The following is a 56,336-nucleotide window of genomic DNA, read 5'->3' on the forward strand; positions in this document are numbered from 1 at the left end:
GGCATCCAAGGGTGCGATCTTCCACGGCTTCGGCCGCGGCCTGGCCGCGCTGGAGCTGCTGCCGGCCTTGCTGGCCAATCTGGAATGGCGCGAAGACAGGCTGCGCGCCGCGATCGACTCGGGCATGTACGCCACCGACGTGGCGGTGGAGGCGGCGGTGGCTGGTGTTCCATTCCGCGAGGCCTACAAGGCCGCCGCCGCATCGGCCGATTCGGCCGGGCAGGGACGCACGCCCGAAGGCAGCCTCGCGGCGCGCGTATCGCCAGGGTCGGGCGCTGACCTGCGCCTGGACGTGCTGCGCGCGCGCTGGGAGGCATTGTGAGCATCACCATCCGCTACCTCGTGGTGGCCATGCGCCGCCCGGATTTCGACGAGGCGGTCGTCGCGCCGCACCTGGCCTTCCTCGACGACCTGCGCGCGCGTGGGCAGCTGGCGATGACCGGCGGCTTCGCCGACCGCAGCGGCGGCGCCTACGTGCTTGAGAACGTCGCCGACCTCGCGCACGCACAGGCGATCGTCGCCGCCGATCCGCTGGCCACCAGCGGCAGTTCCGACATCACCGTCCACGAATGGAACACGCGCCAAGGGAGCGCAGGCTGAGCCCATGAGCGCCGATCCCGCCGTCACACAAATCGTGCAGTCGCTGCCGGCGTGGCGGCGGGCGGTACTGAAAGTGGGCAGCAGCCTGCTCGCCGCCGACGGCGGCGGACTGTCGCCACGCTTCGCGCTGGGGCTGGCCCAGTTCGTTTCGGCCAGCCAGGCGGCCGGGCGCGAGGTGGTGATCGTGTCCTCAGGCGCGGTCGCCGCCGGCCGGGCGATCCTGCCGAAGGTCGACGAGGCCGGCGCGGCGATCGCCGCGCGGCAGGCACTGGCCGCGCTCGGCCAGGCGCAGATGATCGGCCTGTGGCAGCGCTTCTTCGAGCGGCCGGTGGCGCAGGTACTGCTGACCCATGACGACCTGCGCAACCGTCGGCGCTACCTCAACGCGCGCGCCACGCTCAACGAGCTGCTGGCGCTGGGCGCGTTGCCGGTGGTCAACGAGAACGACACCGTTTCGGTGGACGAGCTCAAGCTCGGCGACAACGACAACCTGGCGGCGATCGTCGCCGCGCTGATCGACGCCGAGGTGCTGTTCATCGCCACCGATATCGACGGCCTGTACGACGCCAACCCGCGCACGAACCCGCTGGCCCGCCTGGTGCCTGAAGTGGTCGAACTGACCCCCGAAGTGTTCGCCATGGCCGGCGGCAGCGGCAGCGCGGTGGGAACCGGGGGCATGCGCACGAAGCTCGAAGCCGCGTCCAAGGCTGGCGCGGCCGGAATCGACACGGTGCTGTTCAACGGCCGCCGCTCCGAGGTGTTGCGCGGACTGGCGCACGACCGGCTTGAAGGCACCCGCATCCGCGCGGCGCGCAGCCGGATCGCGGCGCGCAAGTACTGGCTGCGGCATGCGCCGCTGGAACCTGGTGCGATCCTGGTCGACGCAGGCGCGGCGGCGGCGATCGCACAGAAGGGCGCCTCTTTGCTGCCGGGCGGGATCGCCGGGGCGGAGGGCGATTTCCGCCGCGGCGACATGGTCGAGGTGCTGTTGCGCGACGCGGGCGGCGAACAGCGCGTCGCCCGTGGCATCAGCCAGTACTCGGCGGTGGACGTGCGCCGCATCGCGCGCCGCCATTCGCGCGAGATCGAGGCGATCCTGGGCTACAACTACGGCGGCAACGTGATCCATCGCGACGACCTGGTGCTGATGTAGCAGGCGACGCGTTCGACACCCGGCAATTCGGCACCCCACACCGGAGGCGAGATGAGCGGCACGGACGGAACGGCAAGCATCAGGGAACAGGCATCGCGATGCCGCGAGGCCGCGCAGCAGCTCGCCCAACTGGACACCGCCGCCAAGGACGCACTCCTGCGGTCCATGGCCCGGGCGCTCGATGACGACGCCGACGCGATCCTGGCCGCGAACGCGCACGACCTCGACGCGGCGCGCGCCAAGGGCATCGCCGGCGCGATGCTCGACCGCCTGGCGCTCGACGGCAAGCGGCTGTCCGGGATTGCCGGCGCCTTGCGCGAAGTCGCCGCGTTGCCCGATCCGGTCGGCCAGGTGACCCGCCGCGAGACCCGCCCGAACGGCATCCAGGTCGAGCGCGTGCGCGTGCCGCTGGGCGTCATCGCGATGATCTACGAAGCGCGCCCCAACGTGACCGCCGATGCCGCGGCGCTGTGCATCAAGGCCGGCAACGGCGTGATCCTGCGCGGCGGCTCCGAAGCGATCCACTCCAACACCGCGATCGCCTCCGCCCTGCAGCGTGCCATCGGCGAAGCGGGGCTGGACCCTGCCGTGCTGACCCTGGTCACCGACCTGCGCCGCGAGACCATGCTCGAACTGTTGCAGCTGACCGACATCGTCGACCTGGCCATCCCCCGCGGCGGCGAGGGCCTGATCCGTTTCGTCGCCGAGCACGCACGCGTGCCGGTGATCAAGCACTACAAGGGCGTCTGCCACCTGTACGTGGACCGCGATGCCGACCTCGGCCTGGCCTTGCGCCTGCTGCTCGATGGCAAGGCTTCGCGGCCGGGCGTGTGCAACGCGCTGGAGACCGTGCTGGTGCACGCCGACGTGGCCGACGAGTTCCTGCCACGGGCCGCCGCGGCACTGCGCGCGCGCCAGGTCGAACTGCGGGGCGACGAGGCGACCCGCGCCCTCGTGCCCGATGCGGTGCCCGCCACGACGGACGACTATGCCGCCGAGTTCCTCGACCTGATCATCGCCGCGCGCGTGGTTGCCGACCTGGACGCGGCGATCGGCCATATCCGCCAGTACACCTCCGACCACACCGAAGTGATCGCCACGCGCGACGAGGCCGTCGCGCGCAGGTTCGTCGAGTCGCTACGCTCGGCGGTGGTGATGGTCAACGCGTCGTCGCGTTTTTCCGATGGAGGCGAGCTGGGCCTGGGCGCCGAAATCGGCATCTCGACCACGCGCCTGCATTCCTATGGCCCGATGGGGCTGGAGGCGTTGACGGTGGAGCGGTTCGTGGTGCGCGGCGAGGGCCAGGTACGCCACCCCGATCTGCTCTGACGCCGCGCCGCGCTCTGTTTGTGTAGGAGCGGGCATGACCGCGACCCGGCGTCGAGGCCATGGGAGCGTCGCCTGTGCCGACGGTGTCGGGTCGCGGTCATGCCCGCTCCCACAGGAGCCGTGACCAGCGACGTCGGCTTCTTGAAGACGGTCGCGACGTGAAGCTCCCGAAGCCGACGGCGATCCGCCCCTACCAGCGATCCTCGAGGTATCCGGGCCTGCAGGCCAGCCACGCGCCGGCCAGCATCACGCCCACGCACGCCACCAGGAACGCGAACGGCAGCGCCCAGCCATGGCTGAGTTCATGCAGCCAGCCGAACAGCAGCGGGCCCAGGCAGCTGAGCGTGTAACCGAGTCCTTGCGAGAACCCGGACAGCGCCGAGGACGCGGCCGGCGTGCGCGTGCGCAGGTTGATCAGGGTCAGCGCCAGCGGGAACGTGCTGGGCCCCAGGCCCAGCAGGGCCACCCACAGCAGCGGCGCGGACATGGGCGCCCACAGCAGGCCGGCGAATGCGGTCAGGTGGCAGATCGCGCAGAACACGGCGATGGGCAGCGGGTTGCGCATCCGCGCCGCGAGCGAGGGCATCAGCAGCGCGCCGACCAGGCCCAGCGCGGAGAACAGGGCCAGCATCGTCCCGCCGAAAACAGGACTGGCGCCCGCTTCGACCAGGAGCTTTGGCAGCCAGGTGAACATGGCGTAGGTGATCAGCGAGGTCATGCCGAACATCAGCGCCAGGCCCCAGCCCAGGCCCGTGCGCGAAACCCGGCCGCGTGCGGGCGGTGCCGCCAGTTCCGGGGCTTCGTCACCGGGGACGACGGCCCGGTCGTGGAGCCGGGCCAGTTCGCTGTCGGTCCGGCGTTCGATCCGCAGCACGCCCAGCCACGGCAGGATCGCGGCGGCGGCCAGCAGCGTCCACACGCCCATCGAGATGCGCCAGCCGGCCGCATCGGCCAGCGGCACGGCCAGCAATGCGGGCAGCATCGTGCCGAGCTGCAGCACGGTGATGTACAGGCTGCTGACCGGGCCGACCCGGTCCGGGAAGTAGCGCTTGACCAGCGGCGGCAGGATCACGTTGCCGATGCCCATGCCCAGCAACGCCACCGTGGAGGCGGCCAGCAGGCCGCCGGTGCCTCCGGTCAGCGAGCGCCAGAGCAGGCCGGCCGTGGCCAGGAGCATCGACAGGACGGCCGTGCGTTCCAGGCCCAGCCGGTGCGCCAGCCGGGGCGTGCCCACCCCGGCCACCGCGAACGCCGCGGTGGGGACCATGCCGAGCAGGCCGGCGAAGGTCGGCCCGAAGCCGAAGTCTTCGCCGAGCACGTCCAGCAGTGGCGTCAGCGAAGTGACCGCGGTGCGCAGGTTGAACGCCGACAGCAGGATGCCGGCGAGCACCAGCGCACGGCCCGCGAGGCGGGCTTGGGTGTCGTGCGAGGGCGTGTGGGAAGTCATCGGCTGCCGGGTTGCGGGCGGCGGTCCTGGCGGCTGCCGGGGCTTGCGCAGCAGGCCCTGAAAAGCAAAAACCGGCGCTGGGCCGGTCTATGCGATGCCGCTGGATCGACATTGGATCAATGGTCGGGGAGACAGGATTCGAACCTGCGACCTCTACGTCCCGAAATTAGATGACACTTCAATTGAATGGCTTGAAATAAAGGGTTTGCGCGTCTTAATTGACTCTTGGGGACAGCATTGGGGACAATATCACCTATTCCGGGCCGGGGACGAGGTGGGGACAACCATGGCGAAGAAATCCAAGGTCGAGCTGGAAAAGGGCGTGGAGCGTCGGAAGAACCACTTTCGATTTCGTCACCGCACTCAGTGGATGGAGGGCAACGAGCGCAAGTTCCATGTCCACACGCAGACCTTCGAGTTCCTGCCGGACAAGGATTGCTTGCTTCAAAACCTGCCTCCCAAGAACGGACTCTGGGAGGCCAATGCGCTCGCGGACGCCAACAATTACTCCAACAACTACTTCCATGACCTGACCCGCCAAGGCATGACTGGCCGGCGGGAGACCATGGTGGCCGGCACCTTTCGCGAATGGTTGGAGCGCTACCGCGACGAGGGCTTGAAGGGCCACGCGTACGGCCATCCCGACACGCCCGCGCCCTTTGCCTTGGAGCCGCGCGCACAAGAGGGTCGTACCCATGATATTGGACAGATCAATACGCTGCTGCGCATGGGCGGCTTTGCCGTGGACGGGGATGAAGAGGTACTGACCAACCCGCGACGCCGCGCCAATGCGTTGAAGAACCGCCCCCTCGTATCGGCCCCTGTAGGCGCCATCTTGAAGGCCGATATCCAGGCACTCACCCAGGCCAATTTCCGCACCATTTTGAACCTGTGGTCGCACGGCACCGCCAAGCCGGACACCAAGCGTCGGCTCCGCACCACGCTGCGCATGTGTTTCAAGTTCCATGCCGACTACTACGACATGAAAGCGCCAATGGATTGGCTGGCAGGGGAAATCAAGGGGACGGGCGAAAAGGGCAAGGCTCGCGCCTTGACGAGGGATGAATGGGGCAAGGTCGACAAAGCCTTGACCGCAAGCCACATGCACCCAAGCGTCGAAGCGGCGCTACGATTTATTCGGTGGACGGGCTGCCGGCGGGCCGAGGCGTTTCGCTTGCGCTGGGAGCAGGTTCGCTGGCCCACGGCTAGCCTGCGCGACATGCCCACCACGGTGGAGTTCCTGCGCACTAAGGCCGCGCGTGGCACCTACAAAGACCGCACTATCGCCATACCCGATCAAGCCGTGGACGCGCTGCGCCTAGCCGCGGGGATCGGGCCCAAGTCCCAGGATTGGCCGAAGCAGGGATGGGTCTTCCCACAGCCCAAGCCGGGGCAGAACCGATTGGCCGGACAGGATCCAGTGGCAGGACAGACGGTCTATACGGCGTTCAAACGCCTGTTTGTAGCACCAGGCGCCACGCCGCCGGCCAACGTGTCCCTGGTGGCCATGGGCGTGGCGCCGGCCTCGCCACACATCCTGCGCCACACCCGGGCCACGGAAATGTCCGTGATCATGCCGGCCACCCAGTTGATGGAGTATTTCGGCTGGGACGATCCCGAAACGATCAAGATCTACGTCAAGCTGGCCGAAGAAATGGGCCTGCTGGTGCGTGATTCGGACAACCTGTTGCGGCCTGCGGCTCAATTGCAGTCCGAGCAGAACGTCCGCGATTACGGCAAGGGCCTGTCGATCAAGCAGCAGGAAGCGCTGGTGGCCAAGATGGCCGCTGACCTGGCCGAACGCAAAGCCACATCCAAGGCGCGCAAGCGGCCCTGACGCCGCCCGGGCGCCATGCGATGATCCAGCCTTGACCGGGCGGTATGACCGCCCGACGCCAGGGAGGGTCTCGTGCTACCCCGGCACTCACCATTTTGACTTCTGGCGACAATGCGCGCCGGACGCCCCGCGACCAAGGGAAAGCCATGTCGGAAACCACCATTCACCACATCCTCGACGAACTAGCCGAGGCTGCCACCGATCACCGCGACAAGGGCGGGAAATTCGAGCGCCTGATGAAGGCGTACCTCACCACCGACCCGTTGTATGTGTCGCGGTTTTCCGATGTGTGGATGTGGAACGACTGGCCCGACCGCAAGGGCAAGGCCGACACCGGCATTGACCTGGTGGCCCAGGAGCGGGACACAGGGGCATTGGTCGCCATCCAGTGCAAGTTCTATGCGCCCACGTACACCTTGCAGAAGGGCGATATCGACAGCTTCTTTACGGCGTCGGGCAAGTCCCCGTTCGCCTCGCGCCTGATTGTCTCTACCACTGACAAGTGGTCCAAGCATGCAGAAGACGCGCTGGAAACTCAGCAGATCCCGTGCGCTCGCATGCGTGTTGCGGATCTCGACGACAGTGCCGTTGACTGGTCAAAGTTCTCGCTCGCCAAGCCCGACCACGTCGTGCTGCGCACCAAGAAGAAGCCGTTCAAGCACCAGCAGGCGGCGCTCAAAGCCGTGGCCAAGGGCTTTGCCGAGCATGAGCGCGGCAAGATGATCATGGCGTGCGGCACCGGCAAGACGTTCACCTCGCTCAAAATCATGGAGCAGGAAACGCCCAGCAATGGGCTGGTGCTGTTTCTGGTGCCCTCCATTTCATTGCTGTCCCAGACGCTCAAGGAGTGGACGGCACAGGCCACCGATGAGATCCGGGCATTCGCGGTGTGTTCGGACACCAAGGTGGGCAAGCACTCTGAGGACATCGCCGTCCACGACCTGGCGTTCCCGGCCACGACCGACGCCAAGCGTCTGGGGCAGGCGATTGCGGCGCGGCCCAAGAACGACACACGCCGCACCGTGATCTTCTCCACCTACCAGTCGATCGACGTGATTTCCCAGGCCCAGAAGAAGCACGGGCTGGGCGAGTTCGATTTGATCGTGTGCGACGAAGCGCACCGCACCACGGGCGTGACGCTGGCCGAGAACGATGAGAGTGCGTTCGTCCGCGTCCACAAACCCGAGTTCCTGGCGGCCACGCACCGGCTGTACATGACGGCGACGCCCAAGATTTATGCCGACGAGAGCAAGACCAAGGCGGACGAGGCGGGCGCGGAGATTGCCTCCATGGACAACGTGGCGCTGTTTGGGCCCGAGTTCCACCGACTGGGGTTTGGCGAAGCGGTGTCCCAAGGCTTGCTGGCCGATTACAAGGTCATGGTCCTGGCCGTGGACGAAAAGTCGGTAACCAAGACGTTCCAATCCCAGCTGGCCGACGAGAACAAGGAACTGAACCTCGACGACGTGGTGAAGATCGTGGGCTGCTGGAACGGATTGTCCAAGCGCCTGGCCACGACTGAGGGCGACAACACCGCCACGCTTGACCCGCACCCCATGCGTCGTGCCGTGGCGTTTGCCCGGGATATCAAATCCTCCAAGCACCTGGCCAATCTCTTCCCCGAGGTCATTGACCAATACATCGACGGCCAGGATGACGACCTGCTGCGCTGCGAAGCCGAGCATGTCGACGGCACGTTCAATGTCCTGCTGCGCAACCAGAAGCTGGACTGGTTGAAGGAAGAGACCGAAGGCACCACGTGCCGGATCCTGTCCAACGCCCGTTGCTTGTCCGAAGGTGTCGACGTTCCCGCCTTGGACGCCGTGCTGTTCCTCAACCCTCGCGACAGCGTGGTGGACGTGGTCCAGTCCGTGGGCCGTGTCATGCGCCGGGCCGAGGGCAAGAAGTACGGCTACATCATTCTGCCCATTGGCGTGCCTGCGGACCTCACGCCCGAAGAGGCGTTGAAAGACAACAAGAAGTACAAGGTCGTCTGGCAGGTGCTGCAGGCGTTGCGCGCGCACGACGACCGTTTCAACGCACTGATCAACAAGATTGACCTGAACAAGGATCCGGGCGCTGGCAAGATCAACGTCATCGGGGTGGGTGGGGCGAAGCCTGGCACCGAAGGCAAAGACGGCAAGGACGGCCAGACTGGCCAGCAGATTGGGTTTGCGTTTCCACACCTGCAAGAGTGGCGAGACGCCATCTTCGCCAAGATCGTCCAGAAGGTGGGAAGCCGAAAATACCTCGAACAGTGGGCGGGCAAGGTTGCCGATATCGCGCAGCGCCACATCGACCGGATCACGCTGTTGTTGGCCGACCCGGAGTCCAAGCCCAGCAAGGCATTCGCACAGTTCTTGAAGGGCCTGCACAAGAACATCAATCCGTCGATCACCAAAGAAGACGCGATCGAAATGCTGGCCCAGCACCTGATCACCAAGCCCGTATTCGAGGCCTTGTTCGAGAACTACCAGTTCTCCAAGAGCAATCCCGTCTCGGTGTCCATGGACAAGGTGTTGAAGGTCCTGGAAGCCCAGGCGCTCGACAAAGAAACCGAAAGCCTGGACAAGTTCTACAACGACGTTCGCATGCGGGTGGAGGGCGTGGACAACGCCGAGGGCAAGCAGAAGGTCATTACAGAACTGTATGACAAGTTCTTCGCCATCGCGTTCAAGAAGATGGCTGACCGGTTGGGGATCGTCTACACCCCCGTGCCGGTGGTGGACTTCATCATCAAGTCTGCCGACGAAGCACTACGTGCGGAGTTTGGCCAAGGGCTGGCCGATGAAGGCGTACATATCCTTGACCCGTTCACGGGCACGGGTACCTTCCTGGTGCGGCTCCTCCAGTCGGGCCTCATTTCGCCCGACGCAGCCAAGCGTAAGTATCAAAACGAGCTGCACGCCAACGAGATTGTGTTGCTGGCGTACTACATCGCGGCCATCAATATCGAAGAGGCTTACCACGGTTTGACGGGCGGGGATTACACGCCGTTCGATGGCATTGTCCTGACCGACACCTTCCAGCTGAGCGAAGGCGAGGGACAGTTCGAGGAAGTGTTTCCCGAGAACGACAAGCGGGCCAAGAAGCAAAAGAAGACCGAGATCCGCGTGATCATCGGAAATCCACCGTATGCCGGTGGCCAGGACAGCGCCAACGATGGCAACGCCTCGATCAAGTACGACAAGCTGGACGGCGATATTCGCTCCACCTATGCCAAGCAATCCACTGCCGTCAACAAATCCAGCTTGTACAACTCCTACATCCGTGCGTTCCGATGGGCGTCTGACCGGATCAAGGACGACGGTATTGTGTGTTTTGTATCAAACGGCTTCTTCATCGACGGAAAATCCGCCGATGGCATGCGCAAGTGCCTGGTAGATGAGTTTCAATCGATCTACGTGTTCAATTTGCGTGGCGACCAGATCAATACGTCGGGAGAAACCTCTCGTGCCGAGGGTGGCAAGATTTTTGGTTCCGGTTCCCGGTCTTCCATTGCCATCACCCTGCTGGTGAAGAACAGCAAAAAGGCCGGGAAACCAGGGCAAATCTACTACCACGACATCGGTTCCTACCTGTCACGCGAGCAGAAGCTGGATATCGTCAAGGACTTCGGTGGGATCGGGGCCGTCCCCTGGCAGACACTCACCCCAAACGACGCCAATGATTGGATCAATCAACGTGATCCAGCATTCGGAAAATTCATGGCAATTGGCGATAAGTCCAGCGCAGCGGATCCTGCGGTGTTTGATCACTACTCCCGCGGCCTGGAAACGGGTCGTGACGCATGGGTCTACAACTTCTCGCGCTCCAAAGTCGAGAAGAACATTCAGCGCATGATCGATGTTTACAACGACCAAGTTGCTCTGGTGAACAAGGGAGGCGACAGCGCGCTCGCGGAAGTTGAAAAGGACGAAGCCAAGATCAAGTGGTCCAGGAGCCTTCTTCAGTATCTCCAGCAGCGGCGGGTTGCTGAGTTCGACCTCGACGCATTGGCGCCCTCGCTCTATCGTCCGTACACCAAGCGGTGGGCTTACTTCGACGGCATGCTCAATCACTTCGTTGGGCGGCTACCAGGGATCTTCCCAGAACCTCGTCAATCCAATCGCGTGATTTGCGTGAAGGGTGTGGGGGCTAACAAGGACTTTACGTCGGTCATGACTGACGTAATTCCTGACCTGGAAATGATTTCAAAGGGGCAGACTTTCCCCCTGTACTGGTTTGAGAAGGTTGAGAAGGTTGAAGGTGCGAACAGTGAGCTTTTTGATAGTGATGTCGTCGACGGCTACCGACGTAAGCACGCCATTTCTGACGCTGCTTTGGCTCGCTTCACCAAGGCTTATGGCGCCGACGTGTCCAAGGAGGACGTGTTCTATTACGTCTACGGGATCCTTCACTCGCCTGAGTACCTAAGTCGGTTCGGTACTGACTTGAAGAAAATGCTCCCGCGTATTCCGCTGGCCCAGGACTTCTGGGCATTCGCCAAGGCAGGCCGGGCGCTGGCAGACCTGCATGTCGGCTACGAGCAGGTCGAACCGTACCCGCTGGGCCAGACCACCGGGCAGCTGGGGCTGGATCCGAAGACCGATTATCGCGTGGCGAAAATGCGCTTCGGCAAGAAGGGCAAGGAAGCCGACCGTTCTGCCATCGTGGTCAACAGCCATCTCACCTTGACTGGCATTCCCGAAGAAGCCTACGGCTACCAGGTCAACGGCAAGTCGGCGATTGAATGGCTGATGGAGTGCTACCAGGTCGATACCGACAAGCCGTCGGGGATCGTCAACGACCCCAACGACTGGTCGACCGATCCGGCCTACATCGTGGACCTGATCAAGCGGGTTGTGCAGGTATCTTTGGAGACTATGAAGGTCGTCAAAGGCTTGCCAGCGTTACAGGAACGAAAGGCATGAACAAGAAGACCGCGGCTACTAACAACGCCATCGTGGCCGATGTGGGGCAAGTAAGCCTGGGGTTCGCGCGAGAGAGGATTGAAGGCTGTATCGCCGCACTGACGCCTGACAGCGATGTCTGGTCCATCGCCCATGTGGCGGCGGCTGGTTCCATGGACGCGGCACGCCTTCTGGTGGCTGGCAACTGCAACCTCAACGCCACCAACAAGGCGGGCTGGACGTTGCTTCATATGGCTGCCAAGCGTGGCGATCTGGAACTCATTTCCTTGCTGCTGGACAGCAGTGCTGCGGTTGATCCCTTCGACAGTGAGGGCAGAACGCCCTTGGACCGCGCGGCCATCGCTGGCCACGCCGACGCTGTCACCTGCCTTATCACAGCGGGTGCGGACTACATGGAGCAGTCAGAGCAGGGCCAGCGGGCGGTCGACTGGGCGACCGGAGACGCCAAGGTGGTTCTGGCGCGCTACACGCTAGACGCCTTGGCCAAGCAAGCACGCACAGGCAAGAAGACCGCCAAAGATCGAATTGGCGATCTCTAACGCACCCGCAACCGGTCGCTCCACTTCCTCGTGTAAGAAGGCGAAAAATGCACTACGCCCCAGGAGCCTCGCAAACGCGCTCGGCTGTTCTAATCAAAGTCAACTGGGGGAACGATGGCTACAAAATCTGATGACGGGCTGGAAAAGGACGCCAAACTGATCAAGCGCGGGATTGCGCTCTACGAACACGCCTTCGCAGAGCAAGCACCTGATAAAGCGTTCCCTAACCTGATGGAATTGGTGGCGTTCTACCAAGACGAGATCGGCCGTGAAAAACACCAGCCCTTCTTCATGGCGGTGTGCGATCGGTTTGGGCCCTCCGAAGCGGTCATGGCATTCCAGGGAATGTCTGGCCTACTTCAAACACGGGAAGCCATGCTGCTCTGGAAAAGGAAGTTGATGTCTTGGATTTTCATGTCGGACCGGTCGGAAGAGTTTGATAACGACCAACTCGAGAAAATGCACGAAGCGTACTTTGAGTTGCGCAGAGCGTCCGAGGCTTGGAAGAAGCAACTGATAGTGGGCTTGGCTGGGCTGGACAGAAAGTTGGTGGAAGACCTGTGCCTGGGGGCGGACTCGGTGTTCTTCGAACACGTGGACCGCTGGGTTGTGTGGTTGGGCGCTCAGCCAGACGAGCGCTACGAACCGGCCAACCGGCAGGCAATGATCCAAGAATATATCGGATCTTCGGACGGCTTCGATATGATCCACACGACTGACAATCCAATGTTCGCCCCCTTTGTGGAGCAATATCAAACCGAGCGCGTAGGCACCGTTTGCGGCGCAATAATGAGCCAAGGGCTGACCTTCAAGTACAAAACGTTGAGGCTCTAACGCACCCGTAACAGGTCGCTCCACTTCGTCGTGTAGCTAGGCGACAAGGCCTTCAACGTGGGGCGCCACTGTGCGTCCCGACGACCCACACGCTTCTCTCCTGGGCGGGCACCGCCCACACGCCATCCGACAGAGCCTACCCCGACGGTACCGCGGCCCCACTTGGCGTTGATCTTGTCCAGCACCGCCATGGCCCGTTCGGCTTTTTCATCGGGTCCGAAGAACAGATCCGCCTGGCGATCTTCCGCCCGCACCAGATCCGTGAGGCCCACGCCACCGCGTTTGAAGGGCACGCTTCGCCCCGACCGGCTGGCCTGATCCTGGATGGATTTGGCCAGGAACCGCACAGCACGCAGGACTTCCGCCGTATCCCGCGTGGGGAAGGGGAAGGGCACCGCACGCGACGCATGGAAGGTGTCGCCTTTGAATGGATTGCCGTCCAGCCAAACCCACAGGGCACCGGCTGCCAGGCCGCGTGATCGCAATTTCTCGCACGCCACGGTGGTGAACGTCGTAAGCGCGTCCATCGGGTCCAGGACATCGCGCCCGAACGTGCGACTGATCACCAGTTGCTTGCGGTTAGGCTCTTCCAATTCCAGGTCGCCACACGGCACGCCGCGCAGCTCCGTCTGGGTGCGCGCCAGCACCACGCCATAGCGGGCGCGCACATGGTCAGCAGGTAAAGCGGCCAGGTCGGCCGCGCTCTTCACCCCTTCGGCATTCAGGCGGGCGGTGAAGCGTCGCCCGACACCCCACACGTCCTCGACTGCAAGGGCGTCGATGTTCTGTGGGGTGGCATGGAACACGGCCAACGCTCCGGCATTCGCCGCGCGCTTGGAGCGGTCCTTGGCCATCTTGTTGCCGGCCTTCGCGAGTGTGCGTGTGGCGCCTATGCCGGCACAGCAGGGAATGCCCACCCAGCGCAGGATCCGTTCGCGTGCTTCCAAGCACGTGGCGAAAGGATCTTTCAGGCCCTCGACATCGACGAAGTTTTCGTCGATGGAGTAGACCTCCACGCGTGGAAAGAGGTCGGAGAGTACCGACACAATGCGCGCACTGAGATCCCCATACAGGGCGAAGTTGGCCGACCGGACCTGAATCTTTTTGCGTATGGCGTCGGGTACCTGAAAGATCGGGGTGCCGATCTTCAAGCCAAGACCTTTCGCTAGGGGACAAAGCGATATGCAGCAGCCATCCCCATTTCCCAACACCACCGTCGGCACGCCGCGTAGCGACGGGTCAAACACCCGCTCGCAGGACACGTAAAAGTTGTTGCCGTCGATGAGCCCGAAGCGGGGAGGGAGCATGTCCATCTGCACTCTCACAGATGGAAGTGAACGTTGCTCCGCACCACACCCCAGACATCCAGTTCGATGTCCTCCGGCACGATGATGGGCGGGTAGCCCGCGCTGCTGGCCAGCACGATCCGGGTACCCCGCACATACAGCTTCTTGCACATGAACCCGCCTTCCCACAGCACGATGACCGTGTGGCCAGGCCGTGCGTTGATGGAGCGATCCACAATCAACAGATCGCCGTCCTGAATCCCGTAGTCGATCATTGAGCCGCCACAGTCGGCCTTCATGAGGAAGGTCGCGGGCGGGTTGGCGATCAGGCGCTCATTGAGGTCCAGCCGGTCGTCTTCCTGGAAGAAGTCTTCGGCGGGGCTGGGAAAGCCACAGGCAGCCAGCGTCCGCAGCACGGGCAGGCCTCTCGCCGTAGACGTGGCAACAGGCCCCAGCAGCGTGGGTGGGAAGGGCAAGGGATCGGTCGATAGGGGTACGAGCATGGCCGCATGTTCAGGTGGGAAGGACTCACCCGATGAGACGGTGTCGCACCGGGGAGACAGGATAGTCCCGTTGGTAGTCAAAATACTAACGTTCTGACCTGAATAGGCTACTGGCCCAGTTGCGGCCCCAGCGCGTGGATGGCCCGGTACACCGGTTCGGTGCGCTCGGGCGCGTGGATCATCCCAATCCAGGCCATCCCCAGGGCCGCCACGCCGCTCATGCGCTGGGCATTGTCGAGCAGGGCCAAGAGCTTGTCGGGGTCATAGTCGGGCACCAGGTGGGGCCGGTTGGCGTACGCGTCCAAGGCGAACAGGCCGCCGTGGGTGAACGAGTGGTAGGTGTTCCACTCGGCCTGGTCCAGGCCTGTGAAAAAGGCGGTGCCGGCGAAGGGAGGGACGGCGTCGATCGCCCGGCCGACAGCGGCAACGCCCGGACCGGGAAATTGGTCAGTCGCAAGGAAAGCCGCGGCCTGTTCGTCAGTGGCCACCGCCGCAAACCACCAGCCCCGCTGCAGCGTTTCGAGCATGGGGCGGGCAAGGGCAAAGGCGCTAGCGGCCAGATTCGACCCATGGCGCTCCAGATGGGACGCAATCGAGGTGGCGTGGTGGAACGACAGGCCCATTTCCTGGTAGCCCAAGAGGTGTCGATCCGCCGCCTCTTCGGGCGGGGGTGGCACCTGCATAGCCAACTGTCCCAACTGGCCTTGGAGCAGTAGGACTTCGCGGGCGCGTTCAGTGATAGGCATGGCCGGTCTTATAGCACCGCCCGATGGTGTGGCGTGGAACGCGCCGTGAAACCTTTCCCGTTCCACGCCCCCATCCATCGCTTGTTATAGGCTCTTCCTACCAGCCCACGAAACAGTGAGGAACATTGCATGTGCTATTCCGCAGAGGCCTGGGAACTTTTTTCGGCCTTTACAAAGGAATTCGGCGCCGACATCGACATCGAAGAGTTCTGGAAGTTGTATTTGGGCCGGGAAGAGAAGTATCGGATACGCAAGAAAATGTCCGACGGCACCAAGATCCCAAAGGGCATGGATCTCAATTTCCTGCGACCTCGAACGGATACAGAACGCAAGATCCAAGACCTGATCGCGGAATGGAACGGGCGGAAGTTGGCCGACGCCGAAGACGAACTCGCCAAGCAGCAAGCACGCCTGGATACAGCTGTTGCCAAGTTGGCCGTCAAGGAGACCAAGTCGGCCCTCAACGAACAGCGGATCGCCGGCAACAAAATCAAGCAGATGGAGCGCTGGATCGCCGACGCCAAGCGCACCAGCCATAAGCCGACCACTGACGATCGGATTTTTCCGTTCTGGTATGCGCCCGTGCTGCTGATCGAAGACGGCAAGCCGGTCGTTCGTCCTATGCGCTACCTGTGCAGGCCGCAAGGCATGGCACCCAGTACCGACTACACGAAGGACGGCAGAGCCTCTGGCAAGTACAACGCCAGGCGCGACAACCTTACGAAGTTCTGGCGTCCGCAGTTTGGCCACACCCATGCGCTCATGCTCGCCGAAACGTTCTACGAGAATGTGGACGACGGGAGGGGTGGCTCCAAAGAGATCCACTTCCGCCCCCGCACGGGCGAAACGATGTTCATCGCGTGCCTGTATTCGCACTGGACCGACCCGAAAGGCAAAGAGCCGGATTTGTGGTCATTCGCCGCCATCACCGACGAGCCCGAACCCGAAGTGGCCGCTGCCGGCCACGATCGCACCATCATCAACATCAAGCCCGAGCACGCCAACGCCTGGCTCACGCCAGAAGGGCGCAGCGACGAGGAACTGTTCGCGATCTTTGACGACAAGCGCCATCCGTTCTACGAGTTGATCAAGGAAGCGGCCTAAACGCTGATGTGTACCAGGGGCGCCGAGTCCGGCGACAAGTGGCTTGTTTGGAGGGGGTGGGTGTGAGTGACGATGATGGAATTTACGTTGCCAACAAGGTGCCCGGCCGAATTTACGGCTCGTCCGCCTTCCCGGTAAAGCGGCTAATCAAGGACGGAGAGAACTTCACGGAAGTAGTCCGCAAGCTTCGGTATCTCGATCGGGTTTTCCCCGACATCGAGGGAGACGCGCTGGGCCTGGTCAAGCACGAGGTGGTCCTTAGGACCACGCCAACCGGGAAAAGGCAGGTCAAGCTGTTGCTGGTTGAGGATCCAAGACGTATCCAGTCGATCCACATCCAATCGTTCGATATGAGCGATGGAAAGGATAATCCGAGTCGAAATGCACACTTCGTTCTAACCGGGCAGGAAATCGACGACCTGGTTGAACTTGCCATGCTCGCGGTGAACGCCGAGTTCCGTGCAGAAGACAAGTTCCGGATCGGGATCGATCAACTCAACCGCTTCACCCTGTCCAAGGACGCAGCCAAGCAGCTGATCGGCAAGAACGAACAACTGCTGGAAGACATCCTCGCCAGCGAAGTCACAGAGCGCGATCTGGTCACCGTTGCATATCGGCGCCAGCAAATGGAACTGTTTGAACGACTTCTGACAGACGACGCGTTCTTCGACGAGCGAGCCATGCACGTACGAGGGCCCGAGGATGTCTGGCAGCAATTCTTTGAGGCAAACCACTGGATTTTTGGTGGTTCTTTGTTCTTCAACGCCACCTCCGCGATCGATGACGGCAAACTTGAACGCGTTGTTGCTGGGGCAAGCGTGGCGGGGTCAGGAAAGCGCGCGGACGGACTGCTAAGTACACGAGGACGAGTGGGGGCGTTGTGCTTTGCGGAAATTAAGACCCATCGGACAAGGCTGCTGCAAAAGAGCCAATATCGAAGTGGGGTTTGGGGGCCTAGCGGAGATCTGACAGACGCAATTGCCCAGTCGCAGAGGACTGTCCACTTGGCCGAAGCCAACATCCGCGAGGTGCTGCGGGTGGTTGATGACGAAGGCGAGCCCTTGGGTAAAGACGCCTACCTCATTCGTCCACGATCCGTTCTGGTGTGCGGCGACCTGCAGGAGTTCGTAACCGAGCATGGGGTGAACCGCGAAAAGTTCGCTTGCTTTGAGCTGTTTAGGCGACATATGTACGGCCCGGAGGTAGTCACGTTCGATGAATTGCTTGAGCGCGCGCGCCTCTTGGTTGAGCAGAGTAGGTAGATGAATAGAGCAAATTCTGTTCCGTTCGCAAATGGAAACTTCAATGCCTGACCCACGACTTTCCCAGCTGGCCACTTACCTGGCAGAGTCCAATCACAGCACCACACCCACCGACTTCTGGGCGGGCTGGGACGCCATTGCCGGCAACCTGAGTGATGAGGTCTGGTCGGACGACGCAGACCCCGATTTGCGCGAAACATTTACAGATCTTCTGGCCTCGGCCGACGACGCGGGTTGGGTAGTGCCCGATGGACAGACGCAGCCGTGAGGGACCACAACCTCACGCCACCGAAGAAGAAGCTGCCGCCTTTGGTCAAGGTCAAGCTGGCGTCCGTGGTCTTGGCCGCCGTGCTGGCCGACCGCATGAACGAAGAGGACGCCGGGAGCGTACTACGTGACGCCACAGGCACACAGTGGTCGTTGCTGACCTGCATGCAATACCTGTCGGGCAAGGAAGCGCTAGGCGCCATCGCCGCGTTGCCCGATGACTGGAACGAGGATGGCATGAGCAAGGAAGCGTTGGAGCATGCCACCAAGGTGGCGGCGTTCGCCGTGGCCAATGCGCACCCAAAGGGCACGCCGTTGTGTGCCAGCGACCTGGCCAAGGAGTACCGCGGCAAGGAGTACCGCGGCAAGGAGTACCGCGGCAAGGAGTACCGCGGCAAGGAGTACCGCGGCAAGGAGTCTATCTAAGCCCTTGCACCCGTTGCCATCTCGGCAAGTTCGTCCGGAATGTACTTCGCGTGCGCTCGTTTCAGGTATTCCAACTCACTGTCGGAGTCCGCCTGATAGTCAAGTTGCTGACTGAAAAAGCTCAAGCGGGCGCGAGCGTCATTCAGAATTTCTGACCACGTCTTGGCCCACACCGATATGTTGTATTCGTCGTTATCGAAAACCAGGCCGTCTGGGCGGTTCTTCTGGCGGGTTTTTAGTTGTGCGTATTCATCCATTTCATTGCCAACGACCATAAAGGTCCAGCGCGAACGCTTCTGGTGGAAGCGATTATCCTTCGCGACGGCAATGGCATAGCTCTCAATCTGGGCCAGAACTTCAGAATTGATCTTCTGGCTTGGGCGTTTTAGTTCGACAACCAGGTACTCATGGCTGCCCTGGGTGGGTTGAATTGATCGCGCCAACATGAGGTCGATACGGCCACCCTTGTCGTCTTCCCGCAGGACAGGATCGTCAGACACATCGCCGACATCTTCCCGCTTGCCGAGCTTGCCAATGTAAATGGCTAATGCGTCCTCCAAGGTCTTTTCGGATCCTGCTAGGTTGAAGTCTTCCTTGAAGATCCATGACTCCACTTCGAGAGTCTTATGAAGCTGGTCGCGCTCCAAAAGCCGCTTCTTAGTTTCCTTGTTGAATAGCAGATCACTTAGCGCTTCCACCAGGTTCAAACGGTCAGCCACGATCTTGGCCGAAGTGATGATCTTGGACAGAGTTGTCTTCTGGAGCAGAGTGGCCAGATCGTCCTGTTCGTCCTTCTTGAGGTTCAAGACCTCGTCCATGATCGTGCGCACAGAGTCCGGATTTTCGCGGATCGCCTGGGCGAGCAGGCGGAACGTGAACTTCCTGGATTTTGCGGGCGCTTCGTCGAAGGAGGGGAGGTGATCCTCAACATTGACGGCGAGAATGTCGAAGACTTGGCGCTCGATTTGCTCTGAGGCGTTGACCTCAATCTTGTCCTCGTAAGGGTAGATCTTCTCGTCTTTCCAGCGCTGGATGGTTTCACTGCGGTGCTGCAAGGTCCGGCGCCGGAAATGTTCTTTGACCTTCAATTTGACTGCGGCCAGGATGTCGGAGACATCCTGATTCAAGTCTGGAAGGGCCAAGGAGTTTTCTTTGTCGAGGTCACGGAAGTGATCCGACTTCACATACACGGTGAAGTTATATCCGGGTGCCTTGATCTGCGGGCCAACGACAACCTCATGAAGAGAAACGCCGGCCTTGTCGCATAACTCAAAAACACGATCGGTCTGTACAGTCCACTCGATGATCGTGATCGACACCGGAACACGCTTGCCGCTTTGGAGTACAACATCTCCCAGATGGAAGTCTTCCTTGTAGCTCTGAACTGACGCCGGATCGATTTTGGTTCCGTCGAAATACAACGTCAGGCCAGGAGACTCCGTCAAGTAAGCTGCGAACTGCTTTGTTATTTCCAGCGAAGCGCTATCGTTGGTCAACGAGGGAAAATTGGACTCGAGGTTCTCGATGACCACCTCGGTTCCCAGGATCGATGTCTCGGACGCAGTGGGAAGCGACGCCTGAAAGCCTGTTAGCTGACTTGCACGCCCCGTGATGGTGTAGCTCTTGAATGCCTTGCCATCTAGGTAGGTGGTGCGCCATTCCACACTCTCCCCCAATGCGAAAGCACGGAACCGTCCCTTGCCGTTCTTGCCATGCAGGGTGCGCCCCTTATAGCGGTGTGATTTGGCTTTCCACGAGTCGCCTAGGCCGCCGAAGAGCTTTCCTACATTGCTCCGGTCAATACCGTCGCCGTCGTCAGACACGCGGATGGCATGCAGTCCATTGAGTTCATTAGGTTCAAGAATGACTTTGACATGCTGGGCGCCAGCGTCAAACCCGTTCCAGATCAACTCGGAAACTGCTGCGATCGGGGTGACATTGGAGGCAAGCGACTTCAAAAAGTCATGCTTGGCCTCAATCTTGATATTCGTGGATTGATTGTCAGCCATACCTTGAAACGCTCCCCTGGTGGTGGTTCGCCGGACTGGCCGTGATAACCCGGTTGAGGCTGGACGGGAAGGGGACATGGTCGGTGAACGAGTCGAGGATACCGGTGCGGGTAGCGTTAGGGCTATTCCCAGGGGAATAGCACCCTGCTCCTGGGCTATCTCAAGGATTGCGACGGAACTGGATTGGCCTATTTGTGCCTTTCCTGCGCCAAGCGTGCCTGTTCGGCCAGATGGACAGGGTTGGGCCAGTGCTCCCGCGTCTTAGGTAGACGCAAGTCCTGCCCCTCCATCGCTTCGTATTCCGTTGCCTTCAACGAGGGCGCAATAGCGACCACGTGTGTGGGCGTGATCCACAACAACCCCAGATCGAACAGCGTGTGGATGTCCGAACGGAGCAGCAGGCCGTTGTCTACCCGGTGCGTATGCTCGCCGCGGTACGGAAGGATATGGGCCGCTTCCAGGACAGAAATTGCATTACAGCCAGTGATGGCGCAGCGCTCCCCGTAGGCTTCCAGGATCTTGGCGCGAAAAGCGCCCTGACCCTGTCGTTGCGCAATGGCTGTCATGGTCCACACGCGCGCGTCGTGGTCACTGTCCAGCGGCGGTAGATGGTCGAATGCCTGATCCTGTGCCTCGGCTTGGGCCCGACCCAGCACCGTCGAGGGCAGGGCAATGGCCTCCCACTTGCCGTTCGCGTTGGGCTGCAGATCCCAATGGCCGTGAACCGCAGGACGGAACACTTCGTAGGTCGTGGCTTTGTAGCGGCCCTGACGTAACAGGCGGTCGCGCGGGTGTCCGCTATCGCTGCGCCAGTTCTTGCGCGAGCGGTCGTAGTGCCGGCGATTGGCGTCATTGACCGTCAAGAACGCCAGGTTAGCGCCCAGGTCCGAATGATCTTCATACGGATAGTGCTGGGCCAGCCATGCGGCGATTTCACCTGTGCGCACGGGCTTGCCCAGGGCCTCAACGGCTTCAGCCACGTGCCAATACTTCACGCCGCTTTTGGAGCGCTCGGCAATGACCGCTTCGGGCGGTGAACCGATCCTCTCGAATGCCAGTTCCAGCTCGTTGTCTTCCAGGCGAACGACCCGGCCCACCAGCTCGAAGTCCGGCTCGAAGTCGTTATCGGTCTGTGACGCATTGCCTTCCACGATCTCTTCGGGATCGTCGGTGGAAGCCACCACCACCCGCAAGGGCAGGCCTTCGTCCAAGGCCTGGCGCAGGTGCCGGTAGAAGATCGACTTGCCCGCCCCCTTCCAGCCGGCGGTCCTTGTTTCGTATCGGGTCATGTCCTCATTGAAGCTGTGCTTCCACAGCGACACGATCACCTGGCGCAAGTCTTCCGACACGGCCGAACTGGTCCACTGCGGGTTGGTCAACTCCACGCCATAGCGTCGGAAGGCTTCGGTCAGCTTCATGGTTCTCCCCTTTCTTCCATTGTCGCCCAGGGCAAAAGGTAGGGCTACCGGGGGCGCCAGCGGTTCCGAAACAAGATCGAACTTCCATGGCTCACGCGTTTGCGAACCGATTAAATACCAGAGTGGATCAACCCATCCGATGGGCGGTAATGACGCCGAGGTCCACACAACCAACAAGGAAAACCATAATGCAAATTGATATCCATTACCTCCCGCCGAAGCGCTTCATCGCCGTCCCCCAGAAGCACGCCATCCCCGAGTCCTGGGCAGGCGCCAAGTTCTTCAAGACCATTGAACTGGAAACAGGAGACATCCGGTATGGGATGGGCGACGCCGCACAAATCCTGACAACCATCGAGCAGGAGGGCTACGCCGCTATCTAAGAAGTACGTCAGTACGAACCACGTGTTCGTGGCGCCGACTTGGGGCAAGGGGAGCGTATAGCTCCCCAGCCTACATGCAGCGACCGCGGGAGCGGCGGGCTAAGGCGTCATCGGGTGAAACCAAGTCAGAGTCTTGGGGCCGGTTATTGCTGGCGGTCTTGCCTAATGCGTCCCGCAATCGATTGGCCCGTAGGTAGTCGACGACATCCTGGATCCCTTCCGCTCCCTGGTATTGCTCGGCTATCTGATTGTCATGGTTCTGAATGGAAGGATCTGCGCCATGAGCCAGTAGTAGAGCCGCCGTGGCTCGGTCTGGAGCGTAGTGGAGTGGAGTGTTTCCGTCCTGATCCGCCGCATTCGGATCCGCCCCACGATCCAGCAGCAGTTTTGCATGGGCGACGCCATCCGGATCCGCCCCACGATCCAGCAGCAGTTTTGCATGGACGACGCCATCCACATCGTGAAGCGGTGTCTGGCCCCAGTCGTCGATCTGGTTGATAGACGCCCCGCGCGCCAAGAGCGCGTCAAGCACTTCTGGTGTTGTGGCTCGGTGGATGGCGCATTGACCATGATCCTTTGAGCCGACGGAAATATCCGCTCCTTGTTCGATTAGGTACAAGGCGATCTTTTCTGCTTCCGGATCTGTGGAGCATGAGAGTTGCAGGAAGCTCAACAACGCTGTCTCACCCACTTGATCGAGTTGGTCGAGGTCAGCGCCGCATTTCACGAGTATCCGGGCTTCGCTCAGTGATTCGCAGTAGTGGAGCATTGCGAATCGCTGTGTTCTCTCACTCTCCATGTCGACCGCTGCGCGTAACGCTTCGTCCTGGGCACTCCAGATCGCTTGCGGTTTCTTATCGTCAGAGAATAGGTAGTACGGCGCGAGGTTGTTAGTGGGTGGAATGTGTTGACCGAATTCCGGGTCATTACAAGTTGCTAGAACCACACTACGGCTCAAGTAGCTGTGACCGAATCTGTTGGTGTCTGCAATGATGTCTTCGGACGCCCGGTTCCGCATGTGCGCTTCCAGGGCGTCGGGAATGGCGGTCTTCACATCGCCCTCCCACGAGAACGACGAGCCATGCATTCGTCCGGCGACGCCAGGTCGGATTGAGGAAGGGCGGCTTGGGCGATCTGTTTCAGTTCGGCACGCCGCAGAAGAGTGTCGATCGCGTCGGGATCCGGTGTGAAAGCACGTGCCATCGCGGACTTTTCGCTGTTTGGATCCCAGATGGCGCCCCGGTCCAAAAGGGCAGTAAAGCCGTTCATGCACCCATGCAGCCCGGCTTCTTGTAGCGGGGTAAAACCCGCACCGTTCTTTTCCTCAATCTTCGCGCCTTGGTTCAGAAGAAAGTTGACCATGTCCGCATTATCCGTGCGGACCGCCAGATGTAATGGTCTTTGTCCCCTGCCAAAATCGTAATCGTTGACATCATGTCCGCTGCTCAGGAGCGCACGGGTTTTCTCGATGTCGCCATCGATTACTGCGGCATGAATCTGGAAGGGGGCACGCCTGTGAAGTTGCTGGCTCACATTGACCTCCCACGGCTGCGCCTGGCCTTGTATTCGTCAGGCGACGCCAGGTCAAATTGAGGACGGGAAACCTGGGCCTGGTTAGCTAAGTCTTCACGCGCACGCGCCGAGCAGTATTCGTCGACGGCAGGTTGGGCGCGAGAGTGCTGACTAATCCAGTCATCCATCGCGTTGAGTCGGTCATCCCCAAGTCGCTCGGGATACCTGTGGGAGAAGTCCGCACCACTGTCGTATGTGCTGGAAAAATATGACTGATCGTCGAACTCAGCCACCTGTGAGATATGTTTCGTGGCCTCTCGAAATACGTGTTGATTGCGTGCGACCTCAACTTCTTGTCGATCGGCGCTGTCTTCCAGTCGTGTATCCATTACCTGTCGGTAGGCAAAACCGTACCGACCAATCCCAAGATCCAGGACGGGCCCGGTCTGCCTCTCGGCCGTAGCAAACGACTGTTCAATGAGTTCCCTTCGATGGTGCTGGCTCACATCGCCCTCCCACGGCTGCGCCTGGCCAAATACTCATCGGCACTAGCCAACTCCAACCCACGGCCTGCAGACGCCTGCCGATCCATCTCGCCGATCCGCTGGGCTACCTGGGCCAAGTCCCGGTCCACATCGACCATTGCACGAAGCTGCGGGTCATCCGCGCCGCGAATGGGTCGGGGCGGCGTGCCGTCCTGGGTGGTCATCCAGTAAGAGGCAGCCGACACATCGTGTCCGAAGGCCTTCATCCGGTCTGCGGTGTCCAAGTAAACGTCTCGGCGGACTTCCGTCCAACCGTAGCGATCTGCGTCTTTGACTGCCTTTTCAGCGGCCGACGTGCGCAAGGTCTTCTCTGCTTCGTTGATATCCAGGGAGGTCATAGCGACCGCCCGCGGCTACGACGTGCCCGCGCTTCGTCGGGTGAGGCGAGGTCGGAGTATCGGCTGGATGAAGCCCCTGCCACCGAGGCTAGTGCCTCGCGATTAGCCGCGACTTGGATCACGCGCTTGGCGTCGCTGTAAGGATTGGCCTCAGCGGGCGTTTGCCCCCAGCCATCCTTCATTCCGACATCGGCACCAGCAGCAAGCAGCGCTTGCGCAGCCCTCTCGTTGCTCACCAGGTGGAGTGGAGCACGGCCGTACCGATCCTGCGCATTGGCGTTGGCGCCATCCCGCAAAAAGTCTTCGACCTGCTTGTAAAGATGGGGGTCCTGGACGGCTTGGCGCAGTCCGACCACCTCATTGTGCTTGTCGTATTCTTCCCTGCTCACGGCCACTGAGGTGCGTACCTTGAACGTGTGTTTGTAGCGGTCTTGGTCGTGAAGAGTTTCGGCTAGAGAGCCGGCAATGGCGTCGGGCTTGTAGTAGCCCATGCCTCCTTCATTGAGCGCACCCTCCTGATTGGTCTTGCGGCCCAAGGCGTTTGCTACTTCCTGCGTGATGTCCAGGCGCTCCCCGGACTCCAGCGTCGTGCGGATCTTGAAGGAATGGACAGGCATGCGGCCAGTGCGGGCAGAGTGTCCAACCAACTCGAAATCGAGGTTGCCGTTGGGCGGAAGAATGCGCTTGAGATCGTTGTTGTCTGACATGGCAAATCCAACTGGGTGGCCTAATCCAGTCTCTCGGATTTGTCGTGCTTGGCAAGGGCCCGGACTCGAACCCACACGCAGATTTACGTAGTTCCCAGTTTCTCCAGCGCAAGCCGTGCCTGGTCGGCCAAATGGACTGGATTGGGCCAATGTTCCCGCGACACGGGAAGGCGCAATACCTGCCCCTCCATCGCTTCGTATTCCGTTCCCCTCAACGAGGGCGCAATAGCGACCACGTGTGTGGGCGTGATCCACAACAACCCCAGATCGAACAGTGTGTGGATGTCCGAACGCAGCAGCAGTCCGTTGTCTACCCTGTGCGTATGCTCGCCGCGGAAAGGAAGGATGTGCGCCGCTTCCAGCACGGAAGTAGCGTTGCAGCCGGTGATGGCACAGCGTTGCCCGTAGGCTTCCAGGAGTTTCGCGCGAAAAGCACCCTGACCCTGGCGTTGGGCAATGGCCGTAAGCGACCAGACCCGGGCGTCATGATCGGAGTCCAGGGGCGGCAAATGCTCGAAGGCCTGGTCTTCGGCTTCGGCCTGCGCGCGGCCCAGGGCGGAAGAGGGCAGGGGCACAGCTTCCCAAACCCCATCAGCGTTGGGCTGCAGATCCCAGTGGCCATGTGCACTGGGTCGGAAGACTTGATAGGTGGTCGCGCGTTGCTTACCCACCCGGAACAGTCGATCGCGCGGGTGATCACCGTCAGACCGCCAGATCTTTCGGGAGCGATCGTAATGCCGGCGGTTGGCGTCGTTGACTGTCAGGAACGCGAGGTTCGCGCCTAGATCCGAGTGGTCTTCCTTCGGGTAGTGTGTGGCCAGCCACTCCGCAATCTCGCTCGTACGCACGGGCCGACCCAGCGCTTCCACCGCTTCGGCCACATGCCAATACTTCACGCCACTGCGTGCCCGTTCGGCCACAACGGTGTCGGGTGTCTCCCCGGTGCGCTCAAATGCCAGTTCGAATTCTTCATCTTCTAGCCGCACCACGCGGCCTACCAATGAGAGGTCGGGCTCGAAGTCCTTGGCCCGCTGCGCGTTACCTTTGCGGACTTCTTCGGGGTCCGATGACGTGGCCACGACGACCCGCAGTGGCAGGCCTTCGTCCATGGCCAGGCGCAAGTGCTTGTAGAACAGCGGTTTGCCCGCACCTTTCCACTGCGCGGTAGGGGTGACATATCGGGTCATATCGGGGGAGAAGTTGTGACTCCACAGGCTAACGATCACCTGGGGTGGGTTCTCTGACACCACCGAACTGGTCCATTGCGGATTGGTAATTTCGACGCCATAGCGTCGAAATGCTTCTGACATGAGCATGACGCCCCCTTTTGGGACATCCTACCGCTTGGCGCCCATCCCCCATGCCTGGCCTTCAATAGGCCCAACAACGACGGGCTTTTCTTCCTTCTGGGCTTCCAGGACGAAGGGACGGGTGTGACCTGAGAACGCCCGTATTGGGGTCAGGATCTTGGTCCAGTCCAACCCCTGTGCAACAGTTTCCCGGTAGCGAGCCCATACCTCGTTGTGGGCCTGCTGGACCGCTTGTTCATAGGCCGCGCGGGCCTGGGCAGCGCACTGCTCGCGTCGCTCCAGTTCCGCAACCAGCAACGCGACATCCTCCTGACGACGTTTCGCCGCAATGGCGTTACGCAAGGTCTGGCAAGACGACACCAAAAGACTCCACCGATCGCGCGCAGCCACCACCACCGGTTGCCGGTAGGTCTCATCTTCCAAGGCAAGACGGATGGCGTCCTGGTCAATGCGACGGCGAAAGAACAGCGAGGACAGGGCGGGGAGAGGCATTACATCGCCCTCCGGGTCGGGGCCTCGGCCTTCCGGTTACGCTGCTGCTTTCGAGCCAGGCGCTCCAATTTCTCCTGCTTTCTTCTGACCTGGAAGTAGGGAGCCTGTGGCGCGATCTGACGTGGGGTTCGGCCGTTCAAGTTGGAGGCGTCGGGATCTGCGCCAAAGTCTATTAGCGCCATGAATGTCTTTTGCGCCTGGTCCTCGAAATCTTCAGGTTTACGGTGCGTCATGCTCCAGTAGTGGAGAGGCGTGTTGCCGTATCCATCCGCATGGTTGGCATTAGCGCCATGTCGCAGAAGTTCAAGGCATTGCTTGGCTCGGCCACCTGCTGCAGCAAAGTGGAGCGGCGATCGACCGAATGAGTCTGTCATAGCCACTATCAGGCGCAGATCTGATTCATTGATATCGGCGCCGAATGCATGACGCGCGAAGAGCATGCCTGAGGGCGATGAATGTTCGAGATCAAGCTTTTCAGCCACACCCCACAACACATCGCTGCTGAACTGGGCGCTATTTAGCAGCAAAGCATTTGTTCTGTGATGAAGGACGCGTGTAAATGCCCGGTTGCGTACCTTTTCCGCTTCCAATGTAGCGCTTTCATCACCCCGAAGTGACGCGCGTCGATGGTGATTGCAAGCGGTGCTGTGTAGGCGCTTGGCCTCATCTTCCAGAACTGTCTCCAGCACTTTGGATGGATCGATCCTTGTTTTGAAGATCTTGTATTGGACTGGTATGAATGGCAGACGAGATATGGCCGTCAAGACCAACCTGCGAAACAAGGTGGGCCGGTAGTGCCAGGGTTGATAGGACAGGACCATCACATCGCCCTCTTGGCCGTGTGCTCCACACACCCATCATTCCGGACCGAGTTGGCCAAAGTAGAAAGCGCTTTCCGCATGCGTTCGGACGAGGCCATCGTTTCCATCGCCTTGAACATCAAACGCTCACCGTCCCGCTCACCACCTTTGTGCAGGGTCGTCCGTAGCCGCTCGGCGAGCCGTGGATCTTCTTTCTCGACACGATCGAGAACGGCACGAGTCACAACCGTCTTGCCAATCCCTGGGTAATGGGCAGGCGCCGGTATGGGATTGAAGTAGGTTGGAAGATTCAGGCCAGCCGCCTCACAGCGGGTCAAGATATCGGCTTTGGTCAGATGGACCCATTGGAAGGGACTGACAGCGACCAGGGCTTGCAGCGTTTCGAGGGAAAGGGCCATGCGATGGAGGCTCGTAAGGTGTCCCTCCATCATGTGCAGGTTGTCGATGTTGGCAAGGGCAGGCCTGCGAAATACTCTGCACTTCGCTAGATTTGTGGTGGTGACCTAGTGGGCTAGGGATTTATCCACAATCCGATCTAGGCGTCGGAATTGGTTCAGAGTGTGATCAGTCTGGACGCTGTCGGGCCATGTAAAAAACAATTAATAACGAAAATTATTACCAATGCGTAACAGAAGACTTCAGCGACAACTTCGATGGTGTTGTCGGTTGGAGGTGTTTTCTGAGTCTCTAAAGACTGGGCAGGTAGGCCATTTGATTGCTTTTCAAGCACTAGCGATTTCAAGCGCTGAAACAGAACTTCTTCCTCGCCTTTGGAGCGCAGGAGTTCTTGCTCAAGTTCAAATATGCGCTTATGAGAAAGGTCCAGTTCTTCGTTCAGTCGACTGACTTCAGGGAAAGCGAGGATTTGGGCAAGAGCGATTTCAGGTTCTGCCGATAAGCGTAAATGGTCAGACATGGAGAACTCCGGAAGGTGTTTCTCCATCATGTGCGGGTTGTCGTGCATGGCAAGGGCAGGTCTGCGGATACGATCGCAGACCTGAAATACCGAACGCCGTCAGTTGTTCATCATTTCCCATTTCGTTTGACGACATAGCGCACCGCGCACTGGGTTGGGGGCACTGTCCCGGGCGTATATGCGGGTGAAGCCGATGTAGCCGATGTAAGATCCATCACTCTCATTGAGAAATTCATCGTTGAACCAATCGGCCGAGGGCGAGGTGTTGGTAAACACCAGCTTGCCCTCATCGGCGGCCGTCAACGGGGTCGGATAACCCTGGGCGTCCAACACGTCCGAATACCCAAACACGCAGCGGGTGCCGACGGTACCGTTTCCAAACCAGCCACCGTTGATCGACTCATCGAGGTTGACGCTTCCGGGCGTATGCACCCACGAACCGGAAACCAGCCTGATTTCGCCGCAACCCCACGTCAGAGGGCGGCTGACCTGAGAACACAAGCCGTTATACGCAGGCGGCGGCGGGGCCACACAAGTGAAGAAGAAGGTTTCGCCTGGGCTGTAGATCGCTCCACCCATGGCGCTTGGCCCACGAACACGGGAAGCAATGCGCTCGCCGATTACGCAGTTTCCGCCTGGCGGTGCCATTGGGCGAACGCCCGTACCGCTACCGCCATTGTTGGTGGCGTAGCACCCAATGCCCATGAAGGGCGTTGTGGTCCAGGGGCCTGCGCCGCCCAGGGAAGCCGCCGTCGCATTACGACGAGTCAGGTCGCCAATGTTGGTCTCGATGTTGCCGGGAGCACCGCCATAGGGGTCGATCTGCGACGTGGAGGTCAGCGTCCATACGCCATCCAGCAGACCTGTGGGGGGCGTACAGGACGCGGTAGTCGTGCAGGTCGCGCCTGCGTTGGCTGTCATGGACAACACACCACCCGCGCTGCAAGCGAAAGCCGCCGAGCCCGTGGTGGGCGTTGTACTGTCCGTCACGGCGAAATTGGTGCTAGTCGATACGGTCGTGGCTGCTGCCTGTGTATAGGTACAGGAGTTGCCACCCACCACCCAGTTGAACAACGCACCCGCAGGTACGTCGCATTGGGTGGGACCTGCAACACACTCCAACACCATGTGCGTGGACGAACCGAAGTCGTTCCAGGAACGCGTGACAATCAATTCTCCGGGAACACAGCGCAACGCAGGCGTTGCTAGGCGCGGCAACCAAATTTCTGTCCAGCCCGACTGGTTGATATTGGTGCTGTTGCCGTTGGCGTCCAAGTACGTGACGTTGTTCCAACCCAGCCACGTGGTGCGGGCCGCGTCGACCTGATTGCCACCGCGGTTAGGCAGCACCCCATTGAACACGGTCAAATCACCGAAAACGGAGGGAATGCATTTCTGGAACGACGCAGACCCACCAATGCCAATGGCATTCATGTATTCCGTGACGCGTGCTGCGTCATGCTGGATGGCCCCTCGGAACCCCACACCGTCATCCCAGAACCAACCACCGCCCGGGCCAGCATTGACGGGTGTGTTCAAGCCCACGCGCCACACGCCTGTCAGCAGCGCAGGATTGGTGGGGCTGGGGGTGTAGCAGGACGACACGGGCGCTGTACACGTCGCGCCTGCGTTGGGTGTCGTGGCCAACACGCCACCCGCGCTGCAGGCGAACACCGCGGCACCCGTCGTTGGCGCTGTACTGTCCGTGACAGGGAAGTCAGAACTGACCGCCACACTCGTGGCCATGCCTTGGGCGAACGTGCAGTCATTACCGCCCACCGTCCAGTTGAACACCTTGCCGGCGGGGATGTCACATTGGATGGGCGGTGTGGCCGTGCCGCATTCTGCAGGCAAGGGCGTACCCGCCAAACGTTGATACGAGGTGGCGTGCCAGTAATCGCCCACTTCAACCATTGGGTCGGCAGCAGGCAGGCCACAGGTCGACCAAGAGGCCTTGGGCATGGTTTGCCAGCCCGTGACAACCGTGCCGCCGCCATCGTCCGCCGTGGTCTTCGGATCATCGTTGGTCGTGGCAATGTAAATATCGTCGACACCGAACAACGCGGGGCGATTCAATGCCCAATCGCTGGCCGATGAGTTGTACCCGGGGCACCACCAGTTCGCTGCACTCAACACGTCCGAACCGATCTGTCCCGATTGACACCCCGCTGCGGGTGGCGTGGCCACGCAAGTGTTGACGGTGTTCCGACGAGCACCTGTATCGGCCCATCCCGTCCAGGTGCCGATCGCGGGCGACGGAAGCGCCGTCGTACCCGCTGGGCAGGAGTAGGAGACATCACGCGTGCGGACTTGCTCGGCCTCATAGGTAATAGAGCCCGTCTGTCCGGTGGGGCACGTCTCGGCTCGAGGATCCCACTGCTGTTCTGTTTCCTGGACAGTTGCCGGACAGGCGGTGCAACCGGGCGAAGGTTCCAAGTCTCGATACGGCTCCCAGGCAGACCAGGTAGACGCCTGCGTGGTGGCGTTCACGCAGCCCTGGAAGCGGATTTCCTTGCCGCCCGGCCCATACGTCCCCGCCGGGCACGGCGCGTCCCGTTCGTCTGGAATAGGCGTACAGCAGGTGTTGCCGAAGGTCAGTGTGCTGGAAACGCCACAGTTGGCCGTGCAGGTATTGCTGATGACATGCGCCGACGACCAGGCAGGCCATGCGGGCACCGCTTGTGGCGAAGCACAGGTGGAATAGCGCTCCCGCACAATCTGGCCACCCTGGCCAGCGGGGCAAGCCACCTCATCATGCTCAACCGAAGGCACACACGTGGCGACAAGGGGCGTCTGGCAGGTGTTGCCAATCGGGGGAGGAAGTTGGAGCCACGCTGTCTGGGTGCCCGCGCATGTATCCCGTGCGCTCTCTTCCAGGATCTGGCCTGTTTGGCCCGCAGGACATGCCTGGACCCGCGTGGTGGTGATGACCGTACAGTCGTCAGGCGGGAGCGAAGGCGTGATCGGGGGAGTTATGGTGGTTGGGGTCTGGCACGAACTGTCGGTGGTCGACCAGGCTGTCCACACCAGCGTATTTCCCGGCCCCGTGCAGGTGCCATCGCGCGCTTGAATGACCGTGCCTATCTGACCCGGTGGGCAGGCGGCGTATTGCTTCTCATGGATGGGATTGCAACGTGGGCTGGGTGGACCCACCGGACCAACACCATTTGCCGATATGGAACGCGCAGGTGCGAAGTACAAGAACACCACCGGATCAGGCCTGGCGCACAGGTTGGCAACGACATCCGCTCCACCCAGCCTCTTGTTGTAGCGGTGCGCCACCACCGTGGCAGACGCGTCTTCCAAACCGTGAAAGCCCACGCTCGCTTGGTGGGCGTTGAACGCCAACGCAGAAGTCAGACGCACGCACTCATTGGCCGAGAGCCCCTGATACGCCAACCGATATCCACCATTGGCGATGGTGGGGCCGCTGGGCTGCGTGACATGCCATACCGATAGATTCAACTGACCGTCGCCAAGACCCGTTGTCAGTGCTGGGGCGCCGGCAGCGCCAGGGGACAACTTCAATCCCATGCGCGTCGCACCACGAGCGGCGAGGTAGGCCGCGCCATCCTCACCCAACGCCGAGAAATTCGGTTGCAGGGCAAACAGCCCGTTGACGGTCTTGACGACCTGTTCCACCTGCCGTTGTTCGGTTTCTACCGCGGCTGCCACGCGTACCCGCTTGGCAAACGCAAACACCGCCACGACCGTCGCGGCCACGACGACGCTCCATAGCAAGATTTCGATGAGCGTAATGCCCCGTTGGGTTCGCATGTCCAGGTTCCGGCGGTCCATCTACCAAAGTAGGGAAAGCCGTTCACCTGTCGAATCCAGAACCCAAACAACCGCGTATCGCTTCACACAAAAACAGCGCCCCGGAGCCAGGGCGCTGCATATCGGGTTTAGGGTGCAACCTTCGCCGACCCAAAGACGTTAGCAGAGGGAACGTGGAGCGCAAGAGCTACAAATTGTTTATGGCTATGTCGCAGTCTCGAATGGGGATTTCCACCAACGATATGGCTGACTGGTCAGGTGATAGGTGTAGCAACGGGGACAGAGGTAGACGTGGTCAAGATTGGAAAACCTCCCGCTAGTTCTCTTTTTGAGTCGCCGCATTCGATGTTGAGCTTCTGCTTCCGTGGAATACGCCACCTTGCAACAGCGTCGGCGCTTCATTCCCTGTGGTGTATTCAGTTCTGGATCGGTTGGAGTGAATGGCCGAGGCTTCTTTGCTGGTTTGATCTTTTGGGGTGGAGTAGGGGGTGGTGCTACGACAGGAAGATCTTTGCCGAGACGCAGGGAAATGAGATTTGCAACGTGCTTGTCTTGGTGATTGAGCGCCAGTTTGTAAAGTCCTATGCCATTAGGCGTATGGATGTCGGGGTCTCCGTATTTCATCAAGCGAGTACAGGTGTGCCAGCACTTCATCTGTTCGTTAGGGCAGTGAAGAATGGCGCACTGTAAGGGAGTCAAACCATCCGCATTTAAGGCATATCGATGAGCACCACGACTCAATAGCGTTTCAATCCCATTGAATGCGCCACTCATGGCTGCAAGGTGTAATGCGGAGTTGCACTGACTATCTCTTGAATGAATACTCGCGCCGCACTCCACCAGAACCGTACACGTGTAGCCAAGCCCTTCCTTGGCGGCGATAAGCAAGGGTGTCAGGCCAGACGAGGTTCGATATTCCAGGCGCGATGTACCGTTGAAGAAGACGCGCATGGCCTCGTAGTCATTCGAGCGCACCAGACTTTCAATCTGCTCATCCGTGACCTTGGTTGTCATTTCAGAAAAAACCGATATACCAAACAAGAAAGCCTACGTAGAAGGTGATAACGACGGCCGGCCAGTCAATTTCGCCGAGAGTTCGGAACAGGCGTTGGTTAGGTGTTTTCACATTCGTATCGGCTTTCCCGATTTCAGCAAAGGTGGATCTATCGTTCATGGTCTGCGTATTCCTTCATAAATCCCGCCAGCACCATTGCCGGTTCGCCTCCATTCGTTCTCGCAGCAGCCTAAAACGCTAAATCTTTGCTCGCCTTGTGGGGCGATGAGGGATCAGGGCACCCGGGAACGGGGAGGTAGGTCTATTTCTCCATCATGAGTAGGTTGTCGTTCATGGCAACCCCGTAGTCCGCGAACCACAACGCAGTTCTAGTACCGCACTCTCCGGCCTCGTTCCTGTGCCGGTGCCACATCACGATCGACGGCACGTCCCTGGGTTTCACGCTCTGCTTTCATCTGTGCTGGGTGCTTGAATTGGGCCATGACCATCGCCCGCTGTTGCTCGGCGATCTCGAGCGTCATGGCCGAACGATCGGCTGACAGGCGCAAGGTGGGAGAAGACACCTGCCGGGCATAACCACGCGCCAGATCCACGGGCTTTTCGCCTTGTTGGTTTCGCAAGGAAGGATCTGCGCCATGGCGTAGCAACTCGCCCACGGTGCGATCCAGCCCCTTGGCAGCCGCCAGGTGCATGGCCGTATTGCCGTCCTGGTCCTGCGTGTCCAACGCACTGTGTGGCGCTAGCAGCGCCACCAATTGCGCCTGATCGTTCTGCGCCCGCGCTGTCCGGGCAGACGTGCCCGCGGCCACGTGCAGCGCCGACTGGCCTTCCGCATTTTGCGCGGTGGCGTCGATCCGCCGAGAGAGCAGCTTCTGGGTCAACTGCAGGTCACGTTCGCCTGCGGCCACATGGAGCGCGGTGTTGCCTTCCTCATCCTGGGCGTCCACGTTCTTGTGCAGCGCTTCATGGACGACGCCCTTGACGGTGTCGCGAGCGTTGGCAATGGCAATGTGCCGCTTCAACTGGCCCACGTGGTCATCGGTCAGTGTGGGTGTGTTCTGGATCTTGGAGGCAGGCACGTGCTTCAAACCCGCCGCCGTGCCCAGGAGGTCGCGTTCCAGCCCCGTGTGGGCAATGCCGTCGGCGCCGGAAAGCCGCTTCAAGTGCGGTACGGCTTTCTTCAACTCCGCCAGGGCGTCCGGGTAGTGTTTGGCCAATCCATCGAGCGCGGACTGGGCGAGGGGAATGATGATTTCCCGGCCCGACTTCTCACCCGTGTTCCGGAAGGCCCGGTCCCAGTCGACGTTGGCCAGCGCCTTGACCGCGTCTACCGCTTGCCGCGCATGGTGGGCCGGGCTCATGTCCCGCTGTTCCTGGGGAACCAGCTCACGCCCGGTAGTGGTCCTGCCCGCACCGATCGCATAGTGGGTGGTGGCCAACACGGCGTCGCCCACGCCCTGGTGCTGTCGCACATACGGGTCATCGAGCTGGGCGTACAACGCCAGGCGGTTGATGGCTTCTTGCTGCTTTGAGGTCAGGTCCATGGCCTTGGCCCGGCTCTCCGAGGCAATGGCCGGGGCGTAGTACGACACCGACGCGATCCGGTGGCCACCCTCTTCCCAGGGCGGGGCGCTGATCGCCATCCCCGTCAGTACGCCGCCCACGTGGCGGGTCATCTGGTCGCCTTGCTTGCGGCTGTCTTCCGAGGTCGACGCAAACGCCATGTGCCAGGCCTTGGGATCGCGCGCGTCTCGAATGAACCCGTCGATCCTTCCGCCGGCTTCGGTCATGCCCTTGCCGTCCATCGAGAACGTGGGGACGCCGGACTCGAATGCCACGGCGGTCTTGTCATGCCGCTGATCATGCAGGTGGACCTTGTCCACTCGGACCGGCACGAACACTTCCTGCCAACGGGCGTCCAAGGACGCCTTCATTTCGTGCGGCGACACCGTCTCGCCTGATCGTAGCTTTTGGAACACGTCCCGCAGCGAACCGGCATTGTGCGTTTCACATTCGCCCGCGGGGCCCAGATCCTTTTCGGCCCAACCCGATCGGATGTAGAGATCCATCCGGGCGATGGCCTCACCTTTGACGGTCTTGGTCAGCCCGTTCTCAGCGCCATGGATCCAGTCCAGCAGCGGCGCCATCGAGTCGCCTTCCCAGCCATGGTTGGTGCGGGGCGAGCGTGACAGCGCCGTCCGCGTTGCGGGATCGGCCAGGTGGGCTTCATGCGCCTTCTGTAGGCGCGCTGTCGTGGCTTGCGCTTCGGGCACCAGCGCCACGGCCTGGGCGGACGAGTGCAGGAAGTCGTCGCGGTCAGCGAATACCTCCGACACCATCTTGGCGCCGGAATACGACATCCCCACCTGTTCCCGTAGGTGGTCCTCGAACGTTCCTTCGGGCAACTCATCGCGGAGTTCGTCCAGTGCCCGGCATGCATGCCAGGCCGCAGTCTCGGCGCGGTCATGATCCGCGTCCACACGCGACAGGGCCAAGGAGGCTTGATGGACCAGGGACTTCGGAGTGCGTTTTGCCATGGACTGGAAGAGGTGTGGGCTTGCTTCCAGGTTGATCGGTTTGTCGTGCTTGGCAAGGCCTCGAAATGCGCCGTGCGAACAGCCCAGCACTAACGCGTTGCGCGTTCCAATTGCTCATCGGTCAATGGTGAAGGACGCGCCACCGCAGGTTGGATCTGTTGCTTCCATCCTGCCTTGGCCGCCAACTTGGATACACGCTCGGCGATTTTCTGGTTGAGCCAGGGCACCACGCCGCCCTGCATACCGAATGCTTCTGCCGAGGTGCCTTGCCAATGCTGATCAAATCGCGTCGGCTGGTAGTCAACCGGATTACGGAAAGCGAACGGATCGTGTGGCCGGGGCGCCGTCACCACCACCGTGTCCAACGTGGTGGTTTCGTTGTCCTGGGCGTGGGCTACAAGAGGGAGCAGGAAGAGTAGAGGAATGAGGCGTTTCATGCGATGTCTTGGGAACGAACCCATTCCCGAAGCTTCTTGGATCGGTACGCTGGAAGGTAAGCCTCGGGATGGCACTTCCTGCATTCGCAGATGTGTCTTTCGCCTGGCCAGGGCCGAACGCGCAGCGGCTTGTTCTTGTTCAACCGATTGGGGTGGCGGGAGATCATGGTGTGCTGAGATTGGTGTGTCTCTCCATCATGTGCGGGTTGTCTGGGTTGTCCACTATCGAATGCTCGTCTTGCGTATCGCCACAAAAAATCCCCTGCCAGCGACAGGGGATTTTTCACGTTCACGATATCAAGCGAAATTACAGCGTCGGGTGCAGCGTGATGTCGAAGCTCCCAGCGTAAGAGCCGTAGGCAGGCAGCAAGCCGCTGCCCGCGTTGAACTCCAGTTGGAAGGGGTGATACGCAAACGTACCGGTGCCTTCACCGCCGACGAGGTAGCCAGGCGTCCAGGCAGAACCCGTAACACCGTCTTTCAATTCCACGACCATTGGTTGGCCGCCATTGCCAGAAATCTGGGCGATTTCAAAGCGACCGGACTGGTCGACGGTGTCCGCGGTCAAGCTGTAACCCGTATTGAAGTTGCAGAGGACTTGAATCTGGCCGCTGGTCATAGTCGAAGCGACGTTCATGCCGAAGTTGGCGGTGCTGGAGTCGATGGAGACGATTTCGCAGGAGTTGGGTACGTTTGCGGCGACCTGGCCGGTGCCGGTGGACTGGGCAAAGGCGTAAGGCGACGCAACGGTGGCCAACAGGGCGAGTACAAGGCGGAGTTTCTTCATGGGATAAATCCTGTATTAGAGGGGGAGGGATCACGATCTGTGCTTCAACAGTCGATCAATATGAGTCAAGCAGGTTTGTCGCCTTCGTCAAGGCGTGCAGACGATTTCACCTCCTTCCGATGGCAGTATCAGTTCGCATTTATCGTTGGCGAATTCCAGCGTGGCTTTTTTGGCGGGTTGCTCGAGCACCAGCACACCACGCGCGCCTAGCAAGAACGTCTCACCCGTGTCAGACACGACGCGGGCACGCTCTGGGGCATAGCCTTCACCCAGGCGCACCGTCCACTGACGGGCCGTTTGCTTGACCACCGGGAACACCACCTTGGCGCCACCTTGTCGGGGCGGTGTCGCTACTTGCTGGATGTCTTCCAGCTGCTGGTCAAGTGGCACGTGTTCAGCGTCCAACTGGATGTTCGTGGGGCTCAAACCCAGCATTCCCGTCACCAGGGCATAGCCCTTTTCGTTCGTCGTTACAGGTGCTCCACTGCCCTGGATGTCAACGCCGGCCTGACCGGGTACTTCCACCAACGCAAAGGAGCTGTAGGGGTTGTACCCGCGGCCGTTGATGACGCCGCCTTCTCCGATCCACACGCTATTGGCATAGCGGCCGTTGACCAGAAGGGGTTGGCCCTGGGCCTTTCGAGCTTCCAGCGTCAGATCGCCACCTGCTAACTCGGTGTCGAGACGGCCTTGAATTTGGGAGTTGTCGGACCACGTGCCGCCCACTTGATAGCGCACATCCCGACCGCGCAATTCCGTTGTTCCGCTGTAGCTCGCGTCCAGTGAGGTACCGACATTCGGCGCTGCACGCGCCGAGACCACGGCAGTGCCTTTATCCAAGCGAACCTGGACGCCAACGAAGGCCTGGTTGTCACCAGTTTGGAGATCATGGGTCACCCCTCCCATCCAGGTGGCACGCCCGCGCGTATAAGAGCCCGCGGCGGATAGTTGTTGCAACCGCCGATCGTCGTTGTACTGAAGGTCGGTGTACGACAACGTCGCTCGCCAGGGCTGATCGCGGGGCGCGAAGGCCAGCGCAGCAGAGGTCTGCGAGCGGATTTTGAAAGGGGAGTTCTGGAGGTCGGAAATCTCCCAGTAATCCTGGCTCTTTGCCGTGTGCGAGGCCATGAGCGACCAGTTCTCGCTCCTGCGCTCATAGCCCACTCGATAGGCCGTGCCCTTGGCGCCATCGGCGCGTTGGCTTGCTGATACGTCGGCCTGGATCACGCCGCCGCGTCCGAGCGAGACCGTGTTGTGGAGGGTGACATTTTGGCCACCTTCATTGCCCACATGCCCGTGCTGTACGGTCGCACCGAGCGTCCAACGATCGGTGAGTCCGTAGCGAGCCAAGCCCTGGACGGCGAAGCCCTCGTACCGGTCGGCTTGCGGATTGGTCCGCACGGCACCGGCAGTGATGTCCCATTCCCAGTTGCCTTTGCGCAGCAGATCCGGATGGGCATAGAACGATCGCGAAAACGTTTGTTCGCGACCAAACGCGTCCCGTTGGACCACGTCGACGTTGTTCAAGCCAGGTACCGCGATGGTGGGCGCCACTTCAAACGGGCCTGGATCAATCTGACCGGTCGCCCGTTGGTGTTCGTTGACCAACACTTCTGCCGTGGAGCGAGTGTCGGCGAGCCCACCAATCAATGGGATGTCATAACCCGCCCCGGACCGCGTGAGGTACCGATCGGTCCCGATCCTGACACCACCCAATAGGGTGGGGTTGTTCAAGCCATTGCTGGGCATGGACACATCGCCCACTTGAAGCGTGGTACCTCGCTCCAGATTGTCGCGACGCCACGTGGTGGTTCCACGGATGTACTCCCCTTTGCCATCGACCCAGTTGGCCTGGCCGGTCGTGGTTAGCACGCCTCCTGCCACATGGGTGCGGACCACATGGCCAACGGAGACGCGGTGTTTATCGCCTTGGATAGCAGCGGCCACGTCGTAGTCCACCATGACCCCTTTAGGAGCAGGGGAGACCTTATCGGGCAGGGTGCGGACATAGCCCACTGTCTTGCCCGGGCGAAGACGTGTCGGAATGCGCAACCTGACTTCTGCAGCGGTTGGGTCGTATTCCATTTCCACGCCCAGCGCCTGGGGCGTCAACGTGGCGTGCTTGCGCAGTGCCTTGGGAACCTGCACCCCCCACTGGGTCCATTCCTCGACCGTGAAAGACACGGTGTCCGGATCGAGCATTCGCGGCTCGTCACTGATCTGTTTGCCATCGACGACGACCAACACCAAGGTGTCTTCGGCATACGCGGGAAGAGCCAGCAACAAGGCCAATGCCAAGAGGGAGCGACGCATGACTCACTCCACGGCCAGAGATTGCGCCGCACCCCGTAGCTCAAATTTCACTTCCGCGGACCGCGTGGACACCTTCACCCGTAGGTGTTCACCGGGCAATACAAACTGCGGGCCAATGGGGTTAGCCCCATAGGAAATCTTCTGAAGGGGGGCGGTGGCCGTGCCGCGATTGATGAACGTCAGGTATTGAACCGATTGAACGGTCTCGTGATGAGCTGAAAGGGCGGGCTTGGCGCCAGCGGGTGTAAAGACCCACGGCAACAGCATGCGGGGACGAAGCGTGACCAGGAAGCCTTGCGGGCTAGTGACAGCGTCTAGTTTGTCGAGCGGCTCTTCTCGAATTTCGACCTGATAAGCCACCTCGCGGCCATCGGCGGATAGGGGCCTTTTCCAACGCAGGGTCTGGATCTTTCCGGGGCCGAGCGTGATGACGGTCGAGGGGAAGAAGACAAGATCGGTGGCTGGCACCATGACCCGCCGGCCTTCAGCGTCCACCGTGTACCTGTCGACCAGGATCTGGTATCGCTTTTCGCCCTTGCCGTCATTCTGGATCCGCACCGAACCCGTCGTGGTGTTTTGATCCAGGCTCTGGGCCAAAGGGGAGACCGTCATGGCGGCAGCCGGTATAGCGAGACTCAGCAGCAGAACAACAAAAAAGGGTTTCATGGGCATGGGAACGGGAGAGGTTCCACATGCAAGCAGGATTGTCGTGTTTGGCAAGTCCACGATTGCGAAGGCGCACGCAAGAAGAAAAAGCCCCCTTGCCATTGCCGACAATCAAGACATCATGGAGGGGATAGGAGCCCTGATGACCGTATCAATCGACACCTTGCGCAAGCTGACCGACGTGGACCCGTTCAAGGGCAACTACGTCGTGCTGGGCGAACACGAAGTCCTGCGCCGGTTTGATGAAGCCGGGGTCATGCCCCACCTTGCACGTCAGTTCAACGAGGCGGGGGCGCGCAACCTGGCGTCCGATGACGCCTTCCAACAGCCCACCGAACGCATGATGGATCGGCTCTTCCATCGCGGGCAGGACAACCGGTTCTACCTGAAGGCCGATATCCACGGCCGGGCTGATGGATCCAAGATCACCGAGGCCGCGATCAAGCGCGTGGGCCAGGAAGACCCCGAGCAAGCCCGGGCGTATGCTCAGGTCCAGGCAGAGCAGGGGAGCGAAGCGGTGTTCCAGCAGATGGCAAGCACCGTACGCCGGCATGACTTGGCCCAGGTGTCAGGGCGCGGCTCGGATCTAGCGGATGTCGATGAAGTCCAGGCGCGCCGCGGGCGCGGGAGGTGCATGTGAACGAACGCCAGCAGAAGCAGTGCAACAAAGCGTTGACCGACGCCCTCCAGGGTGGCGATCTTGAAGACGTGGAATGGGCATTGGAGCAAGGTGCCAAGTTGACTGCGCTTGATCGGCTGGGACGCCCCGTCCTTGCTATTGCTGTAGTCCATGGCCCGCCCGGCAGTGTGGATCTGCTAATCGCCCGCGGCGCCGACGTAAACGCTAGGACCAAGGATGGTGGCCAACTTATCCACCACGCTGTCATGATGGGCAACCTGGATAACTGTCGCTCACTGTTGGCGGCTGGGGCTGACGCACGGTCGGTTGAAAGTGACGGCTACACGCCACTCCATTGGGTGGCGCACGCACCAACCAATCGCAAGGAGTTGGTGGACCTGTTGGTAAGGCAGGGCGCGGACATTCACGCGCAAGACGAGCGTGGCAATACGCCGCTCCATAATGCGGCGCGGCACAGCAATGGCGAAGTTGCACAGGCCTTGTTGGCCCATGGCGCAGACATGGAAGCCCTGAACCAGAAGGGTGAGGCACCCAGGCAAGTGTTCGCCAAGTTCCTGCCCTTTCCCGGGACGTTGGACGCCAAGAAGGTGTTTGAGGCCTATGACCGTCAGATTCAGTTGCAACAAGTGGCCCAACAGAGCAGGCCTGACGATCTCGACGCAAGCGAAGCGCGCGTCGGTTCTCTCGCCGATGTCGATGAAATTCAGGCGCGCCGCGGGCGTGGGAGGATGATGTGACACGAGAAGAGCTTATTGCGGCCAATCCGCACCTGATTGCCATTGGATCTGATAAGGCCCATGGCCTGGACCGGCTGGCTTTGGGGGCCAAGAACCTACGGGCAGAATTGAAGCGGTTGGGCGTTGTGGGGAGCGTGCGCACCGAACGCTATGCGAACGGGGAGTCCATTGACGTTTTTATCCTGGATGAGGATCAGATGAAGCGGGTCGAGGCGATTACAGATCGCTATTGCGACAGCGCTTTCGATGGAATGACCGACACCACTTTGGATCGGACGACCGAATGGACACAAACATTTGGAAGAGCCAAGCACACGTCCGTTCGCGTTGCGCGAGGCGATGACCGCGCCAAGCTTCTGGGTACTTACCAAGCACCCCCAAAAAAGGAACCGACAAGCGCGGAAATCGAAAAGATGTTCCTAACTGGCGCCGAGCGGGGCACGGCCAGCACGGTCGCGCGTTGGATTTCCCATTTCAAGGACAAACCCAACGTTATGTGGCTGGCTTGGAATCAGATCGCGAAAAGTATTGCCAGCGGAAAGGGCGATCCCAACGCCCTGGGCGTATTGGTGGAAAACGGCATGGATCCCAATACGCCGATCGAGATGGTCCGTCCCAAAACATCCGCCCTAATCTTGGTCACGCACGATACCAGTCGCTCGCAATCCCGGCCGCAATTGGTGAAAACCCTTCTGGACCATGGGGCGGATCCGAACTTCAAGAACAACGGCACCGCCTTGTCTCAAGCGGCGCAGTGCGGTGACACACGTATTGCCAAACTGCTTCTGGCGCGTCGCGCCCAAGTCAATGCCGTGGACAACCGCGGAAATAACGCTCTTCACGAGGCCACCCGGAAAGATCATGGGGATATGGTGGATCTCCTGTTGGCGAAGGGGGCAAATCCCAACGCCAGGACGAGCGACGGAGAAACCCCACTCTTTGAGGCACTTAATTGCGGGATCGCCGAAGCCCTGCTGGCGGCTGGCGCCGATCCCGCGATCCAGAACAATAAAGGTCAGACCGCCGACGAGCAGCGCTGGGCGTCTGGGCAGTATCGAATGCCGGATGATGTGCGGGCCACGATCAGACAACGACGACTGGGCAAGTTGGCCCAAGACGTTCGTCCGCCCGAAAGCGACCTGGCTGACCCTGACGAAGTCCGCGCACGCCGCTCGCGTGGCCGTTCCATGTAATCGCTCGCACATGCGGACTTGACGGGGACGACAATCCACAGATGGTGGTCGTTGTCCTCACCCGTTCAATTCCCCATGAAGCACATCCTCTTTTCCTTGTACTACCTCTTCCTGATCGGCCCATGGATCGCTTCGGCGTTTGTAGGCAAGAGCCAGGCTGACCTGTCGGGTAATGCCGGCCTCTTTGTTGTCTGCTGGTACATCGCCTGGTATTGGCTGCCCACGATGGTGTCGTTCCACCGGAACACGCGGAACGCACAGTCCATCGCGCTGATCAATCTTCTTGCCGGTTGGACTGGTATCGGCTGGCTGGTGGCGTTCGGCATGGCCATCCTGGGGCGTCGTCACTAGGACTTGCCAACATCGACAACCCGGATATGTTGGAGGGCCACACCTTCCGAGCATTGCCATGCGCCAATCTGTTCGTTCACTGCATGCCTGCATGCGACATGGAGCTTTGAGCCATAAGGGGATCCAGCCATCCGAGGCCATAGATCGCTTTCTGGCGGATCCCCGCAACCATCCCAATGACCCGTTGGGCCAGACACCGCGAGGCGTGACCTTGACGGCCTTCGGTGCTGCAATGACCTGGGGATGGCTGTCCTATCCGCAATACCAAGCCATGATCGACCGCGGCGCCGACCTGACCACGCCCACCTATCATCACCAGTGGGCGGTGTTTTCGTTGGCCTACCATGACGAGATCCTGTTGTACCTGGCGAGGGACAACGCGTTGCCCATGATCGCCAACGAACAGGGTTGGACCTTGTTCCATGAAATGGCTCAGTCAAGCAGCGGGATAAGCAACGCTTTCCTGCGCCACCCGCGATTACTCGACTTTGTTCCTGCACTGATCACGCGCGATGGCCTGTCGCCGTTGACGGTGTATCTGCGGAATTTACGAAACGGCCCGGGTTGGCACGACCTCACCACCCTGCGGCGCTTGTGCGAGCGGTGCGGCGTCCGAGACCAGGACACGGCCGAAGCATTGAAGCTGGGGCACTTCGAGGCTCTAAAATTGCTCGCCGAATTTGGCGCCGACTTGAACGCAGGACTGCGAGCAGCCTGATCCCCTTGGGGCATGCGACCACGGCAGCACGGTCGCGATCTGGCGCAAGCCTGGCGGCTGGTTCGCTTCGCTACCCCCTACGGTGCGCCAGCCCGTGGTGGCCCGTGCTTGGGGTACGCACACCCCAAGGAGACGATCATGAAACTCAACGCAGACGACATCCGCTGGATCGAAGGCGTCCTGTCCAACGACGAGAATTCTACCGACGAAGAACTGCTGGCCTACTTCCAGCAAAACGGCCTGTCGGCCCAGCAGGCCACGGACGTGGTGGCACACCGCGACACTTACCTCAACGACATCGTGTCGGACGGCGCCGGCCCCCTCTGGGAGGCCTGCTAATGGCCCTCTTGACTATCACCGTCCAAAGGCCTGGCGATCGCCAGCCCACCACCTGGCTCTTTGATGATGTCTTCCAAGCGCGCAATGCGCGTGAGTTGGCCTCACAGGAGAAGATCCTGATCAGCAACGGCGAGGATTACATCACCGACTTCCGAGAATTCGCCGCCTGGGTCCGCCGCGAAGGCTGACCCATCCATAGGGAAAAGTCTGACCCCACAATCAGAAAAAGCCCGATGACAGTGCCACCCCGATCGTTGACACTGTACCTGCCACCTACACGGACAGATCGGAAGTCCCGCTAACCGGAAATACCTCGTGGACGACACGTCCACGGCCCTGGTCCAGGGATGGTGTTTTCAGGTGCGGCCGTGAAACGGGTCGTTCTTCGGAACAAGGGTGGCACTCATTCTTTCTGGGTTGCTTCGCAACCCTGAGTCCTGGGCCTTTGGACCGCTCTGCCTTCGGCCTTATCCCTCCGAGGCGTTGGTCATGCGCTGGCGAAGTTGGGCAGCCAGCACTTGCTCTCGCAACGTGGCAGGGAGTTCCTGCAGCACGATTTCGACACCAAATTCTTGGGCAGCACGGGCAGCCCAGGACTTGCCCATGAGGAACGCCGCGGCCTCCTGGTCGACGAAGCAGAACACGACACGCCACTCCGGGCCTAAGAGCTTTCGCAAGTACGCGAGCTTGAACAGGTCAGCCCGCACCTTGTGCGCCTGGGCAGGTTTCAACTTCCCCACGCGGGCGTACACCTCGACCACCAGACGCCTGTCCAGATCCACCCCATCGGGCGCTACGCCCACATCCACGGGCAAACGCGTGCCTGGCACAAACGAAGCGCCCCACAACGCTTCCAGCGCCACCAGGACGGCGCGTTCGGCGAGGCGTTGATCGGCACTGTCGGAAGGGTGGGCCATGATCCGATCTTACCCGTCATGGTCCCCCGGCCGTCGACCCCAGGCATGGCACGGTCGCGTTCGGGCGCAAGCCTGCGGCTTCTCCACTGCGTTGCGACAAAGTGCGCCCGCCCTTGCACGACCGAGCCATTTGGGTCTCCCAACCAGGAGACGAGCCATGACCTTCGAGCAAGACGTTTCAACCCTTCGGGCCAACGCCAACCCTGTGTTGCTGGAACAAATCGCGGGCTACTACGGTCCCGCCGACGACATCGAACCCTGGCACCACCTCAACTCGCTGCTGTGGCCCGACCTCTCCGAAAATGAAGACACGCGGCGCGTGCAGATCCCGGGTGCATTGGACGAGTACGGAGACGAGTTGCGGCGCTATATCCAACGCTACGATGACCTTCGCGCACGCCGGCTCGACGCACTGTCGAACTACGACATCGGGATTGCTTACCGAGTCTCTGGCCCCGAGAACGGCCTGTTCCAGGCCCTGGACGCCATCCGCAACCACATCGGCCGGGTGCGGGCCCAGATCCTCTGGATCCTGGGCGAGCAAGTCAGGCTGACCCCTCCCCAGCTAGCCCTCTTCTGAGGGCCTATGGCGGCCCTTGGGCCGTATTGGCTATGCTGGGGCCATGAATGACGCGCCCGAAGAAAGCAACTACTGGAGCCATGGGAAGCTCTTGGCGATCGACAGCCTGGGAATCCGCGACCGGCTCATGCCGGCGTCCAAAGTGCGGGAGTGGATCCCGAAGAACGTCAAACCCGATGGGTTGATGTACACCCAAGTGGCCGACTTCTGGTTACAGATCAAGAAGAAGGACGGCCTCGACCGACGACAAGAGCAGGTGCCGGTCAATCCTTTCGTGTATCGCGGGAAAAACAATGCCGTACAGGGGCGGCGCGATCAGATTGAAGTGTGGCACCGCGCCTGGATCGACCGCATTGGCGTGGAAGCCCGGGTCGCGCAGGTGAAAGGTAAGCATGACCCGGTCAGCCAAAGCCTGATGAAAGAATATGAGCAGCAACATCCGTGGCTGGTTATGAACACCCGCAAGCCTATACGTGGATACACCAAGTTAGTCGTTGGGTGGGCGGAAGGCATAACACTTGGGCTGATGGATCGGGCATATCCCAACCCCGACGACCTGGACCTGGAATACCTCACGATCGCCGACGCCCTGCGCCAACCCTGGTTCGATCGGGAAGAACAGGGAATGTGGGTGAAGATCATGCGTCGCATGCACCAACTCGCCTTGGAAGAACAGCAGCAGATCTTTGCCCAGGAATACGCCGAACTAGCGAGACTGGCGCTGCAAAATGGGGACGCCCATGCTCAAAGTCCGGAAACCGAGCTTTAGGTAAAGTCCGGAAACCGAGCTTTAGTTTTCTACCGGGTTGTGCAGCGAATGGACGAAACCCGCGGCCAGTGGGAAAAATTATCGCCCAATCAGCGGGTTATCGTTTTCTGAACGGTTCCCCGTAACGCCTCGAATACGAGCGCAGGTCGATTTCGTAAAAAGATCATCTTTTCTCCACCCTAACGATGGAGAGAAAGATGATCCGTATCAACCCCGTACCACTTCCCCTGGCCCCTGGCGCGAAAGCGACCGGGGCGCCTGTCTTGTCCGAACACGTTCAGCGTGTTGTCCATTTCCTGGCCGGGCAAGCCGGGCTGTCGGTAGATGGTTTTTCAATCGATGGCGGACATGCAGTAGCCAAGGTGTCCCGTGATGGCCGCATGAGTAGCGTGCGCATTCCCCGCGGCACCGATCACTACGTCCGCGCCAACCTGCGCGGCGAGTTCGTGCGTGTCGCCCAAGCATTGAATGGGCGGGCGACGTACTACTGCCCCACCTGCGGATCCACCGATATCACCTTCGACGCCCAAGTCCGTTGGGATCGGGAAAGCAGCGCGCTGGTATTGCTTGAAATGCTGAACAGTCCGTGGTGTGGGGGCTGCAGCGACACGATCCCAGAAGCGAGCTTCGGGGAGGTGGGCCATGAGTAAGCCTTCCTATCTCGCCCCTCGCCAAGGTCCCGATCGTTTCCACTCCACCGCCCAACAGCAGCACGTGCGTATCTGGGCCGAATGCGAGGGTGGCGATGTTCGCCACCTTCGCGTCGAAGGCGATGACTTGGTGGGGATGTTGATTCTGGATGATCGGGTGACGCCATTCCGTACCCGAGTCGACTCGGCCTTTGGTTGGCGTTCCAGAGTCAGGACGCGCAACGCGGTTCACAACACCTTTCAACGCATGAGGGATTACAAATGAAGTGCCAAGACTTTTACAGCCAATACGACAGCAGCGGATGGACTTCCGAGATGAAATCGGAGGTTCGGTTAGGGATCGAACAAGTGATGGCGCAGGCCGAGAAGGAAAGCGCTCTTCAAGCGCGGCAACGCAACGAGTCTTGGGAACACATCATCCACTGGCTGGTGTACGCGGAATGGGGAGTTGTTCCCGTGGGGTATGTATTTCCCTTCGGCCCAGACTGGCTGATCGACGCTTGTCGTGGTGGAAGCGATGAACTGGCTTGTCGCTTGCTGAACGATGGCATGGATCCGGACTTCCGCATGCCAGGCCGTTGGACGGCAAGACGCTATGCCAAGGAGAACCGCGCCTTTCTGCCGATGACCTGGGCCTGGCTGGAACGCGATCTCCTGGGCAAGTTGGCCGCTAAACAACGTAAGCGTTCCTGGGCCGGTGGCACGTTCACCGAGCGGAGGGCGATCTAATGCGATCGAATACGCAGATGTTGGCGTTATCGCGTCCGGGGTCCGGGGTTTCAAATCGGCCTAAAACCAACCCCGGACGCGCTAAAAACGCTTGTAATCAGCGGTTTGTCCGGGGTGTCCGGGGTTGGGCGCGGTTACAGGACCATAACGAGACAAACAAGCAAAAACAAGAACAACAAATCCCACAGAGCTTATTTTTTGGGGTTCAACCCCGGACACCCCGGACTTAAGGCTCTAAACAAGGGCTTTTCCTCGAGTCCGGGGTTGAAAAAACGCGAAATGCAACCCCGGACCCCGGACTCGAGCGAACGAGGCGGATGGAGACGATGTACCCATTGGGTTGCCACATTCGACAAGGGTCAAGACAGGGCGATAAGCCGATTTTGCTTGGTAGATCGCAGGTTTAGTAAACGGGTTATTGACGACCCGGCTTGCCGCCTTAAGGTCAATGGAACCTATCCCACAGAGCCCGTCATGAGCATGAAGAAGTCACGAGGTGGTCGTCCTCCACTGTCCAAGAACGAGCGCACGGTCCCCACCATGATCCGGCTTTTGCCGTCTGATCGGAAAGTGATTGAGGCTTTCGCCAAGCGTCAGGACATGACGATCGGGACCTACCTGCGTGAGGTAGCTCAACAGCATGTGGCCCAGCGACTGCAAGCAGCATAAAAAACCCCGCTGTTGAAGCAGCGGGGTCATTCGAAACTTTTGGGTTCCTGCCAGGGCTCCCGACACAACACAGAGGCGTGCTATGTCTGACAACGAGATTATGAGTGAAATGACGGCCGGTCAAGGGTCCGACCCGGTGGGGATCGACAGTCATCCGAAATTCCAACGGCAGCCCGTGGCTCCGCGTTCAATCGTGCCGCCGCGTACGGTCGTGGCGTCCTTGAACCCCGACGAGTTGCAGCAGGCTGTCATTGCCGCTGTCTCCGTCCTCCAATCGCAACAGGAGGCCAAGGACAAGAAGCGGAAGCGCGCCGAAGCCAAGATCGCCAAGTTGCCCGCAGCCGCCCAAGCCGCGGCGCAGGCAACGGGTCGGAAGGCCGGATCACCTAGCCTCCAGGCCTTGTTCATTGATGACGCTATTGCGGGCAAGTTCGGTGAGTTCGCAGCCGAGTCCAAGGAAGAGACCTCCATGGTGCGCCGCTGGAATAACTCCTTTTGGGAACTGACATACGACATGGCGGGACAAGCCGAAGCCATGGATTGGCTTCGCCAAAAGTTCCCTGACGCCGTGGGCGTGGGCAAGGCGACCGACTGCTGGAAGTCGTTGGGCCTGCACCTGTACAAGCACCATCCGTTCCCCACGCCCGAGCAGGACGAGGGCCATGTGGTGATCCCGCTGGAAAACGGCTACCTCCACATCACGAAAGACAGGGCGCGGTTGGAGAACCCGGACAAAACGTTGGCCCTGACGTTCCAGGTCAAGACCAAAGCAGGTGTCGCCATCGGGCAAGAGTTCAAGGCGCCTGCCATTCCCGCAAGCAGCCTTTTCGGTCGTTATCTCGCGTCCTCATTGCCAGATCCCGAATTGCGCGCCCTGGTCCAGGAACAATGCGCCATGTCATTTCTGCCTAACGTGGCCGCACACCAGACCATTTGCTGGTGGGTTGGTGAGGGGGGTGCCGGCAAAGGCACGCTGTCCAAGTTGATCGAGGCCTTCCACCATAAAATCGCCACGCTCGACCTGCATAAATTGAGTGAGCCCCACCACCTGGAAGATCTGGTCGACGCCTCTTTGGTGCGTGTGGACGAGGTGGCGCAGAAGGGCATTTGGGGCGAGAAAGAATTCAAATCCATGGTGTCCGGCGACTGCGTGGCGATCAACCCGAAGTTCAAGAAGAACTTCACCTACCGGCCACGCGCCTACTGGATCATCACTACCAACCAGCCACCGCTGATCCGTGACGAGTCCGACGGTGTGCGTCGACGAATTGTCCCCGTGCCGTGGTCATCGTCCTCACGCCTGCGCGGCGGGTCCAATATCGGCAATCTGGACGCATTGATCCTGAAGCAAGAGTCTCACCTGGTGTTGGGTTGGATCGTGGAGGGCTTGCAGCGCTACCTGCAGCGTGGTGGTCCGGTAGAAACCCGCAACCTGCCGCAGCCGGTCAAGGACCTGATGACCAAGATCCACCGCAATAACGACAACGTGGAAGCGTGGTTCGAGGAACTGGAAATCATTCCGGCGGAAGGCCACTACGGCTTCTTCCATTCCAAGAAGGAAGTCTACGAGTCCTACGTGCGATTCACGGAAGACGATGGCGGCAACGTCCTCAAAGAAGAAAGCTTCTGGATCCGCTTCTGGCGTCGCCCAGGACTCAAGACTGCTGGTGTCCATGAATTGAAGGGCACGGTCAATGGGCCCAACGGCAAGAGCCGACCCAAGCAGATTCACAATCTGGCGCTTACCCCGCCGCAAGTTGCCCAGATCAAGAAGGACATACTGGTGGAAGAGGCCTTGGCACGCGGATCGTTCCTGGTGGAACAACAGAACCTCGTGTGCGATGACGATCCATTCGGTGACAGCCAGCCGAGGATTGAACGCCAAGAACATCGCATTCCACAGTTCAATCCCTCCGAGTTGGTTGAACTGGAACGACTGAACCAGCTGGCCACGTACAAGCACTGACCATGACATACTCCGGCAAACCCCTTGCCGGAAGCGACAAATGGCCAACTCGGTCAGCGATACCGAGACCGGGCGAAAAACCGCCCGGGTCTCGCCCGCCATCACCAAACGCATTGCCCAGGTGGCCCAAGCCCACCAGGGATTGGACGAACGCCGGCCTCCCCGGTCATGGCAGCGGGACATGCCCCGCGATGAAGTTGAAGCGCGGGTGCTAGGGCTGATTGCCGATTACGAAGCCGTCGCACCGCACCTATCGGCGCCCACGTTGAAGGCCCTGCGCCGCATGTTCCGAGCCCACCCCTTCCTGCGCTTGCGTGGACAGGAATATCTGCAGGCCGAGCCCAACTACCGCACGGCCGGAGGCAAGAAATTCTACTGGGGCGGCGTGCGACGACTGGTCGATGGTTCCATCCGGCCCGGTGGAGTGGGGCGCAAGCCCAAGGTCCTGGAAGACTACGAGAACTCGCCCGCCGGCCAGAAGCGCTTGGCGAATGGCGAACCGACGTTCTCTCCGATTGAGTAGCGGTACGCAGAAATCGGACTGGCGGAATGGCGCGGCCTCCCCACACTGGGGAGAGCATAGAGGTCTTGCCAATGTCCGAACAATTCACTGATACCGAAGCACTCCTGGCGGCCGATCGTTTTGTGATCGCCCGGCAGACCGATGGGTTTCGCCTGTCCCTGGCTACCAACTTCATGGCCACGGGCAAGTTCCTGTCGAACATTCGGGATTGTATGTTGCTGGTGGACGAAAGCGTGGCGCGGGGGCACAAAGTCTTTATGAGGAAACTGCCCCATGGATCTTCCCGAGTACCGCCAACGCCAAGCGCGTAATTTCTATTCGCACCTGCGCAATACCACCAGCCCCGTCCACTTCTACTGGCAAGACCCCGACCACCCGCTCCCCCAGATCGGTGGCGAGCCACGTGGCCCCAGCGGCTATCCCTTCCAGGGCGACAACGCCATCCAGCTGGCCATGGCTTCCAAAGCCCAGGGCTTCCAGGATCCGCGCTGGATGACCTACGACCAGGCCAAGGCAGCCGGTGGTACCGTCCGCCGCGGTGAAGTGGCCACCAAGATCCTGTCGTGGATCGGGGGCAAGGATGGCAAGCCTTACGAACCCATTCTGCTGTCCGTCTTCAATGGCGACCAGATCGCAGGCCTGGAACCCCAAAAGCTGCAAGCCCTCACCGCGGAACAGCAAGCCACGCGGCAAGCAGGCCTCGACGCACTGTTGCCTACGCGCAAAAAGACCCCGACACCCGAGCAGTACAACGCCCGGTTGCAGGAAGTCCTGGCCGAGCGTTTCCCCGACAGCGCAGACCCGGAAGAACAGGCCCAAGCCATTCTGCGTCGTGAGCTGGCCAGCATGACGGCGCAGGCACGCCTTGGCTTGCCCCGCCAGGCCAATCCCGAACTGTCGGTCCAGTTGAAGCCGTACGTGGATCGCCGGCCAAACTGGCGCGAGGTCGAAACCGCGATCGACGACGCCCAGAAGGCCCTCAAAACCATCGGTATTGAAGCGATGGTCTACGAGAAGGTGGTGCGCAAGGAAGTCCAGCCCGATGTGGCGCCCGCGAGCGAGCCCAAGGGACGGTCAAGGACGAAGGCCAAGGCCCAGGACAAGGCGCCCATCAAAGCCAAGGGTAAGGAGCAAGCGGACGACATCCCGTTCTGACGACCGATACGCAAAGGGCGGGGCAACACGCCCTTTGTTCTGTCTGGACCCTTGCCAAAGGCGACAACCCTCATAACTTGGAGGGCAACTCCACACCTGGTTGTCCCCATGAAGAAGTCCGTTCTTTCACTTGCCTTGCTTGGCCTGATGTCGGCCGGCGGCGCGTATGCGCAAAACTATAACCCCGCAACCGAGTCGACCGTTTGTAATGGGGCCTATTCTCCGATCGTCGGAACAGGTGCGACCGCATGCGGTAGCGGTGCGTATGCGCCTGGCGAATACTCATCCGCCTATGGGCATAACGCCCAGGCGACGGGAAATCGCAGCACCGCCACAGGTGCGGGCTCCATTGCTGCAGGCGAAAGCAGCGTGGCTAACGGTGAGTCGGCCCGGGCTGATGGCGATGGCTCTGTTGCGGTGGGTGCGAACTCCAACGCCTCCCAGGATGGCGCCACTGCCGTCGGGTCTGGTGCTCAGGCCACGGGCGTCAATGCGAGCGCGCTGGGCGAAGGTGCCGCCGCCCGCGCGACGCGCGCCAACGCGATCGGCAATGACGCCGAAGCAAGCGATGAAGACGCCAATGCAATCGGCACCAATGCCACAGCGGGCGGTGCCCGCAGCAATGCGGTGGGTACGGGTGCAACAGCTTATGGAATTGACTCAAGCGCGATTGGTACCAATGCCCAGGCAACGTCGAATGGCGCGAACGCCATTGGCTTGAACTCGGAAGCCTCCGGATTCGACAGCACCGCCATCGGTACGGACGCCAAGGCGCGCGGCCAGGACTCGGTGGCGATCGGCCACGGTACACGTGTGGAAGGCACCGCACCCGGTACGGCGATCGGTAGCGGCGCCAACGTGGATGGTGGCGGTACGGCCACAGGCGTTGGAGCCAGGGCGCAGAACGGCGGTACGGCCTACGGCGTGGGTTCGAATGCACTTCAAGGCGCGCAGGCCATTGGCCGGAATGCCAGCGCTTCGGGCAATTCCACCGCGATCGGCGACAACAGCCAAGCCAGCAATGGTTCGGTGGCAATCGGCCAGCGTTCCAAGGCCAATGCCAACAACTGCGTCGCCTTGGGCTCTGACGCCGAATGCGATGAAGACCGCACCGTCTCGGTGGGTGCTGATGGCGATGAGCGTCGCGTCACCAACGTCCGCGCCGGTCAGAACGATACCGACGCGGCCAACATGGGCCAGTTGCGTTCCAACGCCCAGGCGCTGGGTGGTGGTGCTGGTTATGACCCCATGGGCAACTTCATTCCGCCCGCCTACAACTTCCGCTCAGGCGCGACCTACAACAACGTCGGTGGGGCACTCGATGACCTGGACGGCCGCGTTCACAACCTCGAACAAAACGGTGGTGGCGGTACCGGTCCGCAAGGGCCAGCCGGTCCTGCTGGTGCCGCGGGCGCCAACGGTTTGTCCGCTTACGAGATCGCCCAGAACAACGGGTTCTCGGGCACCGAACAGCAATGGCTGGACTCCTTGCACGGTGCTGATGGCCAGGACGGTATTGATGGCCAAGATGGCGCCCAGGGCGAGAAAGGCGACAAGGGCGACAAGGGCGATCAGGGTGAGCCCGGCACAGGTTCCGGCACTGGCACCGAAGGTCCAGAAGGTCCTGCGGGCGCGGACGGTCGTGATGGTGTCGATGGTGTCGATGGTGCCCAGGGCGAGAAAGGCGACAAGGGCGACAAGGGCGATCAAGGAGACGATGGCCGTAGTGCCTATGAAGTGGCCGTCGATGAAGGGTTCTCCGGCACTGAAACCGAATGGCTGAATTCATTGAAGGGTGCAGACGGTGTTGATGGGCGTGACGGGGCCCGCGCGGTCGCCGGTCGCAACATCGAGGTGGAAGACAACGGCGACGGTACGCAAACCGTGTCGCTGTCCAAGGATGTCGACCTGGGCGTGGACGGTTCACTGACTGTCGGTGCCACGACCGTGAACAACGAGGGCGTGTCGATCGAAGGTGGTCCCAGCATGACCCGCAATGGCGTGGACGGCGGCAACCAGCGGGTGACGTCTGTGGCCCCGGGTCGGGTTGAGCGTGGGTCCACGGACGCGGTCAATGGTGGCCAGATCTACGACATGCAAGAACAGTGGAACGACCGCTGGACCGAAGTCGACCGGCGCTTTGAGCAAACGGACAAGCGCCTCAATGGCTTGGGTGCGCAAATGGGCGCAATGAGCATGATGGCTGCCACGCCAGGCGAAGGCGGGATCACCGTTGGCGTCGGCTTCTCGGGTGGCCAAACTGCGTTGGCCGTGGGTTGGTCCAAGCGTTTGAGTGAGCGCACCAGTATCGCGGTGGGTGCTGCCTTCGGTGGTGGCAACAAGGCGGTCATCGGCGTCGGTCTCCGGATTGGAGGCCGCTAACAGGTTTCCCGCGGGTTAGGTGTGGCCCAAAGGGGAGGGCGGTGCTTCGGCACCGCCTTCTTTATTGCCAAGCGCGACAAACTCTCCATGCTAATCACATGACCCATCGCGCCTTGCTTGACCTGGTACGTGAACGCACTGGTCCACGCTTCCCGGATTTCACTGCACTGTTGAAGGCTTGTCGCAACCCGCGACATCTGGCCGATGTCTTGGCCAAAGGCGTTGACCCAGACAGCCTGTGCAACGATGGATCTTCTTTGCTCCACCGCTCGGATCTGTCGCTGGACGCAGTTCAACTTCTCCTGGCCGCAGGAGCAGACCCCGATGTCCGTTGGTTCGACCGGTCCGCCCGCACGCCGCTCTTCTTCGCCGCCATGGAAGGTGTCCCCACCGCGCTGTATGACGCAGGGGCGGAACTCGAGCAACGGGACATCGACGGGCTCACACCCTTGATATTCAATGTCGATCACGCGTGCCTGCCGATGATTGAAGAACTGTTGACGCTGGGCGCGGACTGGAAAGCGACCGATCGACAAGGCCTGGGATTTGCCGACTACGCCTCCCTGGCACCGTCACCTGCAGCGGTGGATCACCTTCTACTCATTCACAACCGCTTGAAAGCTTCTGAACGACGTAGCGCATTGCTTGCGCAACTCCCACCCCTGGTGGTGGAACAGATCACGCGCAGGATGTGATCTGCGAACCATCACGAAAAAGTTTCAACCACGACTCGCGGAACCACTCGCACTTCCTACCCTGTAAGGCTCACTCTCACGAGCCATTTCCATGGAAGACGCACTTCCCCTGTCCGAGGCCCTGGAAGCGGCTATCCGCTATCGCATTGTTTGCACAGAAGACGGGTTCTTGATCGAAGCCGGCGACGCTGACGATCACCTGCACGACAAGCAGACCGCGCTTCACTACGCGCGACGGGCACTGGAAGACCCTGACTACGTGGTGGACATCGTCGTATGAAGTACGCGGACCTCGCCCAGGCGCAGGCGAACGTCCTCATCGACTTGATGAAGGAGGGAAAGCCCTTCCTACCGTTCCTGAAACCGGGCGATCCATCGACCGTCAACGGTCTGCCCTACAACCCCACCACCGGCAAAGCTTACAGGGGCGGAAACCGCGTCATGCTCTGGATCGCCGGCATGGTCAATCACTTCGAGGACAACCGGTGGCTGACCTACAAGCAAGCGCTTGCCGTTGGCGCACAGGTGCGAAAAGGCGAGAAGTCCATCCCACTGCGCTATGTGATGTTCCCTAACGGCCAGGAGGCCGATGGCGCTGCGATCGTTCAGCCCTGGATGGACAAGCCCCGCACGTTCTTCTTCAACGTCTTCAATGCCGAACAGGTGGAAGGGTTACCACCACCCCCCAAGCGGCCCGAGTCCACGCCTCACCAACGGATTGAGCGGTGCGAACAGCTGGTCAAGGACAGCGGCGCCGTTGTCGTCCATGGATCGAATAGCCCGCACTACGCTCCCAAGGCCGACAAGATCGGTATGCCGTATCCGGAGCGCTTCGTCGACAGTCAAAACTATTACGCTGCCTTGACCCATGAGCTAGCCCACTGGAGCGGCCATGAAAGCCGATTGAACCGAGACCTATCAGGCCCGTTCGGATCGGAGAGCTACGCTCGCGAAGAAATGGTGGCGGAAACCGCCAGCCACATCTTGGGAGTGGAGCTGGGCATAGGCCACGATCCCACCCAGCATGCCGCCTATATCGCGCATTGGATGAAGATCGCCAAGGAAGATCCCTCGTTCGTCTACACGGCCGCCGC

General features: G+C 60.7%; 59 protein-coding genes (2 of these 59 only partly in view). 34 read left to right on the forward strand and 25 right to left on the reverse strand.

The window, feature by feature from the left end:
• The 4 genes in view from argH to CSC65_RS05615 are tightly spaced (at most 51 nt apart) and all read left to right on the forward strand, a layout consistent with a single transcriptional unit that may run on beyond the window.
• Positions 1-322, forward strand: partial view of an argininosuccinate lyase gene (argH, locus tag CSC65_RS05600; RefSeq protein WP_162409296.1) — the end only. Its footprint begins 971 nt before the window's first position; 322 of the gene's 1,293 nt are visible here — the last part of the coding sequence; its start codon lies off the left edge, out of view; its stop codon occupies positions 320-322.
• A 2-nt stretch (positions 323-324) separates the two neighbouring features.
• Entirely contained in the window at positions 325-600 is a 276-nt protein-coding gene (locus tag CSC65_RS05605) for a YciI family protein (protein ID WP_162409504.1), read from the forward strand.
• 4 nt (positions 601-604) lie between these two features.
• The gene (gene proB, locus CSC65_RS05610) at positions 605-1,753 is read left to right on the forward strand and encodes a glutamate 5-kinase (RefSeq protein WP_162409298.1); all 1,149 of its coding nucleotides are present in this window, start codon (positions 605-607) and stop codon (positions 1,751-1,753) included.
• Between the two features lie 51 nt (positions 1,754-1,804).
• Positions 1,805-3,082 (forward strand): glutamate-5-semialdehyde dehydrogenase, encoded by a 1,278-nt coding sequence (locus tag CSC65_RS05615; protein ID WP_162409300.1) that lies wholly within the window; start codon positions 1,805-1,807, stop codon positions 3,080-3,082.
• 190 nt (positions 3,083-3,272) lie between these two features.
• Here the strand turns inward: CSC65_RS05615 and CSC65_RS05620 are convergent, their stop codons facing one another.
• Positions 3,273-4,529, reverse strand: coding sequence for a CynX/NimT family MFS transporter (locus CSC65_RS05620; protein ID WP_162409302.1), 1,257 nt, complete (start codon positions 4,527-4,529; stop codon positions 3,273-3,275).
• Between the two features lie 286 nt (positions 4,530-4,815).
• Between CSC65_RS05620 and CSC65_RS05625 the strand changes: the two genes are divergently transcribed.
• From CSC65_RS05625 to CSC65_RS05640, 4 genes are all read left to right on the forward strand, one after another.
• On the forward strand, positions 4,816-6,366 hold the full coding sequence (locus tag CSC65_RS05625) for a tyrosine-type recombinase/integrase (RefSeq protein ID WP_162409304.1): 1,551 nt from the start codon (positions 4,816-4,818) through the stop codon (positions 6,364-6,366).
• 44 nt (positions 6,367-6,410) lie between these two features.
• On the forward strand, positions 6,411-11,279 hold the full coding sequence (locus tag CSC65_RS05630) for a DEAD/DEAH box helicase (RefSeq protein ID WP_238390292.1): 4,869 nt from the start codon (positions 6,411-6,413) through the stop codon (positions 11,277-11,279).
• Positions 11,276-11,818, forward strand: a complete 543-nt coding sequence (locus CSC65_RS05635; RefSeq protein ID WP_162409306.1) for an ankyrin repeat domain-containing protein — start codon at positions 11,276-11,278, stop codon at positions 11,816-11,818. Before CSC65_RS05630 ends, CSC65_RS05635 begins: the two co-directional genes overlap by 4 nt.
• A gap of 114 nt (positions 11,819-11,932) precedes the next feature.
• Positions 11,933-12,652, forward strand: coding sequence for a hypothetical protein (locus CSC65_RS05640; RefSeq protein WP_162409307.1), 720 nt, complete (start codon positions 11,933-11,935; stop codon positions 12,650-12,652).
• Here the strand turns inward: CSC65_RS05640 and CSC65_RS05645 are convergent.
• The 3 genes from CSC65_RS05645 to CSC65_RS05655 form a co-directional block, all read right to left on the reverse strand.
• Positions 12,649-13,965: a Y-family DNA polymerase gene (locus tag CSC65_RS05645; protein WP_238390293.1), complete on the reverse strand. Its 1,317-nt coding sequence runs from the start codon at positions 13,963-13,965 to the stop codon at positions 12,649-12,651. The two genes, CSC65_RS05640 and CSC65_RS05645, sit on opposite strands and share 4 nt — an antisense overlap.
• Before the next feature lie 8 nt (positions 13,966-13,973).
• Positions 13,974-14,354 carry a LexA family protein gene (locus tag CSC65_RS05650; RefSeq protein WP_238390294.1) on the reverse strand — a complete coding sequence of 127 codons (381 nt, stop codon included), beginning with the start codon at positions 14,352-14,354 and terminating at the stop codon, positions 13,974-13,976.
• A gap of 194 nt (positions 14,355-14,548) precedes the next feature.
• The gene (locus CSC65_RS05655) at positions 14,549-15,187 is read right to left on the reverse strand and encodes a DUF6988 family protein (RefSeq protein WP_162409309.1); all 639 of its coding nucleotides are present in this window, start codon (positions 15,185-15,187) and stop codon (positions 14,549-14,551) included.
• A gap of 129 nt (positions 15,188-15,316) precedes the next feature.
• On the opposite strand from CSC65_RS05655, the gene CSC65_RS05660 reads away from it, so the two are divergent.
• The 4 genes from CSC65_RS05660 (at position 15,317) to CSC65_RS05675 (ending at position 18,246) form a co-directional block, all read left to right on the forward strand.
• A complete protein-coding gene (locus CSC65_RS05660) occupies positions 15,317-16,291 on the forward strand; it encodes an SOS response-associated peptidase family protein (RefSeq protein WP_162409310.1) in 975 nt (324 codons plus the stop codon).
• Positions 16,292-16,353: 62 nt separating this feature from the next.
• Positions 16,354-17,553, forward strand: a complete 1,200-nt coding sequence (locus CSC65_RS05665) for a Shedu immune nuclease family protein (protein WP_162409311.1) — start codon at positions 16,354-16,356, stop codon at positions 17,551-17,553.
• Positions 17,554-17,596: 43 nt separating this feature from the next.
• A complete protein-coding gene (locus CSC65_RS05670; RefSeq protein ID WP_162409312.1) occupies positions 17,597-17,821 on the forward strand; it encodes a hypothetical protein in 225 nt (74 codons plus the stop codon).
• Positions 17,818-18,246 (forward strand): hypothetical protein, encoded by a 429-nt coding sequence (locus CSC65_RS05675; RefSeq protein ID WP_162409313.1) that lies wholly within the window; start codon positions 17,818-17,820, stop codon positions 18,244-18,246. Before CSC65_RS05670 ends, CSC65_RS05675 begins: the two co-directional genes overlap by 4 nt.
• Here CSC65_RS05675 and CSC65_RS05680 read toward each other — a convergent pair.
• On the reverse strand, positions 18,243-20,255 hold the full coding sequence (locus tag CSC65_RS05680) for an ATP-binding protein (protein ID WP_162409315.1): 2,013 nt from the start codon (positions 20,253-20,255) through the stop codon (positions 18,243-18,245). The genes CSC65_RS05675 and CSC65_RS05680 overlap by 4 nt on opposite strands.
• Positions 20,256-20,443: 188 nt before the next feature.
• The gene (locus CSC65_RS05685; RefSeq protein ID WP_162409317.1) at positions 20,444-21,673 is read right to left on the reverse strand and encodes an HNH endonuclease; all 1,230 of its coding nucleotides are present in this window, start codon (positions 21,671-21,673) and stop codon (positions 20,444-20,446) included.
• A 188-nt stretch (positions 21,674-21,861) separates the two neighbouring features.
• Here CSC65_RS05685 and CSC65_RS05690 point away from each other — a divergent pair, with 188 nt between their 5' ends.
• The gene (locus CSC65_RS05690; protein WP_162409320.1) at positions 21,862-22,056 is read left to right on the forward strand and encodes a hypothetical protein; all 195 of its coding nucleotides are present in this window, start codon (positions 21,862-21,864) and stop codon (positions 22,054-22,056) included.
• A gap of 70 nt (positions 22,057-22,126) precedes the next feature.
• Here CSC65_RS05690 and CSC65_RS05695 read toward each other — a convergent pair whose 3' ends face one another.
• The 18 genes from CSC65_RS05695 to CSC65_RS05780 all read right to left on the reverse strand — a co-directional run bounded on the left by CSC65_RS05695 (position 22,127) and on the right by CSC65_RS05780 (position 40,229).
• On the reverse strand, positions 22,127-23,110 hold the full coding sequence (locus CSC65_RS05695; protein WP_162409322.1) for an ankyrin repeat domain-containing protein: 984 nt from the start codon (positions 23,108-23,110) through the stop codon (positions 22,127-22,129).
• Entirely contained in the window at positions 23,107-23,589 is a 483-nt protein-coding gene (locus CSC65_RS05700) for an ankyrin repeat domain-containing protein (protein ID WP_162409324.1), read from the reverse strand. The genes CSC65_RS05695 and CSC65_RS05700 overlap by 4 nt, the downstream gene beginning before the upstream one ends.
• A complete protein-coding gene (locus CSC65_RS05705) occupies positions 23,586-23,957 on the reverse strand; it encodes a hypothetical protein (RefSeq protein ID WP_162409326.1) in 372 nt (123 codons plus the stop codon). Before CSC65_RS05705 ends, CSC65_RS05700 begins: the two co-directional genes overlap by 4 nt.
• A gap of 113 nt (positions 23,958-24,070) precedes the next feature.
• Entirely contained in the window at positions 24,071-24,451 is a 381-nt protein-coding gene (locus tag CSC65_RS05710) for a hypothetical protein (RefSeq protein WP_162409328.1), read from the reverse strand.
• A complete protein-coding gene (locus CSC65_RS05715; RefSeq protein WP_162409330.1) occupies positions 24,448-25,158 on the reverse strand; it encodes a hypothetical protein in 711 nt (236 codons plus the stop codon). Before CSC65_RS05715 ends, CSC65_RS05710 begins: the two co-directional genes overlap by 4 nt.
• Positions 25,159-25,241: 83 nt before the next feature.
• Positions 25,242-26,474 carry an HNH endonuclease gene (locus tag CSC65_RS05720; RefSeq protein ID WP_238390295.1) on the reverse strand — a complete coding sequence of 411 codons (1,233 nt, stop codon included), beginning with the start codon at positions 26,472-26,474 and terminating at the stop codon, positions 25,242-25,244.
• A 21-nt stretch (positions 26,475-26,495) separates the two neighbouring features.
• Positions 26,496-26,960, reverse strand: coding sequence for a hypothetical protein (locus CSC65_RS05725; protein WP_162409332.1), 465 nt, complete (start codon positions 26,958-26,960; stop codon positions 26,496-26,498).
• The gene (locus tag CSC65_RS05730) at positions 26,960-27,781 is read right to left on the reverse strand and encodes an ankyrin repeat domain-containing protein (RefSeq protein ID WP_162409334.1); all 822 of its coding nucleotides are present in this window, start codon (positions 27,779-27,781) and stop codon (positions 26,960-26,962) included. Before CSC65_RS05730 ends, CSC65_RS05725 begins: the two co-directional genes overlap by 1 nt.
• The gene (locus CSC65_RS05735; protein ID WP_162409336.1) at positions 27,781-28,179 is read right to left on the reverse strand and encodes a hypothetical protein; all 399 of its coding nucleotides are present in this window, start codon (positions 28,177-28,179) and stop codon (positions 27,781-27,783) included. The genes CSC65_RS05730 and CSC65_RS05735 overlap by 1 nt, the downstream gene beginning before the upstream one ends.
• A gap of 155 nt (positions 28,180-28,334) precedes the next feature.
• Positions 28,335-28,697, reverse strand: a complete 363-nt coding sequence (locus tag CSC65_RS05740; RefSeq protein WP_162409338.1) for a hypothetical protein — start codon at positions 28,695-28,697, stop codon at positions 28,335-28,337.
• A 99-nt stretch (positions 28,698-28,796) separates the two neighbouring features.
• Positions 28,797-32,474, reverse strand: a complete 3,678-nt coding sequence (locus CSC65_RS05745) for a hypothetical protein (protein WP_162409340.1) — start codon at positions 32,472-32,474, stop codon at positions 28,797-28,799.
• A gap of 204 nt (positions 32,475-32,678) precedes the next feature.
• Positions 32,679-33,488 carry an ankyrin repeat domain-containing protein gene (locus CSC65_RS05750; protein ID WP_162409342.1) on the reverse strand — a complete coding sequence of 270 codons (810 nt, stop codon included), beginning with the start codon at positions 33,486-33,488 and terminating at the stop codon, positions 32,679-32,681.
• 1 nt (position 33,489) lies between these two features.
• On the reverse strand, positions 33,490-33,648 hold the full coding sequence (locus tag CSC65_RS05755) for a hypothetical protein (RefSeq protein ID WP_162409344.1): 159 nt from the start codon (positions 33,646-33,648) through the stop codon (positions 33,490-33,492).
• Between the two features lie 209 nt (positions 33,649-33,857).
• The gene (locus CSC65_RS05760; protein WP_162409346.1) at positions 33,858-36,116 is read right to left on the reverse strand and encodes an ankyrin repeat domain-containing protein; all 2,259 of its coding nucleotides are present in this window, start codon (positions 36,114-36,116) and stop codon (positions 33,858-33,860) included.
• Positions 36,116-36,463, reverse strand: coding sequence for a hypothetical protein (locus tag CSC65_RS05765; RefSeq protein ID WP_162409348.1), 348 nt, complete (start codon positions 36,461-36,463; stop codon positions 36,116-36,118). The genes CSC65_RS05760 and CSC65_RS05765 overlap by 1 nt, the downstream gene beginning before the upstream one ends.
• 307 nt (positions 36,464-36,770) lie before the next feature.
• A complete protein-coding gene (locus tag CSC65_RS05770) occupies positions 36,771-37,250 on the reverse strand; it encodes a Csu type fimbrial protein (RefSeq protein WP_162409350.1) in 480 nt (159 codons plus the stop codon).
• Positions 37,251-37,337: 87 nt separating this feature from the next.
• On the reverse strand, positions 37,338-39,563 hold the full coding sequence (locus CSC65_RS05775) for a fimbria/pilus outer membrane usher protein (protein ID WP_162409352.1): 2,226 nt from the start codon (positions 39,561-39,563) through the stop codon (positions 37,338-37,340).
• A gap of 3 nt (positions 39,564-39,566) precedes the next feature.
• Positions 39,567-40,229, reverse strand: coding sequence for a fimbrial biogenesis chaperone (locus tag CSC65_RS05780; RefSeq protein ID WP_162409354.1), 663 nt, complete (start codon positions 40,227-40,229; stop codon positions 39,567-39,569).
• A 43-nt stretch (positions 40,230-40,272) separates the two neighbouring features.
• Between CSC65_RS05780 and CSC65_RS05785 the strand changes: the two genes are divergently transcribed.
• The 7 genes from CSC65_RS05785 to CSC65_RS05815 all read left to right on the forward strand — a co-directional run bounded on the left by CSC65_RS05785 (position 40,273) and on the right by CSC65_RS05815 (position 44,395).
• Complete coding sequence (locus CSC65_RS05785; protein WP_162409356.1) at positions 40,273-40,869, forward strand: hypothetical protein; 597 nt, start codon at positions 40,273-40,275, stop codon at positions 40,867-40,869.
• On the forward strand, positions 40,866-41,606 hold the full coding sequence (locus CSC65_RS05790; RefSeq protein WP_162409358.1) for an ankyrin repeat domain-containing protein: 741 nt from the start codon (positions 40,866-40,868) through the stop codon (positions 41,604-41,606). Before CSC65_RS05785 ends, CSC65_RS05790 begins: the two co-directional genes overlap by 4 nt.
• Positions 41,603-42,799: an ankyrin repeat domain-containing protein gene (locus tag CSC65_RS05795; protein WP_162409360.1), complete on the forward strand. Its 1,197-nt coding sequence runs from the start codon at positions 41,603-41,605 to the stop codon at positions 42,797-42,799. Before CSC65_RS05790 ends, CSC65_RS05795 begins: the two co-directional genes overlap by 4 nt.
• Before the next feature lie 75 nt (positions 42,800-42,874).
• On the forward strand, positions 42,875-43,150 hold the full coding sequence (locus CSC65_RS05800; protein ID WP_162409362.1) for a superinfection immunity protein: 276 nt from the start codon (positions 42,875-42,877) through the stop codon (positions 43,148-43,150).
• A 58-nt stretch (positions 43,151-43,208) separates the two neighbouring features.
• Positions 43,209-43,868, forward strand: a complete 660-nt coding sequence (locus CSC65_RS05805) for a hypothetical protein (protein WP_162409363.1) — start codon at positions 43,209-43,211, stop codon at positions 43,866-43,868.
• A gap of 138 nt (positions 43,869-44,006) precedes the next feature.
• Positions 44,007-44,207: a hypothetical protein gene (locus CSC65_RS05810; RefSeq protein WP_162409364.1), complete on the forward strand. Its 201-nt coding sequence runs from the start codon at positions 44,007-44,009 to the stop codon at positions 44,205-44,207.
• The gene (locus CSC65_RS05815; protein WP_162409366.1) at positions 44,207-44,395 is read left to right on the forward strand and encodes a hypothetical protein; all 189 of its coding nucleotides are present in this window, start codon (positions 44,207-44,209) and stop codon (positions 44,393-44,395) included. Before CSC65_RS05810 ends, CSC65_RS05815 begins: the two co-directional genes overlap by 1 nt.
• 279 nt (positions 44,396-44,674) lie before the next feature.
• Here the strand turns inward: CSC65_RS05815 and CSC65_RS05820 are convergent, their stop codons facing one another.
• Positions 44,675-45,124 (reverse strand): hypothetical protein, encoded by a 450-nt coding sequence (locus CSC65_RS05820; RefSeq protein WP_162409368.1) that lies wholly within the window; start codon positions 45,122-45,124, stop codon positions 44,675-44,677.
• Positions 45,125-45,281: 157 nt separating this feature from the next.
• Between CSC65_RS05820 and CSC65_RS05825 the strand changes: the two genes are divergently transcribed.
• The 14 genes from CSC65_RS05825 to CSC65_RS05890 all read left to right on the forward strand — a co-directional run.
• Positions 45,282-45,704, forward strand: a complete 423-nt coding sequence (locus CSC65_RS05825) for a hypothetical protein (RefSeq protein ID WP_162409370.1) — start codon at positions 45,282-45,284, stop codon at positions 45,702-45,704.
• Positions 45,705-45,747: 43 nt separating this feature from the next.
• Entirely contained in the window at positions 45,748-46,473 is a 726-nt protein-coding gene (locus tag CSC65_RS05830; protein ID WP_162409372.1) for a hypothetical protein, read from the forward strand.
• Between the two features lie 197 nt (positions 46,474-46,670).
• A complete protein-coding gene (locus CSC65_RS05835) occupies positions 46,671-47,123 on the forward strand; it encodes a hypothetical protein (protein ID WP_162409374.1) in 453 nt (150 codons plus the stop codon).
• On the forward strand, positions 47,116-47,388 hold the full coding sequence (locus CSC65_RS05840) for a hypothetical protein (RefSeq protein ID WP_162409376.1): 273 nt from the start codon (positions 47,116-47,118) through the stop codon (positions 47,386-47,388). Before CSC65_RS05835 ends, CSC65_RS05840 begins: the two co-directional genes overlap by 8 nt.
• Entirely contained in the window at positions 47,385-47,852 is a 468-nt protein-coding gene (locus CSC65_RS05845; protein ID WP_162409378.1) for a hypothetical protein, read from the forward strand. Before CSC65_RS05840 ends, CSC65_RS05845 begins: the two co-directional genes overlap by 4 nt.
• 474 nt (positions 47,853-48,326) lie before the next feature.
• Positions 48,327-48,521 carry a hypothetical protein gene (locus CSC65_RS05850; RefSeq protein WP_162409380.1) on the forward strand — a complete coding sequence of 65 codons (195 nt, stop codon included), beginning with the start codon at positions 48,327-48,329 and terminating at the stop codon, positions 48,519-48,521.
• Between the two features lie 82 nt (positions 48,522-48,603).
• Positions 48,604-50,487: a DUF5906 domain-containing protein gene (locus CSC65_RS05855; protein WP_162409382.1), complete on the forward strand. Its 1,884-nt coding sequence runs from the start codon at positions 48,604-48,606 to the stop codon at positions 50,485-50,487.
• Between the two features lie 40 nt (positions 50,488-50,527).
• Entirely contained in the window at positions 50,528-51,010 is a 483-nt protein-coding gene (locus CSC65_RS05860) for a hypothetical protein (protein WP_162409384.1), read from the forward strand.
• Between the two features lie 71 nt (positions 51,011-51,081).
• Positions 51,082-51,321 carry a hypothetical protein gene (locus tag CSC65_RS05865; protein ID WP_162409386.1) on the forward strand — a complete coding sequence of 80 codons (240 nt, stop codon included), beginning with the start codon at positions 51,082-51,084 and terminating at the stop codon, positions 51,319-51,321.
• A complete protein-coding gene (locus CSC65_RS05870; RefSeq protein ID WP_162409388.1) occupies positions 51,284-52,165 on the forward strand; it encodes an ArdC-like ssDNA-binding domain-containing protein in 882 nt (293 codons plus the stop codon). Before CSC65_RS05865 ends, CSC65_RS05870 begins: the two co-directional genes overlap by 38 nt.
• Before the next feature lie 108 nt (positions 52,166-52,273).
• Positions 52,274-54,547 carry a YadA-like family protein gene (locus CSC65_RS05875; RefSeq protein WP_162409390.1) on the forward strand — a complete coding sequence of 758 codons (2,274 nt, stop codon included), beginning with the start codon at positions 52,274-52,276 and terminating at the stop codon, positions 54,545-54,547.
• Between the two features lie 98 nt (positions 54,548-54,645).
• Positions 54,646-55,242, forward strand: a complete 597-nt coding sequence (locus tag CSC65_RS05880) for an ankyrin repeat domain-containing protein (protein WP_162409392.1) — start codon at positions 54,646-54,648, stop codon at positions 55,240-55,242.
• 91 nt (positions 55,243-55,333) lie between these two features.
• Positions 55,334-55,522: a hypothetical protein gene (locus CSC65_RS05885; protein ID WP_162409394.1), complete on the forward strand. Its 189-nt coding sequence runs from the start codon at positions 55,334-55,336 to the stop codon at positions 55,520-55,522.
• On the forward strand, positions 55,519-56,336 hold the 5' portion of the coding sequence (locus tag CSC65_RS05890) for an ArdC family protein (protein ID WP_162409396.1). It continues 208 nt past the right edge of the window; 818 of the gene's 1,026 nt are visible here — the first part of the coding sequence; its start codon is at positions 55,519-55,521; the stop codon falls past the right edge of the window. Before CSC65_RS05885 ends, CSC65_RS05890 begins: the two co-directional genes overlap by 4 nt.

This window comes from Pseudoxanthomonas daejeonensis, assembly GCF_010093205.1.
GTDB lineage: Bacteria > Pseudomonadota > Gammaproteobacteria > Xanthomonadales > Xanthomonadaceae > Pseudoxanthomonas > Pseudoxanthomonas daejeonensis.

Coding starts and splice junctions, on each gene's coding strand:
- CSC65_RS05725 (WP_162409332.1), bottom strand. CDS start 26,960: ATGCCTCTCCCCGCCCTGTCCTCGCTGTTCTTTCGCCGTCGCATTGAC.
- CSC65_RS05660 (WP_162409310.1), top strand. CDS start 15,317: ATGTGCTATTCCGCAGAGGCCTGGGAACTTTTTTCGGCCTTTACAAAG.
- CSC65_RS05860 (WP_162409384.1), top strand. CDS start 50,528: ATGGCCAACTCGGTCAGCGATACCGAGACCGGGCGAAAAACCGCCCGG.
- CSC65_RS05655 (WP_162409309.1), bottom strand. CDS start 15,187: ATGCCTATCACTGAACGCGCCCGCGAAGTCCTACTGCTCCAAGGCCAG.
- CSC65_RS05625 (WP_162409304.1), top strand. CDS start 4,816: ATGGCGAAGAAATCCAAGGTCGAGCTGGAAAAGGGCGTGGAGCGTCGG.
- CSC65_RS05765 (WP_162409348.1), bottom strand. CDS start 36,463: ATGAAACGCCTCATTCCTCTACTCTTCCTGCTCCCTCTTGTAGCCCAC.
- CSC65_RS05820 (WP_162409368.1), bottom strand. CDS start 45,124: ATGGCCCACCCTTCCGACAGTGCCGATCAACGCCTCGCCGAACGCGCC.
- CSC65_RS05705 (WP_162409326.1), bottom strand. CDS start 23,957: ATGGATACACGACTGGAAGACAGCGCCGATCGACAAGAAGTTGAGGTC.
- CSC65_RS05825 (WP_162409370.1), top strand. CDS start 45,282: ATGACCTTCGAGCAAGACGTTTCAACCCTTCGGGCCAACGCCAACCCT.
- CSC65_RS05640 (WP_162409307.1), top strand. CDS start 11,933: ATGGCTACAAAATCTGATGACGGGCTGGAAAAGGACGCCAAACTGATC.
- CSC65_RS05630 (WP_238390292.1), top strand. CDS start 6,411: ATGACCGCCCGACGCCAGGGAGGGTCTCGTGCTACCCCGGCACTCACC.
- CSC65_RS05885 (WP_162409394.1), top strand. CDS start 55,334: ATGGAAGACGCACTTCCCCTGTCCGAGGCCCTGGAAGCGGCTATCCGC.
- CSC65_RS05805 (WP_162409363.1), top strand. CDS start 43,209: ATGCGCCAATCTGTTCGTTCACTGCATGCCTGCATGCGACATGGAGCT.
- CSC65_RS05830 (WP_162409372.1), top strand. CDS start 45,748: ATGAATGACGCGCCCGAAGAAAGCAACTACTGGAGCCATGGGAAGCTC.
- CSC65_RS05875 (WP_162409390.1), top strand. CDS start 52,274: ATGAAGAAGTCCGTTCTTTCACTTGCCTTGCTTGGCCTGATGTCGGCC.
- CSC65_RS05865 (WP_162409386.1), top strand. CDS start 51,082: ATGTCCGAACAATTCACTGATACCGAAGCACTCCTGGCGGCCGATCGT.
- CSC65_RS05620 (WP_162409302.1), bottom strand. CDS start 4,529: ATGACTTCCCACACGCCCTCGCACGACACCCAAGCCCGCCTCGCGGGC.
- CSC65_RS05685 (WP_162409317.1), bottom strand. CDS start 21,673: ATGAAGCTGACCGAAGCCTTCCGACGCTATGGCGTGGAGTTGACCAAC.
- CSC65_RS05870 (WP_162409388.1), top strand. CDS start 51,284: ATGGATCTTCCCGAGTACCGCCAACGCCAAGCGCGTAATTTCTATTCG.
- CSC65_RS05800 (WP_162409362.1), top strand. CDS start 42,875: ATGAAGCACATCCTCTTTTCCTTGTACTACCTCTTCCTGATCGGCCCA.
- CSC65_RS05635 (WP_162409306.1), top strand. CDS start 11,276: ATGAACAAGAAGACCGCGGCTACTAACAACGCCATCGTGGCCGATGTG.
- CSC65_RS05780 (WP_162409354.1), bottom strand. CDS start 40,229: ATGAAACCCTTTTTTGTTGTTCTGCTGCTGAGTCTCGCTATACCGGCT.
- CSC65_RS05815 (WP_162409366.1), top strand. CDS start 44,207: ATGGCCCTCTTGACTATCACCGTCCAAAGGCCTGGCGATCGCCAGCCC.
- CSC65_RS05720 (WP_238390295.1), bottom strand. CDS start 26,474: ATGCTCATGTCAGAAGCATTTCGACGCTATGGCGTCGAAATTACCAAT.
- CSC65_RS05715 (WP_162409330.1), bottom strand. CDS start 25,158: ATGTCAGACAACAACGATCTCAAGCGCATTCTTCCGCCCAACGGCAAC.
- CSC65_RS05770 (WP_162409350.1), bottom strand. CDS start 37,250: ATGAAGAAACTCCGCCTTGTACTCGCCCTGTTGGCCACCGTTGCGTCG.
- CSC65_RS05750 (WP_162409342.1), bottom strand. CDS start 33,488: ATGACAACCAAGGTCACGGATGAGCAGATTGAAAGTCTGGTGCGCTCG.
- CSC65_RS05840 (WP_162409376.1), top strand. CDS start 47,116: ATGAGTAAGCCTTCCTATCTCGCCCCTCGCCAAGGTCCCGATCGTTTC.
- CSC65_RS05730 (WP_162409334.1), bottom strand. CDS start 27,781: ATGGTCCTGTCCTATCAACCCTGGCACTACCGGCCCACCTTGTTTCGC.
- CSC65_RS05845 (WP_162409378.1), top strand. CDS start 47,385: ATGAAGTGCCAAGACTTTTACAGCCAATACGACAGCAGCGGATGGACT.
- CSC65_RS05680 (WP_162409315.1), bottom strand. CDS start 20,255: ATGGCTGACAATCAATCCACGAATATCAAGATTGAGGCCAAGCATGAC.
- CSC65_RS05670 (WP_162409312.1), top strand. CDS start 17,597: ATGCCTGACCCACGACTTTCCCAGCTGGCCACTTACCTGGCAGAGTCC.
- CSC65_RS05810 (WP_162409364.1), top strand. CDS start 44,007: ATGAAACTCAACGCAGACGACATCCGCTGGATCGAAGGCGTCCTGTCC.
- proB (WP_162409298.1), top strand. CDS start 605: ATGAGCGCCGATCCCGCCGTCACACAAATCGTGCAGTCGCTGCCGGCG.
- CSC65_RS05775 (WP_162409352.1), bottom strand. CDS start 39,563: ATGCGTCGCTCCCTCTTGGCATTGGCCTTGTTGCTGGCTCTTCCCGCG.
- CSC65_RS05880 (WP_162409392.1), top strand. CDS start 54,646: ATGACCCATCGCGCCTTGCTTGACCTGGTACGTGAACGCACTGGTCCA.
- CSC65_RS05745 (WP_162409340.1), bottom strand. CDS start 32,474: ATGCGAACCCAACGGGGCATTACGCTCATCGAAATCTTGCTATGGAGC.
- CSC65_RS05740 (WP_162409338.1), bottom strand. CDS start 28,697: ATGTCTGACCATTTACGCTTATCGGCAGAACCTGAAATCGCTCTTGCC.
- CSC65_RS05755 (WP_162409344.1), bottom strand. CDS start 33,648: ATGAACGATAGATCCACCTTTGCTGAAATCGGGAAAGCCGATACGAAT.
- CSC65_RS05735 (WP_162409336.1), bottom strand. CDS start 28,179: ATGGCCCTTTCCCTCGAAACGCTGCAAGCCCTGGTCGCTGTCAGTCCC.
- CSC65_RS05710 (WP_162409328.1), bottom strand. CDS start 24,451: ATGACCTCCCTGGATATCAACGAAGCAGAGAAGACCTTGCGCACGTCG.
- CSC65_RS05850 (WP_162409380.1), top strand. CDS start 48,327: ATGAGCATGAAGAAGTCACGAGGTGGTCGTCCTCCACTGTCCAAGAAC.
- CSC65_RS05835 (WP_162409374.1), top strand. CDS start 46,671: ATGATCCGTATCAACCCCGTACCACTTCCCCTGGCCCCTGGCGCGAAA.
- CSC65_RS05855 (WP_162409382.1), top strand. CDS start 48,604: ATGTCTGACAACGAGATTATGAGTGAAATGACGGCCGGTCAAGGGTCC.
- CSC65_RS05645 (WP_238390293.1), bottom strand. CDS start 13,965: ATGGACATGCTCCCTCCCCGCTTCGGGCTCATCGACGGCAACAACTTT.
- CSC65_RS05690 (WP_162409320.1), top strand. CDS start 21,862: ATGCAAATTGATATCCATTACCTCCCGCCGAAGCGCTTCATCGCCGTC.
- CSC65_RS05615 (WP_162409300.1), top strand. CDS start 1,805: ATGAGCGGCACGGACGGAACGGCAAGCATCAGGGAACAGGCATCGCGA.